This is a genomic window from Streptomyces sp. NPDC029836, from assembly GCF_055574495.1.
Genome location: NZ_JBVHZI010000005.1, coordinates 392049 through 448232, shown reverse-complemented (window position 1 = coordinate 448232; position 56184 = coordinate 392049). Strand labels below are relative to the sequence as shown.

The 56184-nt window shown below is 72.8% G+C and carries 50 protein-coding genes (2 of these 50 running past the window's edge); 22 read left to right on the top strand and 28 right to left on the bottom strand.

The features are described 5' to 3' along the window. Positions 1 to 319 carry the start of a glycosyltransferase family 39 protein gene (locus ACZ4XJ_RS18525; RefSeq protein WP_468496749.1) on the bottom strand. It extends 1016 nt beyond the left edge of the window, so the window shows 319 of its 1335 coding nt (coding positions 1–319); it begins with the start codon at positions 317 to 319; its stop codon lies off the left edge, out of view. Between the two features lie 180 nt (positions 320 to 499). On the opposite strand from ACZ4XJ_RS18525, the gene ACZ4XJ_RS18520 reads away from it, so the two are divergent. From ACZ4XJ_RS18520 to ACZ4XJ_RS18505, 4 genes are all read left to right on the top strand, one after another. Further along, complete coding sequence (locus tag ACZ4XJ_RS18520) at positions 500 to 1006, top strand: hypothetical protein (RefSeq protein WP_468496748.1); 507 nt, start codon at positions 500 to 502, stop codon at positions 1004 to 1006. A 217-nt stretch (positions 1007 to 1223) separates the two neighbouring features. Further along, entirely contained in the window at positions 1224 to 1964 is a 741-nt protein-coding gene (locus tag ACZ4XJ_RS18515) for a response regulator transcription factor (protein ID WP_362877003.1), read from the top strand. Further along, complete coding sequence (locus ACZ4XJ_RS18510; protein WP_362877004.1) at positions 1961 to 3094, top strand: HAMP domain-containing sensor histidine kinase; 1134 nt, start codon at positions 1961 to 1963, stop codon at positions 3092 to 3094. The genes ACZ4XJ_RS18515 and ACZ4XJ_RS18510 overlap by 4 nt, the downstream gene beginning before the upstream one ends. Before the next feature lie 258 nt (positions 3095 to 3352). After that, positions 3353 to 7240: a multifunctional oxoglutarate decarboxylase/oxoglutarate dehydrogenase thiamine pyrophosphate-binding subunit/dihydrolipoyllysine-residue succinyltransferase subunit gene (locus ACZ4XJ_RS18505; RefSeq protein ID WP_362877005.1), complete on the top strand. Its 3888-nt coding sequence runs from the start codon at positions 3353 to 3355 to the stop codon at positions 7238 to 7240. Between the two features lie 78 nt (positions 7241 to 7318). Here ACZ4XJ_RS18505 and fxsT read toward each other — a convergent pair whose 3' ends face one another. From fxsT to ACZ4XJ_RS18470, 7 genes are all read right to left on the bottom strand, one after another. After that, on the bottom strand, positions 7319 to 10321 hold the full coding sequence (fxsT, locus tag ACZ4XJ_RS18500; protein ID WP_362880655.1) for an FxSxx-COOH system tetratricopeptide repeat protein: 3003 nt from the start codon (positions 10319 to 10321) through the stop codon (positions 7319 to 7321). A 183-nt stretch (positions 10322 to 10504) separates the two neighbouring features. Then, positions 10505 to 12013, bottom strand: a complete 1509-nt coding sequence (locus tag ACZ4XJ_RS18495) for an HEXXH motif domain-containing protein (RefSeq protein ID WP_468496747.1) — start codon at positions 12011 to 12013, stop codon at positions 10505 to 10507. Further along, the gene (locus ACZ4XJ_RS18490) at positions 12010 to 13275 is read right to left on the bottom strand and encodes an FxsB family cyclophane-forming radical SAM/SPASM peptide maturase (protein ID WP_362880657.1); all 1266 of its coding nucleotides are present in this window, start codon (positions 13273 to 13275) and stop codon (positions 12010 to 12012) included. The genes ACZ4XJ_RS18495 and ACZ4XJ_RS18490 overlap by 4 nt, the downstream gene beginning before the upstream one ends. Positions 13276 to 13373: 98 nt before the next feature. Further along, positions 13374 to 13643 (bottom strand): FxSxx-COOH cyclophane-containing RiPP peptide, encoded by a 270-nt coding sequence (gene fxsA / locus ACZ4XJ_RS18485; RefSeq protein ID WP_362880658.1) that lies wholly within the window; start codon positions 13641 to 13643, stop codon positions 13374 to 13376. Further along, positions 13640 to 18100 (bottom strand): SAV_2336 N-terminal domain-related protein, encoded by a 4461-nt coding sequence (locus ACZ4XJ_RS18480; RefSeq protein WP_468496746.1) that lies wholly within the window; start codon positions 18098 to 18100, stop codon positions 13640 to 13642. Before ACZ4XJ_RS18480 ends, fxsA begins: the two co-directional genes overlap by 4 nt. A gap of 6 nt (positions 18101 to 18106) precedes the next feature. Next, positions 18107 to 19231, bottom strand: coding sequence for an AAA family ATPase (locus ACZ4XJ_RS18475; RefSeq protein WP_468496745.1), 1125 nt, complete (start codon positions 19229 to 19231; stop codon positions 18107 to 18109). A 139-nt stretch (positions 19232 to 19370) separates the two neighbouring features. Beyond that, entirely contained in the window at positions 19371 to 21488 is a 2118-nt protein-coding gene (locus ACZ4XJ_RS18470; protein ID WP_468496744.1) for a VMAP-C domain-containing protein, read from the bottom strand. A 137-nt stretch (positions 21489 to 21625) separates the two neighbouring features. Between ACZ4XJ_RS18470 and ACZ4XJ_RS18465 the strand changes: the two genes are divergently transcribed. Continuing rightward, a complete protein-coding gene (locus ACZ4XJ_RS18465; protein WP_468496743.1) occupies positions 21626 to 21811 on the top strand; it encodes a DUF6104 family protein in 186 nt (61 codons plus the stop codon). A 188-nt stretch (positions 21812 to 21999) separates the two neighbouring features. Here ACZ4XJ_RS18465 and sodN read toward each other — a convergent pair whose 3' ends face one another. Continuing rightward, positions 22000 to 22395, bottom strand: a complete 396-nt coding sequence (gene sodN / locus ACZ4XJ_RS18460; RefSeq protein WP_030709803.1) for a superoxide dismutase, Ni — start codon at positions 22393 to 22395, stop codon at positions 22000 to 22002. Between the two features lie 173 nt (positions 22396 to 22568). On the opposite strand from sodN, the gene sodX reads away from it, so the two are divergent. Continuing rightward, complete coding sequence (gene sodX, locus ACZ4XJ_RS18455; RefSeq protein ID WP_468496742.1) at positions 22569 to 22988, top strand: nickel-type superoxide dismutase maturation protease; 420 nt, start codon at positions 22569 to 22571, stop codon at positions 22986 to 22988. Here the strand turns inward: sodX and ACZ4XJ_RS18450 are convergent. From ACZ4XJ_RS18450 to ACZ4XJ_RS18435, 4 genes are all read right to left on the bottom strand, one after another. Beyond that, entirely contained in the window at positions 22892 to 23521 is a 630-nt protein-coding gene (locus ACZ4XJ_RS18450) for a CGNR zinc finger domain-containing protein (protein WP_362880663.1), read from the bottom strand. The genes sodX and ACZ4XJ_RS18450 overlap by 97 nt on opposite strands. 414 nt (positions 23522 to 23935) lie before the next feature. Then, positions 23936 to 24688, bottom strand: coding sequence for an amino acid ABC transporter ATP-binding protein (locus tag ACZ4XJ_RS18445; protein ID WP_362880734.1), 753 nt, complete (start codon positions 24686 to 24688; stop codon positions 23936 to 23938). 11 nt (positions 24689 to 24699) lie between these two features. Then, positions 24700 to 25650 carry an amino acid ABC transporter permease gene (locus ACZ4XJ_RS18440; protein ID WP_388889162.1) on the bottom strand — a complete coding sequence of 317 codons (951 nt, stop codon included), beginning with the start codon at positions 25648 to 25650 and terminating at the stop codon, positions 24700 to 24702. Between the two features lie 35 nt (positions 25651 to 25685). Continuing rightward, positions 25686 to 26636 carry an ABC transporter substrate-binding protein gene (locus ACZ4XJ_RS18435; protein ID WP_356875721.1) on the bottom strand — a complete coding sequence of 317 codons (951 nt, stop codon included), beginning with the start codon at positions 26634 to 26636 and terminating at the stop codon, positions 25686 to 25688. 524 nt (positions 26637 to 27160) lie between these two features. On the opposite strand from ACZ4XJ_RS18435, the gene ACZ4XJ_RS18430 reads away from it, so the two are divergent. The 4 genes from ACZ4XJ_RS18430 to ACZ4XJ_RS18415 all read left to right on the top strand — a co-directional run bounded on the left by ACZ4XJ_RS18430 (position 27161) and on the right by ACZ4XJ_RS18415 (position 30369). After that, positions 27161 to 28363, top strand: a complete 1203-nt coding sequence (locus tag ACZ4XJ_RS18430; protein ID WP_362880664.1) for an NAD(P)-dependent malic enzyme — start codon at positions 27161 to 27163, stop codon at positions 28361 to 28363. 183 nt (positions 28364 to 28546) lie between these two features. After that, positions 28547 to 29509 carry a zinc-binding dehydrogenase gene (locus tag ACZ4XJ_RS18425; RefSeq protein WP_362880665.1) on the top strand — a complete coding sequence of 321 codons (963 nt, stop codon included), beginning with the start codon at positions 28547 to 28549 and terminating at the stop codon, positions 29507 to 29509. Between the two features lie 87 nt (positions 29510 to 29596). After that, positions 29597 to 29806 carry a helix-turn-helix domain-containing protein gene (locus ACZ4XJ_RS18420; RefSeq protein WP_243336126.1) on the top strand — a complete coding sequence of 70 codons (210 nt, stop codon included), beginning with the start codon at positions 29597 to 29599 and terminating at the stop codon, positions 29804 to 29806. Further along, positions 29806 to 30369 carry a Clp protease N-terminal domain-containing protein gene (locus ACZ4XJ_RS18415; RefSeq protein WP_362880666.1) on the top strand — a complete coding sequence of 188 codons (564 nt, stop codon included), beginning with the start codon at positions 29806 to 29808 and terminating at the stop codon, positions 30367 to 30369. The genes ACZ4XJ_RS18420 and ACZ4XJ_RS18415 overlap by 1 nt, the downstream gene beginning before the upstream one ends. Before the next feature lie 24 nt (positions 30370 to 30393). Here ACZ4XJ_RS18415 and ACZ4XJ_RS18410 read toward each other — a convergent pair whose 3' ends face one another. The 3 genes from ACZ4XJ_RS18410 to ACZ4XJ_RS18400 all read right to left on the bottom strand — a co-directional run bounded on the left by ACZ4XJ_RS18410 (position 30394) and on the right by ACZ4XJ_RS18400 (position 33335). Further along, the gene (locus tag ACZ4XJ_RS18410) at positions 30394 to 31323 is read right to left on the bottom strand and encodes a PadR family transcriptional regulator (RefSeq protein ID WP_468496741.1); all 930 of its coding nucleotides are present in this window, start codon (positions 31321 to 31323) and stop codon (positions 30394 to 30396) included. A 1-nt stretch (position 31324) separates the two neighbouring features. Next, on the bottom strand, positions 31325 to 32242 hold the full coding sequence (locus ACZ4XJ_RS18405; RefSeq protein ID WP_468496740.1) for a DUF4097 family beta strand repeat-containing protein: 918 nt from the start codon (positions 32240 to 32242) through the stop codon (positions 31325 to 31327). A gap of 160 nt (positions 32243 to 32402) precedes the next feature. Further along, positions 32403 to 33335: a LysR family transcriptional regulator gene (locus ACZ4XJ_RS18400; protein ID WP_362880671.1), complete on the bottom strand. Its 933-nt coding sequence runs from the start codon at positions 33333 to 33335 to the stop codon at positions 32403 to 32405. Positions 33336 to 33542: 207 nt separating this feature from the next. Here ACZ4XJ_RS18400 and snpA point away from each other — a divergent pair, with 207 nt between their 5' ends. Next, a complete protein-coding gene (snpA, locus tag ACZ4XJ_RS18395; RefSeq protein ID WP_362880673.1) occupies positions 33543 to 34199 on the top strand; it encodes a snapalysin in 657 nt (218 codons plus the stop codon). 210 nt (positions 34200 to 34409) lie between these two features. Here snpA and ACZ4XJ_RS18390 read toward each other — a convergent pair whose 3' ends face one another. From ACZ4XJ_RS18390 to ACZ4XJ_RS18375, 4 genes are all read right to left on the bottom strand, one after another. Beyond that, on the bottom strand, positions 34410 to 34994 hold the full coding sequence (locus ACZ4XJ_RS18390) for a dihydrofolate reductase family protein (protein WP_468496739.1): 585 nt from the start codon (positions 34992 to 34994) through the stop codon (positions 34410 to 34412). Positions 34995 to 35106: 112 nt separating this feature from the next. After that, positions 35107 to 35700: a GNAT family N-acetyltransferase gene (locus tag ACZ4XJ_RS18385; RefSeq protein WP_468496738.1), complete on the bottom strand. Its 594-nt coding sequence runs from the start codon at positions 35698 to 35700 to the stop codon at positions 35107 to 35109. Between the two features lie 327 nt (positions 35701 to 36027). After that, positions 36028 to 37074: a family 2 encapsulin nanocompartment cargo protein polyprenyl transferase gene (locus ACZ4XJ_RS18380; protein WP_468496737.1), complete on the bottom strand. Its 1047-nt coding sequence runs from the start codon at positions 37072 to 37074 to the stop codon at positions 36028 to 36030. Continuing rightward, the gene (locus ACZ4XJ_RS18375; RefSeq protein WP_362880680.1) at positions 37074 to 38480 is read right to left on the bottom strand and encodes a family 2B encapsulin nanocompartment shell protein; all 1407 of its coding nucleotides are present in this window, start codon (positions 38478 to 38480) and stop codon (positions 37074 to 37076) included. Before ACZ4XJ_RS18375 ends, ACZ4XJ_RS18380 begins: the two co-directional genes overlap by 1 nt. A gap of 243 nt (positions 38481 to 38723) precedes the next feature. On the opposite strand from ACZ4XJ_RS18375, the gene ACZ4XJ_RS18370 reads away from it, so the two are divergent. The 4 genes from ACZ4XJ_RS18370 to ACZ4XJ_RS18355 all read left to right on the top strand — a co-directional run bounded on the left by ACZ4XJ_RS18370 (position 38724) and on the right by ACZ4XJ_RS18355 (position 42219). After that, complete coding sequence (locus ACZ4XJ_RS18370) at positions 38724 to 39206, top strand: RrF2 family transcriptional regulator (RefSeq protein ID WP_362880682.1); 483 nt, start codon at positions 38724 to 38726, stop codon at positions 39204 to 39206. A 167-nt stretch (positions 39207 to 39373) separates the two neighbouring features. Continuing rightward, on the top strand, positions 39374 to 40570 hold the full coding sequence (locus ACZ4XJ_RS18365) for a globin domain-containing protein (RefSeq protein ID WP_468496736.1): 1197 nt from the start codon (positions 39374 to 39376) through the stop codon (positions 40568 to 40570). 125 nt (positions 40571 to 40695) lie between these two features. Further along, positions 40696 to 41286 carry an N-acetylmuramoyl-L-alanine amidase gene (locus ACZ4XJ_RS18360; protein WP_468496735.1) on the top strand — a complete coding sequence of 197 codons (591 nt, stop codon included), beginning with the start codon at positions 40696 to 40698 and terminating at the stop codon, positions 41284 to 41286. Positions 41287 to 41325: 39 nt separating this feature from the next. Then, positions 41326 to 42219, top strand: coding sequence for a 1-aminocyclopropane-1-carboxylate deaminase/D-cysteine desulfhydrase (locus ACZ4XJ_RS18355; RefSeq protein ID WP_468496734.1), 894 nt, complete (start codon positions 41326 to 41328; stop codon positions 42217 to 42219). Between the two features lie 85 nt (positions 42220 to 42304). Here the strand turns inward: ACZ4XJ_RS18355 and ACZ4XJ_RS18350 are convergent, their stop codons facing one another. Beyond that, a complete protein-coding gene (locus tag ACZ4XJ_RS18350) occupies positions 42305 to 43888 on the bottom strand; it encodes a Na+/H+ antiporter (RefSeq protein WP_362880689.1) in 1584 nt (527 codons plus the stop codon). Positions 43889 to 43943: 55 nt separating this feature from the next. On the opposite strand from ACZ4XJ_RS18350, the gene ACZ4XJ_RS18345 reads away from it, so the two are divergent. From ACZ4XJ_RS18345 to ACZ4XJ_RS18335, 3 genes are all read left to right on the top strand, one after another. After that, a complete protein-coding gene (locus tag ACZ4XJ_RS18345) occupies positions 43944 to 44204 on the top strand; it encodes a UBP-type zinc finger domain-containing protein (RefSeq protein ID WP_362880690.1) in 261 nt (86 codons plus the stop codon). A gap of 215 nt (positions 44205 to 44419) precedes the next feature. Next, complete coding sequence (locus ACZ4XJ_RS18340) at positions 44420 to 44833, top strand: ATP-binding protein (protein ID WP_281208104.1); 414 nt, start codon at positions 44420 to 44422, stop codon at positions 44831 to 44833. Positions 44834 to 44844: 11 nt separating this feature from the next. Then, positions 44845 to 45834, top strand: a complete 990-nt coding sequence (locus ACZ4XJ_RS18335; protein WP_362880738.1) for an RNA polymerase sigma factor SigF — start codon at positions 44845 to 44847, stop codon at positions 45832 to 45834. 23 nt (positions 45835 to 45857) lie between these two features. Here the strand turns inward: ACZ4XJ_RS18335 and ACZ4XJ_RS18330 are convergent, their stop codons facing one another. After that, a complete protein-coding gene (locus ACZ4XJ_RS18330) occupies positions 45858 to 46319 on the bottom strand; it encodes a hypothetical protein (protein WP_362880692.1) in 462 nt (153 codons plus the stop codon). Positions 46320 to 46403: 84 nt separating this feature from the next. Between ACZ4XJ_RS18330 and ACZ4XJ_RS18325 the strand changes: the two genes are divergently transcribed. Beyond that, positions 46404 to 47369 (top strand): diacylglycerol/lipid kinase family protein, encoded by a 966-nt coding sequence (locus tag ACZ4XJ_RS18325; protein ID WP_362880693.1) that lies wholly within the window; start codon positions 46404 to 46406, stop codon positions 47367 to 47369. Between the two features lie 319 nt (positions 47370 to 47688). After that, on the top strand, positions 47689 to 47946 hold the full coding sequence (locus tag ACZ4XJ_RS18320) for a WhiB family transcriptional regulator (RefSeq protein ID WP_004937597.1): 258 nt from the start codon (positions 47689 to 47691) through the stop codon (positions 47944 to 47946). A gap of 193 nt (positions 47947 to 48139) precedes the next feature. On the opposite strand, the gene ACZ4XJ_RS18315 is transcribed toward ACZ4XJ_RS18320, so the two are convergent. Further along, positions 48140 to 49609, bottom strand: a complete 1470-nt coding sequence (locus ACZ4XJ_RS18315; RefSeq protein WP_362880740.1) for a sensor histidine kinase — start codon at positions 49607 to 49609, stop codon at positions 48140 to 48142. Between the two features lie 421 nt (positions 49610 to 50030). Continuing rightward, on the bottom strand, positions 50031 to 50624 hold the full coding sequence (locus ACZ4XJ_RS18310) for a TetR/AcrR family transcriptional regulator (protein WP_362880695.1): 594 nt from the start codon (positions 50622 to 50624) through the stop codon (positions 50031 to 50033). An 85-nt stretch (positions 50625 to 50709) separates the two neighbouring features. Between ACZ4XJ_RS18310 and ACZ4XJ_RS18305 the strand changes: the two genes are divergently transcribed. Together ACZ4XJ_RS18305 and nagB are read left to right on the top strand one after the other, a co-directional pair. Then, entirely contained in the window at positions 50710 to 51471 is a 762-nt protein-coding gene (locus ACZ4XJ_RS18305) for an SDR family NAD(P)-dependent oxidoreductase (RefSeq protein WP_468496733.1), read from the top strand. 184 nt (positions 51472 to 51655) lie between these two features. Further along, positions 51656 to 52441, top strand: coding sequence for a glucosamine-6-phosphate deaminase (gene nagB / locus ACZ4XJ_RS18300; protein ID WP_362880698.1), 786 nt, complete (start codon positions 51656 to 51658; stop codon positions 52439 to 52441). Positions 52442 to 52553: 112 nt separating this feature from the next. On the opposite strand, the gene ACZ4XJ_RS18295 is transcribed toward nagB, so the two are convergent. The 4 genes from ACZ4XJ_RS18295 to ACZ4XJ_RS18280 all read right to left on the bottom strand — a co-directional run. Beyond that, positions 52554 to 54035 (bottom strand): glycoside hydrolase family 3 protein, encoded by a 1482-nt coding sequence (locus ACZ4XJ_RS18295; protein WP_468496732.1) that lies wholly within the window; start codon positions 54033 to 54035, stop codon positions 52554 to 52556. A gap of 8 nt (positions 54036 to 54043) precedes the next feature. Next, a complete protein-coding gene (locus ACZ4XJ_RS18290) occupies positions 54044 to 54880 on the bottom strand; it encodes a carbohydrate ABC transporter permease (RefSeq protein ID WP_362880742.1) in 837 nt (278 codons plus the stop codon). A gap of 68 nt (positions 54881 to 54948) precedes the next feature. Continuing rightward, entirely contained in the window at positions 54949 to 55968 is a 1020-nt protein-coding gene (locus ACZ4XJ_RS18285) for a carbohydrate ABC transporter permease (RefSeq protein WP_362880702.1), read from the bottom strand. Positions 55969 to 56151: 183 nt separating this feature from the next. After that, a protein-coding gene (locus tag ACZ4XJ_RS18280) for an extracellular solute-binding protein (RefSeq protein ID WP_362880703.1) crosses the window boundary here: on the bottom strand, positions 56152 to 56184 show its 3' end. The gene runs 1257 nt beyond the window's last position; the window shows 33 of its 1290 coding nt (coding positions 1258–1290); the start codon falls outside the window, past its right edge — the gene reads right to left on this strand; it ends in the stop codon at positions 56152 to 56154.

Sequence of the window (56184 nt, the reverse complement as noted above, 5' to 3'; positions counted from 1 at the left end):
TTCCGGCCCACAGCGCGGCCCGCTCGCCCGCCGCCCGGTGAGCGACCGCGGCCACTCCGGCGGCGGCGAGGGCCGTGCCGGCGACCGAGGGCAGCCGCAGCGCCCACGGGCCGCCGTCCCCGAGGGCGAACACCCCGTGCATCAGCAGGTAGTACAGGCCGTGGACGGCGTCGACCTGCCCGAGGAGTTCCCACAGGCCGGTCAGGGGCCGGTGGGCCACCTGCCAGGTGACGGATTCGTCGCGCCACATGCTGCCGCCGCCGGGGCCGCGCCGCAGTCCCCACAGGCCGAGGAGCAGGGCCACGGTCGCGGGGACCACGCGCCAGGGGGCGATGCGGCGGATGACGGCCTCCGGATGCTTTCGGACGGGGCGGTGGGCACTCCATACTCGGGGTCGGGGCCGAGACCCGCGGAGGTGGGTGTGCGAGCGTTCCGAAGGACGAGGCCACCGGCACGACCGGCGCGCACCGCGTCGCCGTCGCCGGCGCCGCTGGTGCGGGTGCGGGTGCTGGTGCTGGTGCTGGGAGCAGCGGCCCTCGCCGGCTGTGCCTCGGGCGCGGACCCGGATCCGGGCGCCGTCCCCGACCCGAAGCCCGCCGCGAGCGCCCCGGCCGCCCCCACCGCCGGCCGGGCACCTTCCCCGAGCAGCGTCCCGCCCCCCGCCACCGCGACCCTGCTGCGGGTCTCCCGTACCGGCGGCTACGCCGGCCGGACCCACACGCTGGTCGTCGAGGGCGACGGCTCCTGGGCCCGCCAGGACGGGCAGGGCCGCCCCGAGGGAGCCGGGAAGCTGGCGCCGGCCGCGCTGGAGGCGTTGCGCGGCGCGCTCCGGGAGGCCGATCTGCCGCGGCTGCCCCGGGTCGCGACGGCCGACCGGCCCGTCTACGACGGCTTCGTGTACGCCTTCGTCCACGGTGGCACGGAGGTCAGCTCCGACCAGTCCTCGCTGACCCCGGGCCTGACGACGGTCCTGGACCGACTGCCGCCCTTCGAGCCGTCACCCTGACGCACGGCCCCGCCCGGTGAGAGGTACGTCACCGGCGGCCGGCCGCCGGGCGGGACCCCCGGGGCCCGGGAAGGGCCGCGCGCACGGCCCCCGCCTCCCCCGCGACGGGCCGCGGCGGTGGTCGCGTCCCGGTGCTCCCTGTCCGAACCGTGCATAGCCGCAGGCCGGTGGCTCCTCTACGCTGCACCCCATCACGCGGGATCTTCAGGGGCGGGACATGGAACAGACACACACCACCCACACGGGCGCCGCGGCCACCCCGGGCGCCCAACGGCGCGTGCTCGTGGTCGAGGACGACCGCACCATCGCCGACGCCATCTCGGCCCGGCTGCGCGCCGAGGGCTTCCAGGTGCAGACGGCGTACGACGGTCCGGCGGCGGTCGCCGCGGCCGAGAGCTGGCTGCCCGAGCTGCTGGTCCTGGACGTCATGCTGCCCGGCTTCGACGGGCTGGAGGTGTGCCGCCGGGTCCAGGCGCAGCGGCCGGTTCCGGTGCTGATGCTGACCGCCCGGGACGACGAGACCGACATGTTGGTGGGCCTCGGGGTCGGGGCCGACGACTACATGACGAAGCCGTTCTCCATGCGGGAGCTGGCGGCGCGGGTCCACGTACTGCTGCGGCGGGTGGAGCGGGCCACGCTGGCCGCGCACGCCCCGCGCGGGGCGACCCTGCGCCTGGGCGACCTGGAGATCGACCACGCGCAGCGCCGGGTCCGGGTGCAGGCGGAGGACGTGCACCTGACGCCGACGGAGTTCGACCTGCTGGTGTGCCTGGCGGGGACCCCGCGGGCGGTGCTGTCCCGGGAGCAGTTGCTGGCCGAGGTGTGGGACTGGGCCGACGCGTCCGGGACCCGTACGGTCGACAGTCACATCAAGGCGCTGCGCCGCAAGATCGGGGCGGAGCGGATCCGTACGGTCCACGGCGTCGGGTACGCCCTGGAGACCCCGGCCCAGGCATGAGCGGCGGCACCTCGCAGCGTCGGCCGGGCGGCCGCCGGCCCGGTACGCGGGCTCCGGCCGGGCGGTCGGCGGGCGGGCTGCGGCCGTACTCGCCGTTCTCCATCAAGACGAAGCTGGGCACGCTCGTCGTGGTCTCGGTGTTCATCACGACGGGGCTGCTGCTGGTGGCGCTGCGCACCGACACCGAGCTGCGGTTCATCACGGTGTTCTCGGTGATCGCCTCGATGCTGATCACGCAGTTCGTGGCGCACGGCCTGACGGCGCCGCTGGACGACATGACGCGGGTGGCGCGGGCGATCTCCCAGGGGGACTACACGCGCCGGGTGCGCGGGGCGGGCCGCCGGGACGAGCTGGGCGACCTGGCCACCACGATCAACCTGATGGCCGACGACCTGGAGGCGGTGGACCGGCACCGCAAGGAGCTGGTCGCGAACGTCTCGCACGAGCTGCGGACGCCCATCGCGGCGCTGCGGGCGGTGCTGGAGAACGTGGTGGACGGGGTTTCGGCCGCCGATCCGGAGACCATGCGGACGATGCTGAAGCAGACGGAGCGCCTGGGCCGGTTGGTGGAGACGCTGCTGGACCTGTCCCGGGTCGACAACGGGGTGGTGCCGTTGCGGGCGCGCCGTTTCGAGGTGTGGCCGTACCTGTCGGGGGTGTTGAAGGAGTCGGGGTTGGCGGCCGCCGGGCGGCCGGGGCTGACGACCGGGTCGGGCGGGCACACCCGTAATGACGTGCACCTGCACCTGGACGTGTTCCCGCCGGTGCTGACGGCGTACGCGGACGCGGAGCGGCTGCACCAGGTGGTGGCGAACCTGATCGACAACGCGGTCAAGCACAGTCCGCCGCACGGCCGGGTCACGGTGCGGGCGCGGGCCGGGGAGGAGCCGGGGAGCCTGGAGCTGGAGGTCGTGGACGAGGGTCCGGGCATACCGGAGGCCGAGCGGCACCGGGTCTTCGAGCGCTTCAACCGGGGGGCCGCCCGGAGCGGCGACGGCGGCACCGGGTTGGGGCTGGCGATCGCCCAGTGGGCCGTGGGCCTGCACGGCGGCGCGATCGGCGTGGCCGAATCGTCACGAGGTTGCCGAATCCTTGTCACTCTTCCGGGCAGCTCACCGGCGGCGTCTTGACGTAGGGTTCGAGTGGGAAGGACATGATCTCGGCCACATGTGCCCGGGGTCGTCAGGGGTGCGAAGCCACGGAGGCCGCAACCTGGTTGTCGGCTACCCGAACCGCGCTTGTTTCCCGCCATTCCAAGCGGCGAAACCCGCCGTTCGATGTGACCTGCACGACGGAAGTCCCGCCCGGCCTGCATTGGGTGGCCGGGGAGGCGTAGCCTTTATCACCGCTGTCCATACCTTGTGAAGCGGAAGAGGGCGGTTGCCGCCGTGTCGCCACAGTCCCCCAGTAACCCGAGCACCACGACCGAAACAGCAGAGCGTGGGAAGACCCCTGCCTCAGGCTTCGGTGCGAATGAGTGGCTCGTCGACGAGATCTATCAGCAGTACCTCCAGGACCCGAACTCTGTCGACCGGGCCTGGTGGGACTTCTTCGCCGACTACAAGCCCGGGGGCGCAGTCGCTCCGGTGAAGTCGGACAGTCCCGAGAAGCCCACGACGACGGACGGCGCCTCCGCACAGGCCGCCGCTCCCGCCGCCCGGGGCCCGCAGGCCGCCGACGCCGCCACGGGGGCGGCGGGCGCCGCCGCCCCGGTCTCCGCCGCGCCCACGCCCGCGTCAGCTCCTGCCCCTGCTCCTGCCACCCCCTCTGGTGCCCCTGCTGTGACTGTCACCTCCCAGGCCCCGGCCGCCGCACCGGCCGCGCCCTCCCCTCAGGCCCCGGCAGCTCCGGCTGCCGCTCCCGCCGCCCAGAAGGCCGCGCCCTCCGCCGAGGCCCCCACGGGCCCCGAGCTGGTGACGCTCCGCGGCCCGGCCGCGGCCGTCGCCAAGAACATGAACGCCTCCCTCGACGTGCCGACGGCCACTTCCGTCCGCGCCGTCCCGGTGAAGCTGCTGTTCGACAACCGCATCGTCATCAACAACCACCTCAAGCGCGCCCGGGGCGGGAAGATCTCCTTCACGCACCTCATCGGCTACGCGATGGTGCAGGCGATCAAGGCCATGCCGGTCATGAACCACTCCTTCGCGGAGAAGGACGGCAAGCCGACCCTGGTCAAGCCGGAGCACATCAACTTCGGTCTCGCGATCGACCTGGTGAAGCCCAACGGCGACCGCCAGCTCGTCGTCGCCGGCATCAAGAAGGCCGAAACCCTCAACTTCTTCGAGTTCTGGATGGCCTACGAGGACATCGTCCGTCGGGCCCGCATCGGCAAGCTGACGATGGACGACTTCACGGGCGTCACCGTCTCGCTGACCAACCCCGGCGGCCTGGGCACCGTCCACTCCGTGCCCCGCCTGATGCCCGGACAGTCGGTCATCATGGGCGTCGGCTCCATGGACTACCCCGCCGAGTTCCAGGGCACCTCGCAGGACACCCTGAACAAGCTGGGCATCTCCAAGGTCATGACCCTGACCTCGACCTACGACCACCGGGTCATCCAGGGCGCGGCCTCCGGCGAGTTCCTGCGCATCGTCGCGAACCTGCTGCTGGGCGAGAGCGGCTTCTACGACGACGTCTTCGAGGCGCTGCGGATCCCGTACGAGCCGGTCCGCTGGAACCGGGACATCGACGCCTCGCACGACGACGACGTCACGAAGGCCGCCCGCGTCTTCGAGCTGATCCACTCCTACCGGGTCCGCGGCCACGTCATGGCCGACACCGACCCGCTGGAGTACAAGCAGCGCAAGCACCCCGACCTCGACATCACCGAGCACGGCCTCACCCTGTGGGACCTGGAGCGCGAGTTCGCGGTCGGCGGCTTCTCCGGCAAGTCGATGATGAAGCTCCGCGACATCCTCGGTGTGCTGCGCGACTCGTACTGCCGCACCACCGGCGTCGAGTTCATGCACATCCAGGACCCGAAGCAGCGTCGCTGGATCCAGGACCGCATCGAGCGTCCGCACTCCAAGCCGGAGCGCGAGGAGCAGCTGCGGATCCTGCGCCGGCTGAACGCGGCGGAGGCCTTCGAGACCTTCCTGCAGACGAAGTACGTCGGCCAGAAGCGGTTCTCGCTGGAGGGCGGCGAGTCCGTCATCCCGCTGCTCGACGCCGTCATCGACTCGGCCGCCGAGGCCCGCCTCGAAGAGGTCGTCATCGGCATGGCCCACCGCGGCCGGCTGAACGTGCTCGCGAACATCGTCGGCAAGTCGTACGCGCAGATCTTCCGCGAGTTCGAGGGCAACCTCGACCCGAAGTCGATGCACGGCTCCGGCGACGTCAAGTACCACCTGGGCGCCGAGGGCACCTTCACGGGCCTGGACGGGGAGCAGATCAAGGTCTCGCTCGTCGCGAACCCCTCGCACCTGGAGGCGGTGGACCCGGTCCTGGAGGGTGTCGCCCGCGCCAAGCAGGACGTCATCAACAAGGGCGGTACGGACTTCACCGTCCTGCCGCTGGCGCTGCACGGCGACGCGGCCTTCGCGGGCCAGGGCGTGGTCGCCGAGACGCTGAACATGTCACAGCTGCGCGGCTACCGCACCGGCGGCACCGTCCACGTCGTGATCAACAACCAGGTCGGTTTCACCGCCGCCCCGGAGTCCTCGCGTTCGTCGATGTACGCGACCGACGTGGCCCGCATGATCGAGGCGCCGATCTTCCACGTGAACGGTGACGACCCGGAGGCCGTGGTCCGCATCGCGCGGCTCGCCTTCGAGTTCCGTCAGGCGTTCAACAAGGACGTCGTCATCGACCTCATCTGCTACCGCCGTCGCGGTCACAACGAGTCGGACAACCCGGCGTTCACGCAGCCGCTGATGTACGACCTGATCGACAAGAAGCGCTCGGTGCGCAAGCTGTACACCGAGTCCCTCATCGGTCGCGGCGACATCACGCTGGAAGAGGCGGAGCAGGCGCTCCAGGACTTCCAGGGCCAGCTGGAGAAGGTCTTCGCGGAGGTCCGCGAGGCCGCCACGGCTCCGGCCGTCGGCGCCCCGGTGACGCCGGCGCAGACCGCGCAGGAGTTCCCGGTCGAGGTGAACACCGCGATCTCGCAGGACGTGGTGAAGCGGATCGCCGAGTCCCAGGTCAACATCCCGGACAACGTCACCGTCCACCCGCGTCTGCTGCCGCAGCTGCAGCGCCGCGCGTCGATGATCGACGAGGGCACCATCGACTGGGGCATGGGCGAGACCCTCGCCTTCGGTTCGCTGCTGATGGAGGGCACCCCGGTCCGCCTGTCGGGCCAGGACTCCCGCCGCGGCACGTTCGGCCAGCGCCACGCGGTCCTCATCGACCGGGAGACCGGCGAGGACTACACCCCGCTGCTCTACCTGTCGGACGACCAGGCCCGCTACAACGTCTACGACTCGCTGCTCTCCGAGTACGCGGCGATGGGCTTCGAGTACGGCTACTCGCTGGCCCGTCCGGACGCGCTGGTCCTCTGGGAGGCCCAGTTCGGTGACTTCGTCAACGGCGCGCAGACCGTCGTCGACGAGTTCATCTCCTCGGCCGAGCAGAAGTGGGGCCAGACCTCCGGCGTCACGCTGCTGCTGCCGCACGGCTACGAGGGCCAGGGCCCGGACCACTCGTCCGCGCGTCCCGAGCGCTTCCTCCAGATGTGCGCGCAGGACAACATGACGGTCGCGATGCCGACCCTGCCGTCGAACTACTTCCACCTGCTGCGCTGGCAGGTCCACAACCCGCACCACAAGCCGCTCATCATCTTCACGCCGAAGTCGATGCTGCGTCTGAAGGCGGCGGCGTCGAAGGCGGAGGAGTTCACGACCGGTTCGTTCCGTCCGGTCATCGGTGACGCCACCGTGGACCCGAACGCGGTCCGCAAGGTCGTCTTCTGCGCGGGCAAGGTCTACTACGACCTGGAGGCCGAGCGGGAGAAGCGCGGCATCACCGACACGGCGATCATCCGCATCGAGCGGCTGTACCCGCTGGCGGGCGCGGAGCTCCAGGCGGAGATCGCCAAGTTCCCGAACGCGGCGAAGTACATCTGGGCGCAGGAGGAGCCGGCGAACCAGGGTGCGTGGCCGTTCATCGCGCTGAACCTGATCGACCACCTCGACCTGGCGGTCGGCGCGGAGGTCCCGGCGGGCGAGCGGCTGCGGCGGATCTCCCGTCCGCACGGTTCGTCCCCGGCGGTCGGTTCCGCGAAGCGTCACCAGGCGGAGCAGCAGCTCCTGCTGAACGAGGTCTTCGAGGCGTAGTCGGCCCGGAGCGTCGAAGCGCGGAAGGCCCGGCCCCCTCGGGGGCCGGGCCTTCCGGCGTTCCCGGCCGTGGGCCGGTTACGGCTGGGGTTCGAAGTCCCAGTAGGGGCGGCTCTGTTGGCGGGCGGACACGGTGTGGACGTGCTGCGGGCCGAGGGTGCGGGTGAGGGCCTTGATGCCGGCGTCCTCGTGCTTGGACGCCTCGGTGTCCTCCCGTACGGCGCGCAGGTCGGCGGCGAGCGCGATCTGGGCGCTGAGCGTCATCGGGTGGTCGGGGCCGAGGACGTGTTCGGCGCCGCGCAGGGTTTCGCGGCTGAGGTCGAGGGCGTCGTCGAGCCGGCCGGTGATGTTGCGGTGCCCGGTGGCGTTGAGGGCGCAGCCCAGGGTCCAGGGGTGCCGGTCGCCGAGGGCGCCGCGCATGCCGACGAGGGCCTGTTCGGCGAGGCTGAGGGCTTCGGCGCGTTCGCCCTGGGCTCGCAGGACCAGCCCGAGGTTGCCGACGGTGCCGATGCTGTACGGGTGGGCGAGGCCGAGTTGTGACTGGTAGCCGCGTACGACGTCCTCGGAGATCCGCCGGGCCTCCTCGATGTCCCCGTACTCGCGCAGGTAGGTCGCGTAGTCGGAGGCGACCATCAGGGTCCAGGGGAACTCGGCGCCGAAGACGCGGGTGGAGCGTTCCAGTACGCTGCGCAGGCGGGTTCCGGCGCCGGGGATGTCGCCGGAGCGGCGCAGGCACTGGCCGAGGTTGTGTTCGGCGCGCAGGGTCTGCGGGTGGTTGGCGCCGAGGACCTGGATGTGGAGTTTGAGGCCCTGTTCCTGGCGGGCCAGGGCTTCGCGGTAGCGGCCCATCAGGCGCAGGCCCATGGCGCAGCCGACGCCGGAGGAGAGGGTGGCGATGTGCCGTACGCGCAGGACGCGTTCGCGGCGGCGCAGGGTGTCCAGGTCGATGTCGTAGGCCTCCTGGTAGCGGCCGAGGAGGCGCAGGGCGACGGCGACGTTGTTCTGGGCGTTGAGGGTGGTGGAGTCGTCCTCGCCGAGGAGTTCGCGGTAGGTCGCGAAGGCGTGCTCCAGCAGGTGGCGGGCCTCGTCGAACTTGGCGGTGCCGAGGAGGACCCCGGCGTAGGTGCTGGTGGCGCGGAGGGTTTCGAGGTCGCGGTCGCCGCGTTCGGCGACGAGCCGGTCGGCGACGGTGCGGGCGAGGGTTTCGGCGCGGCGGAAGTGGCCGAGCATGCGCAGGGCGCCGCCGTAGTGGTAGCTGAGTTCGCGGACCTGGTCGTGGTCGTCGCCGAGCGTCGACCGCCAGATGCGGTCGGTGGTTTCGGCCAGGCGCAGGCAGGTGCGGTACTCCCCCGCGAGGGTCAGGTAGCGCAGGCAGTGCAGCAGGAAGTTCTGGATGCGCGGGTTGGAGCTGGTCAGGACGCCGGCGGGTTCGAGGTGCGGGATGAGTTCGGCGTAGCGGGGCCAGAGCCGCGAGTCGGTGGGCCGGCCGGGGTCGGCGGCGGCGAGGACCTGGCGGACGGAGCGGGACAGCTGCTCGGCCTCGTCCTCGGCGAGGTTCTCGCGGACGATGTTGTGGACCATGCGGTGGAGTTGGACGGTCTCCAGGCCGCCGCCCTCCTCCACGGAGAGGTCGGAGTACTCCAGGCGGACGACGGAGAACTGGACGAGCTTGTTGAGGGCCGCGTTCCAGCGGATCCGGTCGTTGACGATGCCGGCGAGGTGCTCGGGGACGTCGTCGGCGGGGAACTCGCGCAGCAGCCGCAGCGGGACCCGGCCGGGTGCGAAGAACACGAACAGCCGGAGCAGGGCGAGGGCGTCGGGGAAGTTCTCCCGCACGTTGTTGAGGAGTATGGCCAGCGCGGTCGGGAAGGGCAGCGGGTAGTCGTCGGAGAGGGTGACGGCCTCGTGCGAGTCCAGCCGGTGCTGGAGCAGGGTGAGGTACTCGCCGACGCCGATGGGCGAGTCGGCGAGCCAGCCCGCGGTCTGGTCGAGGGCGAGGGGGTAGTCCTCCAGCGCGTCGGCGAGCTGGTCGGCCTCGTCGCCGGTGAGGCGGGCGGCCCGACGGCGGATGAAGGTGAGGGACTCGGGCCGGGCGTAGAGGGGGACCTCGACGAGGCTGGTGTGGCGGGCCGCCCACTCGCGGTTCCGGGAGGTGATGATCACGTCGCCGGCGCCGGAGGGCAGCAGGTCGGTGAGGTCGTCGGGGTGGTCGCAGCCGTCGAAGACCATCAGCCAGCGGTGGTACGGGGTGCCGCGCCGCAGCGCCTCCAGTACGGCCCGGATCTGCTCGCCGTAGCTGCCCGCGCCGCGCGGCAGGTCCAGGGCGGGCGCCAGGTCGGCCAGGCGTTCGCGCAGGGTGGGCCGGTCCTCGGCGGGCACCCACCAGACGACGTCGTACTCGGAGGCGAAGCGGTAGGCGTACTCGGTGGCGACCTGCGTCTTGCCGACGCCGGACAGGCCCAGCAGCGTCACGGTGGACGCGCCGGGCGGGGCTTCGGTGAGGGCGGCCCGGAGCCGGCCGATGACGTCGTTGCGGCCGGTGAAGCGCGGGTTGCGGCGCGGTACCCGGCCCCAGACCTCGGGCGGGTCGTTGGGGAAGCGGGGGCCGCGGCGGCCGCTCTCGGTGCCGATCCGGTCGGTGGGGAGGTCCAGCCGGCGCAGCACGCGGTACTCGGCCTCGTAGGAGTCCAGGCCCCACAGGTCGGTCTTCTCCAGCGCGGCGACGGCGCTGGGCAGCGGGGAGTCGGTGAGGCTGACGGCGGCGAACCTGTCGGGGTGGGCGGCGGTGACGGTGCGCAGGGCGGCGTTCCACTCCTCGTCGGTGTGGGCGCCGGCGGAGAAGTAGCGCTCGCTGAGGACGACGACGACCTTGCCGCCGGCCCGGGCGAGGTCGTCGAGGGCTTCGGTGAGGCCGGGGCTGCTCTGCGGGTCCCAGCGCTGGAGGGCGACGCGGTGGCCGTGCTCCTCCAGGCGGTGGGCGATCCACACGGCCCAGGGCCGGTTGAAGCCCGCGAAGCTGATGACGAAGCGCTGGGGTGGGGTGGCTCCGTCGCGGTCGTGACGCGTACCGGTACCGGTCATGCGGCCGTCTCCCTGGGATCCGGGCGGTGGACGGGGTGGGGCGGGTACGGGGTGGGGCGAAGGCGGGGCGGGGTGGGGCGAAGGCGGTACGGGATGGTGCGGGGCGGTGCGGGGCGGTGCGGGACTGAAAAGGTACCGCAGCGGACGGGGCGTCAGGCCGCTGCGACGCCTCTCGTCCTCCCGTCATCCTCCCGCGAACGCGGCGAGTTCGGGATGGGCCTCGCACCAGCTGCCGCGTTCGCGTTCCAGGGCCCGTCGGGCGGTGGCGTGCTGGTCCCCGGGGGGCGGGAGTTCGTCCATGGCCCGCTCGGCAATGGTCATCCCCTCAACGAACTCGCTTCCGGTGAGGGTCAGTTGGGGATGCGCCCGGAGAGCCGGCAGGACGGCGGCCACCTGGGCGCGGACCCGGGCGTGCTGGGCCCAGGCGCCGCGCGCCCCGTACAGGGCGGCGCGCTGCCAGTACCCGGCCAGGGCCAGGTGGGCGTACGCGCCGTGCAACAACCCCTCCAGCGGCCGGGGGTCGCTGCGCCAGGGCGCCCAGTGGCGGGGCGTGCGGTCGGCGGTGTGCAGGGTCAGGACGTCGGCCAGGGCGGCCAGCTTCCCGTGCTGGACCTCGTGGACCAGGGTCGCGGCGAGGGCGGGCGGGGCCTGCGCGCGGGCCAGGATCGAGCCGGCGGCGGCGGGGAGCGTGGCGCCGCTGGAGCGGGATCCGCCGGCCAGCGGGACGACGGAGCGCAGCAGCAGGGCGGTCTCCTCGGCGCGGGTGGAGTCGTAGCGCTCCAGCAGCGTGAGGGCGCCGGACCACTGGGTGTCCCAGCGCTTGTGCCCCTTGGGGGTGAGCCGGCGGGCCGGACGCACCCCGCCGGGGCGGCCGTCGGCGGGGGCCGGGGCCCGGTACGGGTCGAGGTCGTCGAGGGCGGTGCCGCCGCCGGGGAGGGCGTGCAGGGGGAGGGTGTCGGCGCCGTCCCAGGAGCGTTCGGTCAGCGCGAGGGGGCCGGGGCGGTCGGGCCGCAGCAGTCCGAGGGTCGGCAGGACGAGACGGCCGTGGGCCGGTCGGAGGGTGACCTTGAAGCTGATCCCGGCGCGCAGGGCGGCGGCGACGGCGAGGGCGCCGAGGTGGCCGAGGTCGGGGGCCGGACCTTGCGGCGCGTGCAGCCGGCGCAGGGTCTCCTCCGCCCAGACCCCGGTGGCGGGGTAGTGCAGGACGTCGCGGACGGCGTCCGGGTCCTGCCGTTCGGCCTCCTCCAGCAGCGCCCAGCGCTCGGCGGCCTCCGCGTCGGGGGCGGCGTCGAGGACGGCGCGCAGCAGGACCAGCCGCTTGGAGCGGCGTACGTCGCGCACCAGGCGGGTCCCCTCGGCGGAGGGTTCGGTGGAGGCGAGGGCGCGCAGGGTGTGGGAGCTGACGGCAAAGCGGGCCAGGTCGGTCGGGGCGGGGGGCCGCGCGGGGGCGGGGTCGGCAGGGTCGGTACGGCTCGCGCGGCGGGCGGGGTCGGTGGGACCCGTGCGGCGGTCGGGGGCGGTGCGGTCGGAGTACTGGGCCGGTACGGCCGCCGCGCGGGGCGTCCGCGCGGGCCGGCCGGCCGGGGCGGGATCGGCGGGGTGACCGGCTTCGGCCGGGTGGTCGGCTGCGGCGGGGTGGCCCTCGGCGCGCGGGCCCTCGGCGCGCGGGTCGGCTTCGGTGCGGTGGTTCATGAGGCGGCCCGTCCGGTGGTGGCGGCCGTGTGCAGGGCGCGGGCGACGTGGCGGATGACGGTCTGGAGGTCGGCGCAGTACACGGACGGCTGGCGGAAGCCCTCCCGCTCGCGGTAGCGGTGCGGGTAGTGCCCGCCCCCGCACACCTCGACGAGTTCGCAGGCCCGGCAACCCGGAGCGAGGGCTTCCCGGCCGAGCTGGCGTGCGGCGAACCCGGGGTGGTCGAGCAGTTCGTCGAAGCTGTGGCTGTCGAGGGTCATCCCGGTCGCGGCGGCCCCTTCGTAGGCGGACTTGAGGGAATCGGCCTGCTCGATGCTGCCGTCGGTCTCGACGACGGCGGTCGTCACCGGGGCCAGGCCCAGCGTCTCGGTCGCGGCGGGCAGGCCCAGCAGCAGGGCGATGACCTCCTCGAAGATCCTGATCCGGGTGCGCCGCACGCCGTCGTGCCACCAGCGTTCGAAGACGGCCACCAGCCAGTCCCCGTACGGGCCGGCGTGCCGCGTCCAACCGGGCGGCGGATTGCTCCAGTTGGCCAGGGGGAGCAGCAGTCCGATGACGGGCGGCTGGAAGGCCAGCAGGGACTCGTACGTCTCCACCGGGTCCTGGGTCACGTCCACCACGCACAGCACGCCTGCGTAGCTCTCGGGGTGCCGGGCGAGGAGGCGCAGGCCGCGGGCGGCCGCCCCGAAGCCGGGCCGCCCGGCGTGGTCGACGCGGCGGGCGTTGTGCGCGGGCAGTCCGCCGTCGAGGCTGACGCCGACCCGGATCCCGGCGGCGGACAGCGCGGCGAGCCGGCCGCGGGTGAGCAGGGTGCCGTTGGTCTGGACGGCCGCGGTGACCCGGGTGCGGGGCGAGCGGCGGGCCAGCGCCGCCCGGACCGCTTCGACGGGGCCGGCGAGGGCGGCGGGCGGGCCGAGGAGGGGTTCGCCGCCGTGCAGGACGAGGTCGACGCGGGGCAGGTCGTGGGCGGCGGCGTGCTCGGCGATCCGTTCGGCGGCGCGCAGCGCGGTGGCGGGGGTCATGACGGCGGGGCGGGTGCGCCAGCCCTGATCGGCCATCTCGTAGACGTAGCAGTAGGTGCAGGCCAGGTTGCACCGGCCCTGCGTCTTGAGGACGAACTGCCTGATCGGCTGCGGGCGGTGGCCGGCGGCGCGCAGGGCGGGCACGTCGAGGCGGGTGTGGGGCCAGGGGGCGTGGCGCGCGTGGCGGGACGCGGTGCGCGGGGCGGGCAGCACGAGATCGCTCGTGATCGCATGGCTCATCGCCTGATACCTCCCGCTGCGGACGGTGCATCCCTGCCCTACGGACCGGCCCGGCTAACGGCGGAAAGTGGTCAACTCCCCCTGGGACCGAAGGTACTTCAGGCTACGCCGGAGTCGAAGGCGTTCAGGATCTCGGCCGGGTGCGTGACCCGTTCGACCATGCCCTCGATCACCTCGGCGAGCACCGGATGGTCGATCCCGCGCAGGGCGGCCAGATCGAGTCCCGAGAGGTCCGGCAGCAGCTGGCCGGGGCACGGCCTGGGCACTGCCGGCACGTTCTGACGTCCGGTCACCATGGGTTGCTGGTCCCCCTGTTGTCGGTCGGTCCACTGCCTCTTCCCGTCGCCCTGCGGGCGGAAACGGCTCACAGTCCCTCCTCCAGGCGCCGTATCCGCGCCCGCAGGGTCCGCCGCCGATCACCGGGCCGGTCCGCTTCCCGCCCACCTCCGGAACCGTCTCCGGACCCCTCGCCCGACCCCTCGTGCGGGTGGGCGTGCGGGCCGTCGCGCCCGGGGTCATGCCGGGTCGTGAGCCCATCGCTGCGGGGGCCGTCCCGGCCGTCCCGGCCGCGGGCGCCCGCTCCGGCCCCCGGCACCGCGTCGGGCACGGCCCCGTGTCCGGAGTCCGGTGCGACGCCGGGCCCGGAGTCGTGGGCGGGCCCGCCCGTACGGGCGGAGCCGGGCAGCCCGCCGTGGCCGCCGCCCGAGCCGGAGTCGTACGCGGTGTCCCGACGCCGCCCCGGGCCGGCGTCCGGCGTCGGGTTGCGGACCCGACCCGGCCCGGAGTCGTGGGCGGGATCGTCCGCGCCGCCCCGGTCGGGAGCGGGTACGAGGCCCTGCCCGGAGTTCCGCCCGCCGCCCGGTCCGACGGTGGCGCCCGGAACGCCGTCCCCGGGACCCGGCGCGGCGCCGTGCCGGGCGTCCTGATCCGCGGCCGGCCCCGTGCCCGGTCCCGTACCCGGGCCGAAGTCGGGTACGGCGCCGTGCCCGGCGTCCCGACCCGCACCCCGCGCGCTCTCCCGCCCGAAGCCGGCCCCCCGCCCGCTGTCGGGTACGGTGCCGTGCCCGGCGTCCTGACCGGGAGCCGGCGCGTCGCCGTGATCGGTGGCGTCCGACCCGGGTGCGGGCGGGGTGTCGGAGGGCGCGGCGCCGGGGTGTCGGGCGTCGACGCGTTGCCAGAGTTCCAGCGCCGCGCGGTAGGCGTCGAGGGCGGCTCGGGGGCGGGCCAGCCGTTCCAGTACCTCGCCCCGGAGCTCCTGGGCCCGGGCGGCGAGTCGTAGCGCCGTCCCCGTACGGTCCTCCCGGTCGGCCTCCAGCGCGGCACGCCAGGCCCTGCGGTAGGAGTCGGCGGCCCGGTCGAGCCGGTCGACGGTACGGGTGTGGGCGTGGATCTCCTGCTGGACGTCCCCGTGTGCGCGCCAGGCGCGGGCCCGCTCCAGCGGCCCGTGACCCTGCCGGGCGGCGAGTTCCAGGAGGTGTTCCGCCTCCCGGAGGTCGACGAGGTCCCCCTCGTGGGCGTGCCGCAGGCGCAGCCCGGCGGCCAGCCGCAGCAGCCGGTACGCGGCTCCCGGGTCGGACTGCGGCACCGCGGCGCGGCTCTCGCGGAGCACCCGTACGGCGGCGGAGACGAACCGCCGCCCGTCCGCCGCCCGCGCCCGTTCCAGGAGTACGTCGCCCCATTCGGGCAGCAGCTCCGCGAAGGCCTCGCCGTCCCGGGGGCTCAGCCGCCGGGCCCGTCCGTACGCGTCGGCCGCCTCCTCCAGCGCCGCCGGATCCGCGTCCCGCGCGTACCGGGCCCGGTGCACCCGGGCGAGGCACAGCAGGCCGGCCAGGCGCAGTTCGGTGTCCCCGACGGCCTCGTCCAGGGCCCGCACCAGGTGACGGGCGGCCTCCTCCAGCCGTCCGGGCAGGTACCGCAATGCGGTGGCCAGTTCCACCCGCACCCCGGCCGGCGGGGCGACAGCGTCGGGGACCCCCGTACCGGCCGGGTCGGCGGGGTCCGGCTCGGCGGCCCCGGGGAGCGCCGCCAGGACGGCGGTCAGGACCTCCGTCGCCTCCTCGGCGAGCGCGCTACGGGCGGCGGGTTCCGGGGTGCGCGGCAACAGCGCCAACAACACCCGCCCCAACGCCAGCCGCAACCCGGGATCCGGGTCCCCGACCCCGCCGTCGCCTACCCCGCCGTCCCCGACCCCGCCGTCGCCGGAACCGGCGGGCCCGCCCGACGCGCCGTCAGCACCGTACCCCCCGCCCTCTCCGGCCTCCGCAGCGACGGCGCCGTCGCCCCCGGTCGGGCCGGCCTCTTCGGCCTCACCCGCCCCGCGGCCCTCCGCCGGTCCCTCCCGCCCGTCGGTCCTGTCGCCCCGCGCATCGGTGCCGGTGCCGGTGCCGGCCCCGGCCGGATCGTCGGATTCGCTGCCCCGGGGAGCGGTTGCGCCTTCGCCGGGACCGCTGATCGCCCCGCCCTCGGCCGAGCCGCCCGCGCGGGCGGCCCCGCCCGGGCCGCGGCCGTTGCCCGTTCCGCTCCGCTCCCCCACCGGGCCACCGCCGGCCCCGCCCGCCCCGCCCGCCCGGTCGTCCCGACCGGCACCGCGGTCGACGCCGGCCCCGCCGGCCCCGCCCCCGGGCGACGTCAGCGCCTCCAGTACCGCGCGCGCCTCCCGCAGGGGGGCCGGGTCGTCGCTGAGGCCGGCCAGGTGGATCAGGGTGCGGGAGCGGCGGATCGCGCAGTCCCGGCGCAGCACGGGATCCGTCGTGCCGGCGCCCGCCGCCGCGAACTCCCGGTCGGCGGCGGCCAGCGTCTCCGCGTCCCCGCCGCCCGCCAGCGCCCGCTCGTACAGCACCCGGCCCAGCAGGGACCGTGCGGTCGGGGTGTGCAGCCCGGTCACCGCGCGCTGCGCCTCGTCCAGCAGCTCGGGGTCCCGTTGCGCCGCCCACAGCACGAGCAGCGCCGCCGTCAGCGCGGTCTCCGCCTCCTCCGGCGGGTCCTGCGGCCCCGGGGGCAGCGCGACGGCCCGCCGGAGCAGGGCGACGGCCTCGTAGGGGGCGCGGGCGTCGGCGTCCGCGAGCCGGAAGCGGGCGGCCCGTACCGACCGGGCCCGGCCGCCCGGTGCGGGCGCGACGGGCGCGCGCCCGCCCGCCGGGGGTTCGTCCTCGGGCGGCTCGGGCGGGCCCGGCAGGTAGCGGCGTACGACCTTCGCGGAGACGTGCGCGAAGGCCTGCGGGAGCGGCCCGCCGGCCGCCCGCGCCGGGCCGGGGTCGGCGGGCGCCGACGCCACCCCGGTCAGCTGCGAGACGGCGAGCGCGGGGAAGTTGCGCACGTCCCGCCCGAAGTGCGCGAGCACGTACTCGGAGCAGTGCTTGAGCACCAGCGCGGCCTCGTCCCGACCGAGCGGGCCCAGCAGCACGTCCTGTACGCCGGGGACGAACTCGTACCACTGGCCCGGTACGTCCCCGGTGCGCCGCAGCAGCCCGCTCAGCAGCACCTCGGCCAGGTCCGAGGGTTCGGAGTCGGGCAGCATCGTGCGCTGCACCAGCCGCATCACGGGCAGGGTCAGGGGCGCCGCCGACAGGTACACCGCGAGCCGTACGGCGCCGGGCGCGGCCGACGCCCGGAAGCGGGCCACCAGTTCGCGCGGCGGCCGGGCAGCCCGGGGCAGCGGGACGGGCGCGGCCGGATGCCGGGCCAGGACCCGCCCCACCTCGGCCGGTACGGGCCCGGTCCCGAGGCCGGCGACGAGCCGGGCCCAGGCGCCGAGGGCGGTCGCGTTCGGCGGGAGCACGGGTACGGTCAGCCCGCCGGAGGGCCGGCCCGGACGCGGGGCCCGGTCCCGGCGGAACCGCAGCCGGCCGCCGCCCGGGCCGCCCGTCCCGTCCTCGGTCCGCTCCAGCACCCCTCGCTCGGTCGGTAGCCAGCTGCGGCTCCACAGGCGTTGCGGCAGCGGCTGGACGACCACGCAGGGGGTGCACTGGGCCCACCGGTACAGCAGTCGCTGCGCCTCGCCCTCGCGCCACAGCGGCCCGGCGCAGTCGGACACCACCATCGTCAGGGCCCGTCCGGTGGGGTCGCGCAGTTGCTCGCCCGAGCGCAGTCCGACGCCGGGCGCGGGGCCCCGGCCGACGGCGGGGGTGCCGTCCGCGAGGCGGTGGAGCCGGTGCACCTGAACGTCCCGGAAGGCGCCCAGTCGCTCGCACACCGCCCGGAGTTCCTCGAACATCTCCTGCCACACCGCCATGGACGGGGAGGCGTCCATGACCAGGCGCACGGTCGCCTCGCGCCGGCTCTCCGGCCGGAAGACGGGGATGACCAGGCCGAGGGCGCGGGCGCCGGCCTCCGCGGTGGCGCCCTCGTCGAGGACGGTACGGGTGGGCGGGCCGGGCGGTCGGTGGCGTTGCAGGGCGCGCAGGGCCCGCTGGATGTCGAGTATCCGGGGCAGCGCGGCCGCCCCGGGCACCCGTACGGGCACGGCGTCGCCGACCGGGACCTCGGCGTCCGGGGCGTCGTCGGAGGGCGCGCCCGGTCCGTCGGCGTACAGCCTGACCGGTTCCTCGACCGCGGGTTCCGGCGGGACCGGCTCCGGGGTCTCCGGCGGCCCGTCCCCGGCCCCGTCCGGCGCTCCCGGCTCCGGCGCTGCTCCGGGGTGCTCGCCGGGCGCCGGGGCGTCGGGGTCGGGGTCGGCGCCGGCGCGTGCGGGGCGGCGGGTCCGCGCGGCCAGCCACAGGGCGTCGGCCAGCTCCTCGGCGGACGGGTCGAGCCCGGCGGCCCGCAGCAGCCCGGCGAGGTCGCGGACCTCGGGGTCGAAGGGGGGTGGCGGCACGGCTGCGGACACGGGCCCTCACCTCGGGCGATCGAGGCGCTGGATGAGCAGGTCGGCGAGGTCCTCCCGGGTGGGCGGGGCCGCGTAGTGGGTGAGGTAGATGGCGTTGAGCAGTTGGTCGGCGGCGACGAGTTCGGTCCGGGAGCGGCTGAGGAACTCGCGGATCAGTTCGGCGCCCAACTGCGCGGCCTCCTCCCCGAGGTGCGCCCTGACCATGGTGGCGAGGCGTTTCTCGCCGGGCTGGCCGAGCTTGAGCTGGATGCAGCGGCGCAGCAGCGCGGCGGGGAAGTCCCGTTCCCCGTTGCTGGTGAGGATGATGAACGGGAAGGCCCGGCAGCGCACGCGGCCGTTCGTCACGGTCACCCGGGCCCCGTCGTCGGTGAGCACCCGCACCTCGGGTTCGGTGTCGGCGACGCGTTCCAGTTCGGGGAGGGTGAACTCGCCTTCCTCCAGGACGTTCAGCAGGTCGTTCGGCAGGTCGATGTCGCTCTTGTCGAGCTCGTCGATGAGCAGCACGCGGGGTTTCTCGGTGGGCAGCAGGGCCGTTCCCAGCGGGCCGAGCCGGATGTACTTGCCGATCCCGTCGACCGAACCGGCCCCGACGACCGAAGCGCTTCCGTCGACCGAACCGCTCCCGGCGACCGAACCGGCCCCGCCGGCCCCTGCCCCCGCGTCGCCCCGGTCGCCCGGGCCGCCGCCGACGCCCGCGGCCCGCCCGGCGCCCGCGGCGAGTTGGACGTCCTGGAGCCGGGCGAGGGCGTCGTAGCGGTAGAGGCCCTCCTGGAGCACGGTCCGCGACACCACCGGCCAGCGCAGCACCCGGCCCAGTTTCAGCTCGTGCGCGACGGCGTGCGCCAGGGTGGACTTCCCGGTTCCGGGATAGCCGGTGACCAGCAGCGGACGGCGCAGGTAGAGGGCCGCGTTGACGGCTTCCAGTTCCTCCGGTTCGGGCCGGTGCAGTTCGGCGGACTGCCGGTGGGCGCCGAGCCGGCGGGCCACGTTGCCGTCCGGGGCGGCCGCCGCTCCGCAGGGCTCCACGACGGGGCCGCCGTCGAAGTCCCGCCAGGGCGGCGGGTCGGGCAACGCGTCGATCCCGTCGTGGGGTTCACCCACGCCCCGGTAGATGAGCCATTCGTCGTTCACGGCCGTCCCCTCCCTCGAAGCCCCACCGACACCGCACCAGGTGCGCGCCCCGTCCCCCGGGGCCCCGCGCACGCCGCGCCACGGGCGCGGCCCTTCCCCCGGTTCCTCCCGCGTCGCGCTCCGTCTCGTCGCGGCCGGCTCACAGGTCGCCCTGCAGGGGCTCGTCCGCGGGCAGCGCCCGGGCCGGGTCCTCCCAGACGAGCGCCGCGCCGGCCGCCCAGTACGCGTCCGGGTCGGCCCCGTGGGCCCGGGCCCGCAGGGTCTGGAGCCGTAGCGGGAGCACCGCGCCCCGGCCCGCGTCGACCAGTTCCTCGCGCAGCCCCCGGTGGAACGGCGCGCAGGAGGCCCCGGGGTCGCCGGGGGGCCGACGGCACACCGCCAGCCCGTAGCCCGCGTCCCGTACGAGGTGCAGCGCGCCCAGGGTCGGTTCGGTGCCGGGTGCCCGGCACAGCACCGGGACGGTGTTGTCCACCAGGGCGCGCAGCCACTCCGGGGACGGGCTGCGGGGGCGGCCCCGCGCGCAGTCGGCCCGCTGGTCCAGCACGGGGCCCGTCTGGACCCGCGCCCAGCGCCGCTCGGCGGCGTCGGCCCCGACGGCCCCGCCGCCGTCCGGGCCGTCGTCCGGTCCGGCCGGGTGGCGGAGCACGACCGGGCGTTGCACGCCGACGGGGACGCCGCCCGACAGCGTCCACTGGTCCACGGGCAGTCCGAACAGCTCGGGCTCCACCGCCACTTCCAGCAGGGCGGGGGCCTCGTGCGTGTCGCAGCGCCGGAACCCTTCGGCGAGCGGAGCCCGCAGCGCGTCGGGGAGTCCGGCGGGGGTGGTCCGTACGCCGGTGGCCACCGGGGTGACGCGGCCGGGTCGCGCCGGGCCGGCCAGCACCGAGACCCGCCAGTCGTAGACGTCCTCCCAGCCGTGGGCCCACACCTCCAGCAGCACCGAGGGTCCCGCGGGCAGGCCGCCGCGCCTCCGGGCGGGGCCGTGGACGGCTTGGCCGGCGCGGGCCCGGCGGCGGCGTTCGCGGGCGGCCAGGCCGTGCTCGTGGCGTTCCCCCAGCTCGCGGCGCAGCGGGCGCCAGAGCCGCTCGGCGGTGACCCGTACCCAGTCCCAGAGTTCCTCGTCGGCGCCCGGGGAGGGCGGCTCGCGGTGGTCGGCGACGCTCACGTCCGTCGCGTAGCGGAGCATCGCCGCGGCCTCGCCGCCGGGGCCGGGCGGGTCGTGCAGCAGGCCGAGTCCGTCGCGCCAGCTGAGCGGGGCCGGCAGTCCCGTGTCGGGTTCCTCGCCACGGGCCTGCTCGGCGAGTTCCCGGACGGCCTCCGAGGAGCCGGGCGGCGGGAGTTCGGCGAGGAGCCCGCACAGGGTGGTGCGTTCGCCCGGGGTCAGCCGGCCGCGGCCGCCGCGGCGGTCCGCCGCGGCGTCGGGGTCGGGGAGTTCGTCGTGGACGTCGGTCCAGGTGCGGCGGCTGTCGAGATCGCTGAGGTGGCGGTCGTAGTGGTACAGGTCGTGGGCCTGCATGATCCGGCGGTACAGGCCGGTCTGCCCGTTCGCCGGCATCGGCAGGGTGCGTAACTGGGAGACGGAGACGGCCAGTCCGCCCCCGCCGGCGGACCGCCGGGCCTTGACGACGCCGACGACCTCCCCGCGGGTGAGGTCGACGACGGGCCCGCCGGACATGCCGGCCTCGATCTCGTCGTCGTCGCCGAGGCGGATCGCGGCGCCGTTCCCGGCGGTGCCGCGCAGCCGGGTGGTGCGGCCGGTGATCTCGCGGATGCCGAGTTCCTCGGTGCAGCCGAAGTAGGCGGCCTCGTCGAGCCGGGGGCCGGCCCGGTCGGTCAGCCAGACGCAGGCGTGCGAGACGGGCGAGAGCACCCGGACCAGGGCCAGGTCGGGCAGGTCCCACAGGGCCCGCCGCCCGGGCCGGTGTTCCTCCAGCCGTTCCGGCAGGACGCGTTCCACCCGGCCGGTGACCGTGCCCGTGGTCCCGGCGGCTCCGGCGGACGCCCCGGAGAAGAAGGTGAGGCCGACCTCACGCCCGGCCAGACGCACCGCAGCACCCCCTTCGCCGACCACGTGCGCGCACGTCAGGACCCAGCCGGGGGCGATGAAGAACCCGCTGCCCCAGGTGGGTCCCGTCCCGTCGTTGCCGGGGTTGTCATACCCGCCCGGGGGCGCGTGAACGCGTACCGTGGCCGCCCGGACGAGGGGCTCCAGGAGCTCGAAGGCGCGCGCGGAGCCGGCCGTGCGCCCATCCGGCATCCGCAGACCCCCGCTCCCCGCTCACCCCACCGAGAACGTCCAGGCTAGCCCCGGGGCGCGGGACGGCGGGAGGTCTCGCCGTAAGGCGGATTATCCTGGCGGGAAACACCCCATCCCGACACGGCACGGAGCCCGACTTGTACTTCACCGATCGCGGCATCGAGGAGCTGGAGAAGCGGCGCGGCGCGGAGGAGGTCACCTTCGAGTGGCTCGCCGAGCAGCTGCGCACCTTCGTCGACCTCAACCCGGACTTCGAGGTCCCGGTGGAACGACTGGCCACGTGGCTGGCCCGGCTCGACGATGAGGACGAGGACGAGGAGTAACCACCCGCCGACCCGGCGGCCGCGGGGACGGGACCGCGCGCGCACCCCCGCGCACCTCGTACGCACTCCCCCGCGCACCTCCCGCGCGCCCCTTGCGGGGAACGCGCCGACGGCCCGACCGCGTGATGCGGTCGGGCCGTCGCCGTTCGCGCCGCCGGGGCGGCGCGGGGATGCGGGGGCGCCTTGGATCAGGCGGCCTTGGTCTCCCAGAAGATGCGGTCGATCTCGGCGATGAGCTCCAGCGCCTTGGCGCCGGTCGCCGGGTCGTTCGACGCCTTGGCGGCCGAGAGGGCCTTCAGGGTGTCGTTGACCAGGGTGTGGAGCTGGGGGTACTTCTCGAAGTGCGGGGGCTTGAAGTAGTCGCTCCACAGCACCGAGACGTGGTGCTTCGCGAGCTCGGCGCGCTGCTCCTTGATGGTGATGGCGCGCGCGCGGAAGTCGGCGTCGTCGTTGGCCTGGTACTTCTCCTGGACGGCCTTGACGGACTCGGCCTCGATACGGGCCTGGGCCGGGTCGTACACGCCGCAGGGCAGGTCACAGTGGGCGGAGACCTTCGCCTTGGGGGCGAAGAGGCGGGAAAGCATGGAGTTTGTCCTCCTCGTGATCGTCTTCTCAAGAGGGGAGGTTACTCGCTGACAAACCGGAATTCGCGGTCGGCCCCATGGGCTTAGGACAAAAGTCCAGGGTCGTACGAGGAGTGGTGAGCGAACGTACGGGGCCGTGCGGCACCATGCGGGCAGGGAAGAGGAGGGCTCGGATGGTGGAGAACAGGCGCTCGCGGGCGCGTTTCGAGGTGGTGGAGGTGACGGGCCCGTCGATGGTGCCGACCCTCGCGCACGGGGACCGGCTGGTGGTGCGGTACGGGGCGCAGGTCCGGCCGGGTGACGTGGTCGTGTTCCGGCATCCGCTGCAACAGGACCTGCTGGTGGTCAAGCGTGCGGCCGAGCGCCGCCCGGGCGGTTGGTGGATGCTCGGCGACAACCCGTTCAACGAGTCCGGGGACAGCACCGACTACGGGGCCGTCCCGGAGGAGCTGGTGCTGGCGACGGCCGTGCTGCGGCTGCGGCCCCGCGCGAGGGATCAGCGGTCGCTGAGGGCCCGGCTGTCCTGGGCGGCGTCGGCGCTGCGCGTGCTGCGGGCGGACTCCTCGGCCTCCAGTCGCTTGCGGGCGCGGTAGGCGGCGACGTTGGCGCGGGTGGCGCAGCGGTCGGAGCAGTAGCGCCGGGAGCGGTTGGTGGAGGTGTCGAGGTAGGCGTTGCGGCAGGGCGGGGCCTGACACAGGCCGAGGCGGTCGGGGCCGTGCTCGGTGAGGTGGAAGGCCAGGCCCATGGAGGCGATGGCGGCGTAGCCGGCGGAGGCGTTCGACGGGTGGTCGGCGAGGTGGATGTGCCAGTCGGGGCGTCCGTCGGGGCCGACGAGCTCGTGGCCGGAGACCTGCGGGCTGACGGGGAACTCCATCAGCAGCGAGTTGAGGAGGTCCACGGCGAGGACGTGGTCCCCGCCGTCGGCGGCCTCGAAGACGGACCGCAGCCGGCCGCGGACGTTGCGGAACCGGGTGACGTCGGTGTCGGTGACCCGGCGGGCCATCTGCACGCCGGTCCCGAAGAGGGCGCGGACGTCGTCCACCGAGAGGAGCGAGTCCTTGTTGCGGGCCGGCTCCTCGGTGTTGACCAGGCGCACGGCATAGTCCGAGTAATGGGCCAGTTCCACTTGTCGTCCTTATGGCTGCGGTGTCGGGTGATCGCGGGCTGCGGTAACGGCTGATATGTCTTCGAGGGTATTACGTGTGCGGGGTTTGCCAATGCCGCGCGCCGCGAACGGCTCGATCGGCACGGGGACCGGATCGCGCACGGTACGGGAAGTATCACGGCCCCGCCGCCCCACCGGTTCCCCCGGACCCCGAGCGGGGGCCGAATCCCGATCCCGCGCACGCCGACGTCCGCCCGGGCCCGGCGGCCCCGTCGGCATCACCGGCAGCCCCGGCAGCACCGGTCCTAGGTCCGCAGGAGGAACTTCGACCGGGGCGGCGCCCGCGCTGCCCCGCGCACGCCGCAGGGGCGGTACGGGAGATCCGTACCGCCCCTGTGACGTGGCGTGATGTGCGCGCGTGGCGCGCGGTACCGCTTACAGCACCTTGGACAGGAACGCCTTCGTCCGGTCGTGCTGCGGGTTGCCCAGGACGTCGCGCGGGTTGCCGGACTCGACGACCACACCGCCGTCCATGAAGACGAGGTTGTCGCCGACCTCGCGGGCGAAGCCCATCTCGTGGGTCACCACGATCATGGTCATGCCCGATTCGGCCAGGTCCCGCATGACGTCGAGGACGTCACCGACGAGCTCCGGGTCGAGCGCCGAGGTGGGCTCGTCGAAGAGCATCAGCTTCGGCTCCATGGCCAGCGCGCGGGCGATCGCCACGCGCTGCTGCTGGCCGCCGGAGAGCTGGGTGGGGTAGTTCCCGCCCTTGTCGCCGAGGCCGACGCGGTCCAGGAGCTTGACCGCGCGGGCGCGGGCCACCGCCTTGGACTCGCCCTTGACCATGACCGGGGCTTCCATGACGTTCTCGATGGCCGTCATGTGCGGGAAGAGGTTGAAGCGCTGGAAGACCATGCCGATGTCCCGGCGCTGGGCCGCGACCTCGCTGTCCTTCAGTTCGTAGAGCTTGTCGCCCTTCTGCCTGTACCCCACCAGCTGCCCGTCGACCGAGAGCCGGCCGGCGTTGACGCGCTCCAGGTGGTTGATGCACCGCAGGAACGTCGACTTGCCGGAGCCGGACGGACCGACCAGGCAGAAGACCTCCCGGGGCGCGACCTCCAGGTCGATGCCGCGGAGGATGTGGGCGGCGCCGTACGACTTGTGGACGCCTTCTGCCTTGACCATCGGCTGGGCGGTCACTTCGCCACCTCCGTACGGCGGAACATGTTCAGGTTGGCCTTCAGCCGCTCGAACGGCGTGGGCGGCAGGCTGCGCAGCGAACCGCGGGCGTAGCGCCGCTCCAGGTAGTACTGCCCCACGCTGAAGACGCTGGTCAGGGCGAGGTACCAGATGGAGGCGACGAAGTACATCTCGATGACCGCGCCGGCCGTGCTGCCGATGTTGGAGCTGGCCCGCAGGAGTTCGGTGTACTGCACCGCCGAGACCAGGGACGAGGTCTTCAGCATGTTGATGAACTCGTTGCCGGTCGGCGGGATGATCACGCGCATCGCCTGGGGCAGCACGACGCGGCGCATGGTCTGCGTCCGGGTCATGCCGAGGGCGTGCGAGGCCTCGCTCTGGCCCTCGTCGACGGACTGGATGCCCGCACGGACGATCTCCGCCATGTAGGCGCCCTCGTTCAGGCCGAGGCCCAGCAGGGCGACCATGAACGGCGTCATGACGTCGACGGTCTCGTTCTTGTAGATCGGACCGAGGTTGATGTACTGGAAGATCAGCGGGAGGCTGAACCACACGAGGAGCTGTACGTAGACCGGGGTGCCGCGGAAGAACCAGATGTAGAGCCAGGACACGAAGCTCGTGACCGGGTTGTTCGAGAGCCGCATCACCGCGAACAGGATGCCGAGCACGAGGCCCAGCGCCATGGCGGAGATGCTGATGATGATGGTGTTGCCGAGACCGGCCAGCACCGCCGGGTCGAACAGCTTGTCGCCGACCGTCGCCCAGATGATCTTGCCCTGGGAGAAGGCGTAGACGAGCCAGGCGAGCAGGACCGCCACGACCACGGCGCTGATCCAGCGGCCGTAGTGGCGGACGGGGATGGCCTTGATGGCCTCGTAGGTGGTGCCCGAGGCGCCGGGTCCGGCCGGCGGGGTCGCGGCCGGACCCTTGTCGATCTTGTCAGTCACAATGACTGCCCTTCAGTGGTGCGCTCGCTCGGGAGTCACTTGCCTGCGTTGATCGTGGCGGACGGCACGGCGCTGTCCTTCACGTTCCACTTCTCCAGGACCTTGGCGTAGGAGCCGTCCTTGATGATGGCGTCGAGCGCTTCCTTGATGGCGTCGCGGAGCTGGGTGTTCTCCTTGGAGACCGCGATGCCGAAGAGGCCGACGTCGGCCTGCTGGCCGGCGACCTCGAAGTCGTTGCCGCCGCCCGAGGTCTTCGCGGTGTACGCGGTGACCGGGAAGTCGTTCAGGTCGGCCACGGCGCCGCCGGCCTTGACGCGGGTCTGCGCCTCGGCGTCGGTGTCGAAGGCCTCGATGGTGAGCTTCTTGTCGCCGCACTTCTCGGCCTGCGCCTTGAAGGTGTCCTCGTACGTGGTGCCGCGCTGGACGGCGACCGTCTTGCCGCAGAGGTCGTCGAGCGACTTGATGTTGTCCGGGTTGCCCTTCTTGACCAGCAGCGAGACGCCGGAGGAGAAGTAGTCGACGAAGTCGACGCCCTTACCGATCTTGGCGCCCTTGTCATCCAGGCCCTCCTGACGCTTCTTGTTGTCGGTGATCGACGACATGGCGACGTCCTGACGGCCCGTCTCCAGCGAGGTGATCAGACCGTCGAAGGTGCCGGAGGTGAACTGGAACTTCACACCGAGCTGCTTGCCCAGCGCATCGGCGATGTCGGGGTCGACACCGACGATCTTGCCGCCGTCGACGAACTCCATCGGGGCGTAGGCGGTGTCGGAACCGACCTTGACGACACCGGCGTCCTGGATCTTCTTCGGCAGCTTCGAGAACAGCGGGGCGCTGTTGTCGGTCTTGGCCGAGGGGGTGGAGGAGCCAGAGTCGGTCTGGTCGCCACAGCCCGTGAGGATCAGGGCACCGGTGACCGCGATCGCGCCGACCGCGGCGATCCGGGACCGGGCGGCGGTCGTACGTCGGGTGGTGCTTGCGGTCATGAGCTGGTTCCTCCGGCAGGTGGAAAAGCATCCGAGAACGGTCGGGGCACGCACCATCGAGTGTCGCGACCTTGTGTGATTACGGCATCTTGCCATTCGGACTGACGCATTCAGGCTGCCCATAAGGTCAAAATCAGATAACGGGCGACCCCGACTCCCCAACAGGACTGCGGACAACGGCCGTCGCGACCGCACAAAAGCCTGTGACCTGCCAGTTTCACCTCAGTTTTTGCGGCGCGTCTCGGTTGCTGGACATCGAGGTTTGGACTTTTAGCCAAAACCGGGACAAGGGGCCTACGATCGTGCGGGAATCGACTCGTCCGGCCGAGCGTTCTTCGGGTAGAACAGATCCTTACACCCCTCATCCGGGGCTCAGGGCGCGCGTGCGGCGCGCCCGCGCGTACGAACCTCCCCTCCGCGGAGACGGTCAACCGTCGCCGCGGAGTACGGACGCGGTGCCCGCCCACCCCTTAACCAGGAGTGGCCACCCTCAACGATTCAAAGGACTTAAGGGGTCACACACAGTGGCAGCGGAGATCGTCAACCCTCGCAGTGACAGTGCGACGGACAACAACCCCGACGCGGTGTTCGCACTGCACCGGGGCGGCAAGATGGCCATTCAGGCCACCGTGCCCGTCCTCAACAAGGACGACCTGTCCCTCGCGTACACCCCCGGCGTGGCGAAGGTGTGCACCGCCATCGCCGAGCAGCCGGACCTCGTCAACGAGTACACCTGGAAGTCCAACGTGGTCGCCGTCGTCACCGACGGTACGGCCGTGCTCGGACTCGGTGACATCGGCCCGGAAGCCTCCCTCCCCGTGATGGAGGGCAAGGCCATCCTCTTCAAGCAGTTCGGTGGTGTGGACGCGGTTCCGATCGCGCTCGCCACCAAGGACACGGACGAGATCATCGAGACGGTCATCCGTCTCGCCCCGTCCTTCGGCGGGGTGAACCTGGAGGACATCTCCGCTCCCCGCTGCTTCGAGATCGAGCGGCGCCTCCAGGAGGCGCTGGACATCCCGATCTTCCACGACGACCAGCACGGCACGGCCATCGTGACGCTGGCCGCCCTGCGCAACGCCGCCAAGCTCACCGGCCGCACCCTCGGCGACCTGCGGGCCGTCATCTCGGGCGCGGGCGCGGCGGGCATCGCCATCGCCAAGATCCTGGTGGACGCGGGCATCGGCGACGTCTGCGTCACCGACCGCAAGGGCGTCGTCTCGGCGGACCGCTCGGACCTGACGGACGTCAAGGCCGAGATCGCGGGCCTGACGAACAGGACGGGTCGGACCGGCACGCTGGAGCAGGCCCTGGCCGGCGCGGACGTCTTCATCGGCGTCTCCGGCGGCACGGTGCCGGAGGAGGCTGTGGCCTCGATGGCGAAGGACGCGTTCGTCTTCGCCATGGCCAACCCGAACCCGGAGGTCCACCCGGACGTCGCGCACAAGTACGCGGCGGTCGTGGCGACGGGCCGTTCGGACTTCCCGAACCAGATCAACAACGTGCTGGCCTTCCCGGGCATCTTCGCGGGCGCCCTCAAGGTCCGCGCGACCCGGATCACCGAAGGCATGAAGATCGCCGCCGCCGACGCCATCGCCGGCGTCGTGGGTGACGAGCTCGCCGCCGACTACGTGATTCCCTCCCCGTTCGACGCGCGCGTCGCCGAGGCCGTCTCGGCCGCGGTCGCCGCCGCGGCGAAGGCCGACGGAGTGGCGCGCCTCGGCTGATCGGCGCGGTGCACAGCTGTACGGGTGGGGCCCGGCCGGAACGTTCCGGCCGGGCCCCACCCTTTTCGACCCCCCGGAGCGGGCGACTCCGTACGGCCCCGCCCCGGTCGGTGCGACGAAGGCCTCACGACCCGGCCGCGACAGCTCTGGAATCCCGACCCTACCGAGCGGTAGCGTCGCGGCATGTTCGCTGCCTACGCCGCCCGAATCGACCGTGACCAGCCGCTGAGCGGCCTCGTACTGGGCGAACGCCCGGCTCCCGAGGCCCGCCCGGGCTGGGTGACCGTCAACGTCCGCGCCGCCTCCCTCAACCACCACGACCTGTGGTCGCTGCGCGGGGTGGGGCTCTCCGGGGACAAGCTCCCGATGATCCTCGGCTGCGACGCGGCCGGGACCGACCAGGACGGCAACGAGGTCGTCCTGCACTCCGTGATCGGCCAGAGCGGCCACGGAGTGGGCCCGGACGAGCCGCGCACGATCCTGACCGAGCACTACCAGGGCACCTTCGCCGAGCAGGTGACCGTCCCCGCCTGGAACGTCCTGCGCAAGCCCGCCGAGCTGTCCTTCGCGGAGGCCGCCTGCCTGCCCACGGCCTGGCTGACGGCCTACCGGATGCTCTTCACCAACGCCGGGGTCCGCCCCGGCGACTCCGTACTCGTCCAGGGCGCGGGCGGCGGGGTCGCCACCGCCGCGATCGTGCTGGGCCGGGCGGCCGGCCTGCGGGTCTTCGCGACCAGCCGGGACGCCGCCAAGCGCCGGCGGGCCGTGGAGCTGGGCGCGGCGGAGGCTTTCGAGCCCGGCGCGCGGCTCCCGCAGCGGGTGGACGCGGTCATCGAGACCGTGGGCGCCGCCACCTGGTCGCACTCGATCAAGTGCCTGCGGCCGGGCGGAACCCTGGTCATCTCCGGCGCCACCAGCGGCGACCGGCCCGCGAACGCCGAGCTGACGCGCATCTTCTTCCTGGAGCTGAAGGTCGTCGGCTCGACCATGGGCACCAAGGACGAGTTGGAGGACCTGCTGTCCTTCTGCGCCGCCACCGGGGTGCGGCCCGTCATCGACGAGGTGCTGCCCCTGGACCGGGCGCGCGAGGGCTTCGAGAAGCTGGAGTCGGGCGACCTGTTCGGGAAGGTCGTGCTCACGGTCTGATTCCTCCCGGGCCGCCCCACCCCGCACCCACCCGCCGTCCGTCAATGTGGGTTGACAACCCTCCCTTGTCAACCTACATTGACAGGCATGACGGAAGCCACCGATCTCGCCGAACGAGCCGGAGACCGGGACCCCCGTGTGGGCCTGCGTGCCGTGGCCGCCCTGCGCCGCCTGCTGGAGCAGTTGGAGGCCGTACAGGTACGCGGTGCCCGCGCGCAGGGCTGGTCCTGGCAGGAGATCGCGGCCGAGCTGGGCGTCAGCCGGCAGGCCGTGCACAAGAAACACGGGAGGCTGTGATGTTCGAACGCTTCACCCGGGACGCCCGCGACGCGGTGTCCGGAGCGGTGACCGAGGCCCGGCACGCGGGCGCGTCCACCGTGGCCGAGGAGCACCTGTTGCTCTCGCTGCTGACCCTGGGCGCCCTGGATCCGCTGGGGGTGGACCGCGCGTCGGTGGCGGCGGCCCTGGCCGACGTCCGGCGGCGCGGGGGCATGTCCCGGGCCGACGAGGAGGCCCTGGCCGGGTTGGGCATCGACCTCGGGGAGATCGTCGCCCGGTTCGAGGAGACCCACGGCACGGGCGCCCTGTCCTCACCGGCCCCGCGCCGGCGGACCCTGGGGTCCTCGCTGCGCTCCGCGCTCGGGCGCCCCGACGACCCCGAGCGGCGCCACGTCCCCTTCACCGGGGGCGCCAAGAAGGCGCTGGAGCAGTCGCTGCGGATCGCCCTGGGCCGCAAGGACCGTCACATCGGCACCCTGCACCTGCTGTTGGCCCTGCTCTCACGACCCGGCACGGTCGCCGAGGTCCTCGCGGACCACGGCGTCACGTACGCGACGGCGGAGCGGGGCCTGGCCGCCTGACCGGCGCCCGCCCGCCGGCGGGGCCTACGCCCCCGGGCGCAGCCCCGCCGCGATGCGGCCGGCGGCCGCCGCGAGGTGGGCGCGGGCCTCGGCCAGCTGGGCCGGGGTCACGCCGTGATCCCGGGCCGCGTCGCGCACGTCGTCGCGGAAGCGGTCCAGCAGCCGGTCCAGGTCCCGCGCCGGGTCGGAGCCGGCCGTCAGGTCCTCGGCCCACCCGTGGTCGGGGGTCGTCGCCCCGGCGGCCCGGTCCGCGCCGGCGGCTCCCGTACCGCCGTCGGCGGCCCCGTGACCACCGTTGCCACCGCCGCCCAGCCAGGCTCCGGCCAGGTTGCCCAGGACCCCGCCCGGCTTCATGAACTGCTCCTGGAGCTGCGCCGCGATCCGCTGGACCTCCTCGCGGGCCCGCTCCTGCGCCTCCTTGGCCTGGCGGCGGGCCTGCTGGGCCTCTTCGCGGGCCCGGCGGCTCTCGTCCTTCGCCCGGCGGGCCTGCTCCTTCCACTCGGCCTTGGCCTTGCGGAGCTCCTCCTTGGCCGCCTTCCAGGACTCGTCCTCGACGTGGGTCGCCGTCGCGGAAGCCGCGGCCGCCGCCCGCATCTCGCGGCGCAGGTCACCGGCGGCCCCCCGGACGTCGTCGCGGATCTCGGCGGCGAGCTCGGACACGGAGTCGCGGATCTCCAGCTCCAGGTCGGCCAGTTCGCCGCCCCGGTCGGCGAGTTCGGCGCGGCCCGCCTCGGTGATCGAGTACACCTTGCGCCCGCCCTCGGTCGCGTGGGTGACGAGCCCCTCGGCCTCCAGCTTGGCCAGCCGCGGGTACACGGTGCCGGCGGACGGCGCGTACAGGCCCTGGAAGCGTTCCTCCAGCAGCCGGATCACCTCGTACCCGTGGCGCGGGGCCTCGTCGAGCAACTTGAGGAGGTAGAGGCGGAGGCGGCCGTGGGCGAAGACGGGCGGCATGTCAGAGCACCTTCTTGTCGAGCTGGAGGGGGGCGTCGGCCTCGGCCGGCGGGCGGCGCAGGAGCGCGATGGCACCGGAGACCGTGGTGGCCCGCAGGGTGCCCGCGCCCGTGCCCAGGGTGCCGGTGATGCGCTTGGCGCCGAGCTGACCGGAGACCCGGAGGTCCTCGAAGGCGTTGGAGACGCCGCCGGTGGCGGTGTTGGCCTCCACCTTGGCGTCGGCGGGGTGCGGGAGGCGGATGGCGACCTCGCCGGAGACCGAGTTCAGGAAGATCTCCACCGGCTTCGGCGCGGCCGTGTCCGGGGCCAGGTCGATGAGCATGTCCCCGCTGACCGAGTCGGCCCGTACGCTGCCGCCGCAGCCGTCGACCACCGTCAGCCCGCCGGAGACCGAGTGGAAGCCGAGGTCACCGGTGACGGACTGCGCCTCGACGCTGCCCGAGACCGTGTGCGCCTTGACCCGCCCGGAGAGCCCGACGAGCGTCGTGTCGCCCAAGACCCCGTTGACGTCGACCGGACCGGCGATGCCGGAGACGAAGGTCGCGGCGCTGACGGCGGCCACCTGGACGCGGGTGCCGGCGGGCACGGCGACGGTGACGGAGACGCTGCGCTCCCAGGCCTTGCGCCCGTCCTCGGAGGAACCGGACCAGGCCTTCCACGGCTTGCCCTCGAACCACTTCTTGAGGCCCTGCGAGCCGTTCCAGGGGAGGTCCTCGTAGGACAGGGTGAGCGTGCCGCCCTCCTGCACCACGTGCAGCGGCGGGCCCTCGACCTCGGCCACCTCCAGCCGGGCGGAACCCTCGTCCGCGGCGACCACGTTGACCGTGCCGCCGACGACGCGGACCCGCAGCTCCGTCACCGGCTGCTCGAAGGCCAGCTTCTGGGGCGCGGCGACGGACCACGTCATCTGCTCTGTCATGGTGCTGCTCCTCCTCGTGGACGGCACGCAACATATCGCGTCTCCTAGGACACGATATATCGCGGCTCGGGGAAGTCAAGCAGCATGTCGCGATACAACGGAACCGCCCCGGAGCCCGTGAGTCGGCCGGCAGGGCACGGGGCGCCGCGCGCGGGGCGGCTCAGGCCACCAGCAGCCGGTTCCCGTGGTGCCGCAGCCACGCCCGGTACGGCGGGGTGTCGAGCGCCACCTCCCGGTAGGCGGCGCGCAGGTCCTCGAAGACCTCCGCGTGCGCGCCCGGCCGCGTCGCGAGCAGCAGCCGCACCGCGAGGGGGTCCCCCGACAGCGGCCGGATGGCCATATCCTGCCGCGGCCCGGACGTGGGCTGGCAGGGCGCCACGGCCTCGCCGGAGATGATCAGCGAAGTCGCCGTGTGGTAGTCGGCGTGCAGGACGGGCGGGTCGAGGCCGGCCCCGGCGAACACCCGCCGCAGCCCGTCCCATTCACCGTCGACGGAGGGGTCGACCGTCCACCGGTCGCGCGCCAGGTCCGCCAGCTTCACGATGGGCGAGCTCGCCGCCGGATGGTCCCGGGACATGGAGACGAACTGCGGCTCGCGCTCCATCAGTACGTGCAGTTGGAGGCCCGCGGGCACCCGCAGCGGACTGCCCTCGACCTCGTGGACGAACGCCACGTCCAGCTGACCGGCGTCCACCATCCGCAGCAGCACGTTGGCCGAGACGTCGACGACCAGCGAGGTCTCGGCGTCGGGGTGTCTTCGGTGGAGCCTGCGCAACCATCCCGGCAGGGCCCGGCTCGCGGTCGAGCCGATCCGCAGCCGCGGTCCGTGCGCGGCGGCCCGCGCCTCGGCGACCAGCGCCGCCATCTCGGCCAATAACGGCCGCGCCCGTCCGAGTACCGTGCGCCCGAAGGGCGTTGGCCGGCATCCGGTCCGCTCGCGCAGGAACAGTTCGCCGTCCAGAGCCCGTTCGATGCGCCGCAGCTGGGTCGTCAGTGAGGGCTGGCTCACGCCGAGCTGCCGCGCGGCCTTGTGCAGACTGCCGGCGTCGGCGATGGCGCACAGCGCGCGCAGGTGCCTCACCTCAAGCTCCATGACCCGAGAGTAGGGCGGCGCCGGTGGACCGCACCAGCCACCGATAGCCCCCCGAATCCCGCCATTCTCACGCCAGTTGGCCTACTGAAAACTTCCCGATAGGCCCGCGTTATCGGGCGCTGACATCATCCGCCGGCCCCTGGTGCTCCCGCAGACTCCGGTACCGAACGACCACCCCCCACACCGGATGAGTAGGAGCTCCCCCACATGCGCCACTCCCGCAAGGCCACGCTGGCCGCCACCGTCGGTCTCGGCGTCGCCGCCGCGCTCGGCGGCATCGTCCCCACCGCCAGCGCCGCCGCCCCCGCCGGCAGCGCCTCCTCCTACGCGGCGTACGAGCGCTCGCAGGAGAACGAGAGCGCCAACCGCGCCTTCTTCGACGCCGTGCAGCGCTCGATCGCCGAGCAGCGCGCGGCGAACCCGGGCGCCCTCGCGGTCACCGTCACCTACAACACCCGCAGCGCGCCCAGCTTCCGCACCCAGATAGCCAACTCCACGCGGATCTGGAACAGCTCGGTGACCAACGTGAAGCTCCAGGAGGTGGCCTCCGGCGGGAACTTCTCGTACCGCGAGGGCAACGACTCCCGGGGCTCGTACGCCAGCACCGACGGGCACGGCCGGGGCTACATCTTCCTCGACTACCGGCAGAACCAGCAGTACAACTCCACCCGGGTGACCTCGCACGAGACCGGCCACGTGCTGGGGCTGCCGGACCACTACTCGGGTCCGTGCAGCGAGCTGATGTCGGGCGGCGGACCGGGGACCTCGTGCCAGAACGCCACCCCGAACAGCACCGAGCGGGCGCGCGTGAACCAGCTCTGGGCGAACGGCCTGGCCGCCTCGGGCCTCGGCTCGAAGGGCTGATCACCGGCGCGCAGGGCTGACCCCTCGCCTCGTGGGGCCGGCCGTCGGCCCCCAGGGCCGGTCGGCCTCCCCGCAGGACCTCCGGAGGCGCCCCAGGGGCCTCCGGGGGTGCCCGGCCGACCTGGCCGACCACCGTCTCGGCGGGCTCCCGCAGCCCGGGCACGTCTGCTGCTCGTGCCCGGCCTGCGGGGCGACCGCCGCCCAGGCGGGTCAGCGCTTGACGGTGTAGCTCGTCACCGTCTGGCCGCCGCCGAGGACCGTGCAGCCGGTCAACTCCAGCGGGCGCACGCCGAATCCGGCCCGGGACATCGGCATGCCGGTCCCCACGACGACCGGGTAGGTCTTCACCACGTACGCGTCGATCTCGTCGGCGAGCTGCCCCGCGAGGTCGGCGCCGCCGCACAACCAGATGCCGAGCCCGTCACGGGCCTTGAGCTCGCAGACCTTCGCGGCCACGTCGCCGGAGATCACCGTCACCTGCGGGTCGGGCGCCACGCCCAGGGAGCGCGAGACGACGTACTGCTCGCGCAGGTGGCCGTAGGGGCTGGTCATGCCCACCTTCAGGCCGGGCTCGTAGGTGCGGCGGCCCATCAGGACCGCGTCGAACCGCTTCGGGGCGGCGTCCTCGATGCCGAGCTGGGCTCGACCCCCCGCGGAGATCGTCTCCGGGTACTCGGCCGCCAGATGGCCGACGAACTCGGCGTCGAGGTGGTCGTGGAGGAAATCCGCATCGCCGTCCGGGGCCCCGATGAAGCCGTCGACCGTGGTGGCGATGAAGTACGTGAGCGTGCGCAAGCGATTCTCTTCCCTTGGACAGCGCCACCGCACCGGGGCGCGTCGAACAAAGTACTTCACCTGAAGTACTTTGCCCAGACCCTTTTCCCGGGAGCCCGCGCGCGCAGGTCCGTCAGCCCTGCGGCTTGCGCCACATCGGCCACATCGGCGGCCCCCCGGGCAGCCGCACCGTCCGACCCGTGAACTCCCAACCCAGCCGTTCGTACAGGCGCATGCTGCGCTCGCTGCTCGCCTCCAGGTAGGCGGGCACCCCGTCACGGTCGCAGCGCTCCAGCACCGGGCGGATCAGCTCGGTGCCCAGCCCCTCGCCCTGCCGGTCCGGCGCGACGGCGATCATCAGCAGGTACTCGTGCTCCTCGGCGGTCGGATGGACCTCCCCGGTGAGCCGGCCGACCAGCTCGCAGCGCTCGTTGTCCGGATCGGCCACCGCGCGCATCCGCGCCGGGACCTCGTCCTCGCCCTCCGGCTCGCCCGCCGGCACCCGCAGCCACAGCGCGGCCGCGGCGCCGTCGGCCGTACGGTCGATCCGACCCTCCTCCAAGGCGACGTCGACGAAGACGCCGAGGAACTTCCCGTGGACGGCGGCACGGTGTCGCGGATCGGGGAAGACCCAGCTGCTGACCGGGTCGTCCCGGAAGGCCTCGTCGAGCAGCCGCGCCACCGCGTCCCGCTCGGAATGATCCGCCTGACGTATCTGCAGCACCACAGGTCACACCCTTCACTCACGTGTCAACAACCGCGAATGATCCTAGAGTTGGCGCTCCGACGCGGAAAGGCCCGTTCCGGCACCGTGGTGGTGCCGGAACAGGCCTCGGACCCGTACGTGTTCATCGCGAGGGGCGCGTCACTGCGCGTCCGGCGCGCCACTCCGTCCGAAGGATCACCCCGTCCGGAGGGTCACCCCGTCCGGAGGGTCACCCCGTCCGGAGGGTCACCCCGTCCGGAGGGTCACTCCGTCCGACGCGTCGCTCCACCCGCTGCGTCGTTCCGTCCGCCGCGTCACCTCGCCCGCCGCGTCACCTCGCCCGCCGCGTCACTTCGTCCGGCGCGTGACGAACTCCGCCAGCGCCAGCAGGCCGCCCGCCGCCGCGAGGTCCGGGACGGCCCGGGACAGCTCCTGCACCGCCCGACCCATCCGGTCGGCCGCGTGGGCCTGCGCCCAGTCGCGGCCGCCCGCCCGGTCCACGGCCCGGGCCGCCCGCCGCACGTCGTCCTCGGTCATCGGCCCCGCGTACAGCGCCGCCAGCTCCAGGCCCGCCTCGGTGCCCGAGGTGAGGGCGGCCACGACCGGGAGGGACTTCTTGCGCGCGACCAGGTCGGCCCCCGCAGGTTTGCCGGTGTGCCCGGGGTCGCCCCAGATGCCGATCAGGTCGTCGATCAGCTGGAAGGCCAGCCCGGCCTCCCGGCCGAAGGCGTCCATCGCGTCGACCTCCTCCGGCCCTGCGCCCGCGTACAGCGCGCCGAGCGCGCACGCGCAGCCGAGCAGGGCGCCGGTCTTGGCCGTCGCCATCGTCAGGCACTCGTCCAGGGAGACGTCCGGCCGGCGCTCGAAGGCGCAGTCCGCCTGCTGTCCCGCGCAGAGCTCGATGACGCAGGCCGCGAGCCGGGCCGAGGCCGCCGCCGAGGCCGGGTGGGGGTCCTCGGCGAGCTGCCCCAGCGCGAGCGCCATCATCGCGTCGCCCGTGATGACCGCGTCCGGGATGCCGAACACGGTCCACGCCGTGGCCCGGCCGCGCCGTTGGACGTCCTTGTCGATGACGTCGTCGTGCAGCAGCGTGAAGTTGTGCGCCAACTCCACGGCGACCGCCGCCCGTACGGCGTCCTCGGCGACTCCGGGCGGCCCGCCCACGGCCTGCGCCGAGGCCAGTACGAGCGCCGGCCGGATGGCCTTGCCCGCGTTGCCCGCGGCCGGGCTGCCGTCCGCCTCCTGCCAGCCGAAGTGATACATGGCCACGTCCCGCATGGAGCCCGGCAGGCTCTCGACCGTCCGGCGCAGCCGCGGGTTGACCGTTTCCCTCGTGCGCTCCAGCAGGACCGCCGCTTCCTGCCCCTCGCCCGTGGCGACGGCGTTGGGGGTCATCAGCGCCAGCGGCCGATCTCGACGTTCTCCAGGACACCGAGCGCGTCCGGCACCAGTACCGCGGCGGAGAAGTAGGCGGTGACCAGGTAGGAGATGATCGCCTGCTCGCTGATGCCCATGAAGCGCACCGACAGGCTCGGCTCGATCTCGTCGGGGATCCCGGGCTGGTGCAGGCCGATCACGCCCTGCTCCTCCTCGCCGGTGCGCATGCACAGGATGGAGGTCGTACGGGCGTCACTGATCGGGATCTTGTTGGACGGGAAGATCGGCACTCCGCGCCAGGACGGCACCCGGTTCCCGCCGATGTCGATGGTCTCGGGGTACAGGCCGCGCTTGTTGCACTCGCGGCCGAAGGCGGCGATCGCCTTGGGGTGCGCGAGGAACATCTTGGAGCCGCGTCGCATGCTCAGCAGCTGGTCCATGTCGTCGGGCGTGGGCGCGCCGTCGTGGGGCTGGATGCGCTGGTCGTACTCGGCGTTGTGCAGCAGACCGAACTCGCGGTTGTTGAGCATCTCGTGCTCCTGGCGCTCGCGCAGCGCCTCGACCGTGAGCCGCAACTGCTGCTCGGTCTGGTTCATCGGCTGGTTGTACAGGTCGGCCACGCGGGTGTGCACGCGCAGGACCGTCTGCGCGATGGAGAGCTCGTACTCGCGCGGCGAGCCCTCGTAGTCGACGAAGGTGCCGGGCAGTACGGCCTCGCCCTGGTGGCCGGCGGAGAGGTCGATCGCGGCCTCGCCGTACTTGTTGGTGCGCCGGGCGGGCGCGGTCCGCACGTCCTCGACGTGCTCGCGCAGGGAGTCGACCCGGTCGGCGAGGAGCTGGAAGTCCTGGCGGGAGAGGACGAGGGCGGTACCGGGGGTGGCGGCGCGGGCCGTGTACTCCCAGATGGCCTCGTCGTCGGTGAGGGCGTCCTCGCCGAAGTAGGCGCCGTCGGCGACGGTCCGCAGGACGGCGTCCTCGCCGTAGGGGCCCGGGCCGACGTGGTCGACGCGGCCGTGGGCGAGGAGGAAGACCTTGTCGGAGGCGTTGCCGAAGGAGGTGAGTTCCTGACCGGTCTCGAAGTCGACCTGCTGGCAGCGGGCGGCGAGTTCGGTGAGGACGGCCTCGTCTTCGTAGTCGCGCAGCAAGGGCAGTTCGCCCAGCTCGGCGGGGATGACCTGGACCTGGGTCCCGGTCTTGATGAACTCCACGCGTCCGTCGCCGACCGAGTAGCTCAGCCTGCGGTTGACGCGGTACGTACCGCCCTGCACGGGGACCCACGGGAGCATCTTCAGCAGCCACCGCGAGGTGATCTCCTGCATCTGCGGCGCGGACTTGGTCGTGGTTGCCAAGTTCCGTGCGGCCGAGGTGCCGAGACTGCGCTGCGGTGTCTGGGCTTCGGTTTCGGAACCTGCCTGGACCGACATGTCTATCCCTTTCGATCACTCCATGGGTATGCGGTACGAAAGCCTTCCAGTACGCAACGCAGCCGGACCATTACACAAAAGGGTGGGACTACTCCGTGTGGGTGTGGGCATCCTCAGCGGTCACACCGGTCCGCCCCGCCGGCGGCGAACCGCTCTTTTCGGCCATTCAGCGCTCGCCACCCGGGCCCGACGGTCGCGGCCCCCGCTTTAACTTGCATCGGAGCTGCAATTTAAGCTGCGGCCATGCGGCTGACCCGATTCACCGACCTGGCACTGCGCGTGCTCATGCGCCTGGCCGTCCAGGAGGCGGACCTCCCCACGACCCGGGAAGTGGCCGCCGGCATGCAGGTTCCGTACACCCACACCGCCAAGGTGGTCGCCCGACTCCAGCACCTGGGGCTGATCGAGGCGCGCCGGGGCCGGGGCGGCGGGCTCGCGCTCGCCGCCTCCGGACGGGCCGCCTCGATCGGCGGCGTGGTGCGCGAACTGGAGGGCGCCGGCGATGTCGTGGACTGCGACGGCGCCACCCCCTGCCCGCTGCGCGGCGCCTGCGTCCTGCGCGGCGCGCTGCGCCGGGCCCAGGAGGCGTTCTTCGCCGCACTGGACCCGCTCACGGTGAACGACCTGGTGGCGAGCCCGACGGGCCCGCTGCTGCTGAGCCTCTCGGGCGGATCCGGCGCGGGGACCAGCGGCCCGACCGGGGGGCCGACCCGAGGCCCGACCTGAGGCGGCCGCAAGGCCCGCCGACTCGGGCCGGTTGGCTGATTCGGCCCTCCGTTCAGCCCGTCCGGGGTGCGGGCGTAGAGCTGTCCGAACAAATGTCCGTACCGTCACGGGCCTTTTTTTCCGTCCTTGAATACGCATCACACATACCAATTAAGCGAGGAGCCCCCATGCTGTCCGAGAAGTCGACCGCGACCGTACGTGCCACCCTGCCCGCCGTCGGGGCGGCGATCGGCGACATCACGGACCTCTTCTACCGCGAGCTGTTCGCGGCTCACCCGGAGCTGCTGCGCGACCTGTTCAACCGCGGCAACCAGAACGCCGGGCTCCAGAAGCAGGCCCTCGCCGGCTCCATCGCCGCCTTCGCGACCCACCTGGTCGAGAACCCCGGCACCCGTCCCGACGTGATGCTCGGCCGCATCGCCCACAAGCACGCCTCGCTCGGCGTCACCCGCGAGCAGTACGCGGTCGTCCACACGCACCTGTTCGCCGCGATCGTCGAGATCCTCGGTGAGGCCGTCACCCCCGAGGTCGCCGGGGCCTGGGACGAGGTCTACTGGCTGATGGCCAACGCCCTCGCCGCCATCGAGGAGCGCCTGTACGCCGAGCAGCGGGTCCTCGCCGGGGACGTGTGGCGGGAGTGGACGGTGGCCGCGCGGGTCGAGGAGACGACGGACTGCACCACGTTCCACCTGGCCCCGGCCGACGGCGCCCCCGCCCCCGACTTCCGGCCGGGCCAGTACGTCTCCGTCCAGGTCGAACTCGCCGACGGGGCCCGCCAGAGCCGCCAGTACAGCCTCTCCCGGGCCCCCGGCTCCCCGATCCGCGCGATCACCGTCAAGCGCGTCCACGGCCCGACCGCCGGCGGTCCCGACGGCGAGGTCTCGAACCACCTGCACGCCCGGGTCCGCACCGGGGACCGGCTGCGCGTCTCCGCCCCGTACGGGGACCTGGTCCTGCGCGGCGGCTCCGCGCCGGTGCTGCTCGCGTCGGCCGGCATCGGCTGCACCCCGATCCTGTCGATGTTGGAACACCTGGCCGAGACCGGGCACGCGGCCCCCGTCACCGTCCTGCACGCCGACCGCTCCCCCGCCGACCACGCCCTGCGCGCCGACCACCGCGCCCTCACCCACAAGCTCGCCGACGCCTCGGCCCGCTTCTGGTACGAGGAGTCGGCGGAGCCCGGCGACGCCACCGGCCTGGTCGACCTGACGGACGTCCCGGTCGCCCCCGGCACCACCGCCTACCTGTGCGGACCGCTGCCGTTCATGCGGGCGGTGCGCGCGCAGCTGATCGCCAAGGGGGTGCCGGCGTCGGACATCCACTACGAGGTGTTCGGCCCGGACCTGTGGCTGGCATCGGCCTGACGGCCGGCCGGATCCGCTCGCTCGCCGTACGAACGCCCTAGCCCCGGAAGGGTCGCCTCCGCTACACCGGAACGTGACGAGACGCACACGGAGTGTGTCTCCCACGCACCGCAAAGGAGGCGGCCATGGCCGCACCCATGTCCGCGGACCGTTTCATCACAGCACTCCGGAACGAGGGCCTGACCGTGGTCGAGGTCGGGGCCTGGCGCACCCACAACCGCAACCACAAGGGCCCCTGGGGCCCCGTCCACGGCGTGATGATCCACCACACCGTCACGCGCGGCACCCCCTACACCATCGCCCTCTGCCGCGACGGACACGCGGACCTGCCCGGCCCGCTCTGCCACGGCGTCATCGCCAAGGACGGCCGGGTCCACCTGGTCGGCCACGGCCGGACCAACCACGCCGGCTCCGGCGACTCCGACGTCCTGGCCGCCGTCATCGCCGAGAAGCGCCTGCCCGCCGACCACGAGGCGAACACCGACGGCAACCGCCACTTCTACGGCTTCGAGTGCGAGAACCTCGGCGATGGCAAGGACCCCTGGCCCGCCGTCCAACTCGACGCCATCGCCCGCGCGGCGGCCGCCGTCTGCCGCTTCCACGGCTGGAGCGCCCCGTCGGTCATCGGCCACCTCGAATGGCAACCCGGCAAGGTCGACCCCAGGGGCTTCACGATGGCCTCGATGCGGGCCCGCGTGGCGGAACGCCTCAAGTGACGGGCCGCCCCACCCGCCACCGGGGCCGACAATGAAGCGGTGAGCCACCCCGAACTGCGTCCCCGTCCGCCCTCCCCGTTGGTCGAGGTGGTCGACGAGCGGTTCGCCGCGCGCGGGGTCCGGCTGTTGCTCAAGCGGGACGACCTCGTGCATCCGGAGCTGCCCGGCAACAAGTGGCGCAAGCTCGCGCCCAATCTCCGGGCCGCTCTGGAGGCGGGTCACGGGGAGGTCGTCACCTTCGGCGGGGCCTACTCCAACCACCTGCGGGCCACCGCGGCCGCCGGTCGGCTGCTCGGGCTGCGCACCACCGGCATCGTGCGCGGGGACGAACTCGCCGACCGCCCCCTCAACGACTCCCTCGCCCGGTGCGCGGCGGACGGCATGCGGCTGCGCTTCGTGACCCGCTCCGACTACCGCCGCAAGGCGGAGCCCCGTACGCGCGACCGGCTGCTGGCCGAGGCGGGCGCCGCCGGCGCGTACGTCGTCCCCGAGGGCGGCAGCAACGCCCTCGCCCTGCGGGGCTGCGCCGGGCTCGGCCACGAACTGCGCGGCGCGGCCGACGTGGTCGCGGTGGCCTGCGGCACCGGCGGCACCCTCGCCGGCTTGGCGGCCGGCCTCGACCCCGGCCAGCGGGCGCTCGGCGTCCCGGTCCTCGCGGGCGGCTTCCTGAGGGCGGAGATACGTTCCCTCCAGGAGGCCGCCTTCGGCGGGCCGGCCGGTGACTGGAGCCTGGCCGAGGGCTTCGACCACGGCGGCTACGCCCGCGTCCCGGACGCCCTGGAGGTCTTCGCCTCGGACTTCGGGGCCCGCCACGGCTTCCCCGTCGAGCGGATCTACGTCGCGAAGCTGCTGTGGGCCCTGGTCGCCCTCACCGCGTCGGGGACCTTCCCCGACGGCACCACCCTGGCCGCCGTCGTCACGGGCCGACCGTGATCCGCCGGTGGGCCCGCGCCCCCCACCGACCCGACCGACACCACCGACAGCGCCGACAGCGCCGGACCGCACCCGCCGGAGGCGGTCAGGCGGACTCCTCCCGGTAGGCCGCCGCCTCCTCCAGGTCCAGCCGGCGCAGCAGCGCGCGCAACATCTCGTCGTCGATGCGGCGGGCGTCGCGCAGGGCGACGAACACCTCCCGCTCGGCGGCGATCATCTCCCGCGCCAGCCTGCGGTAGACGTCGTCGGCCGACTCCCCCGTCTGCGCGTTGACCTCTCCCAACCGCTCCCACACCGCGTTGCGGCGGCGTTCCAGCACCGTGCGCAGCCGTTCCACCAACGGCGGCGGCAGCGCGTTGTGCTCCGCGTCCTCCAGCAGTTCCGCCAGCCGGTCCTCGGCCGCCCGCGAGGCCTCGCTCTGCGCCTGCGCCTCGGCGAGCGTCTCGGCCCGCACGTCGCGGGCCGGCAGCTTCAGCAGCTTGATCAGCGGCGGCAGCGTCAGGCCCTGGACGACCAGGGTCCCGATGACGGTCGTGAAGGTGAGGAACAGGATCAGGTTCCGGTGCGGGACCTCCAGCGGTACGGAGAAGGCGATCGCCAGCGATACGACGCCCCGCATGCCGGCCCAGCCGACGATCACCGGCGCCTTCCAGTTGGTCTCCGGTTCCCGGCGCCGAATCCGTTCGGAGAGCCAACGCGGCAGGAACGTCGCGGGGAACACCCACAGGAACCGCGCGGCGACCACCGCGAGGAAGACCAGGACCGCGTACCGGGCCACGGACGAGGGCTCGTACTCCTCCAGGCCCTTGAGGACCACCGGCAGCTGGAGTCCGATCAGCGCGAAGACCACCGACTCCAGGACGAACGCGACCACCTTCCACACCGCCTCCTCCTGGAGGCGGGTGGCGAAGTCGACCTGCCAGTTCCGGTGCCCGAGGTAGAGGGCGACGACGACGACGGCCAGCACGCCCGAGGCGTGCACCCGTTCGGCCGCCGCGTACGCCACGAACGGGATCAGCAGCGACAGGGTGTTCTGCAGCAGGGGTTCCTTCAGCCGCTTGCGCAGCTGGTGGATCGGCACCATCAGCAGCAGCCCCACGCCGACCCCGCCGACCGAGGCCAGCAGGAACTCCGCGATCCCGCCGGCCCAGCCCGCGCTCACCCCGACGGCCGCGGCGAGCGCCACCTTGTACGCGGTGATGGCCGTGGCGTCGTTGACCAGGGACTCGCCCTGCAGGATGGTCGTGATCCGGTTCGGCAGCCCCAACTTGCGGGCGATCGCGGTCGCCGCGACCGCGTCCGGCGGGGCGATCACCGCGCCGAGCACCAGCGCCACGGGCAGCGACAGACCCGGCACGAGCAGGTACGTCGCGTATCCGACGGCCAGCGTCGCGAAGAGCACGTACCCCACCGACAGCAGCGCGACCGGGCGGATGTTGGCGCGCAGGTCGAGGTACGAACTGTCCACCGCGGCCGTGTGCAGCAACGGCGGCAGCAGCAACGGCAGCACGATGTGCGGGTCCAGGACGTACGACGGCACGCCCGGGACGTACGCCGCGATCAGTCCGACCGCGACGAGCAGCAGTGGCGCGGGCACCGGTGTGCGGCGGGCCGCGCCCGCCACCGCGGCACTCCCCGCCACCAGCGCCACCAGCGGCAATACCTCCATGACGATCCATCCTCATCGCGTCGTGCACCCGCACCCTGGTCGTACGCTGGCCATCATGAGCGAGTGCACCCACGTTGCAGAACTGCCGCGCCCCGAGCCCGTCCCTCATGGGATGACCTGCCCCGAATGTCTGGTGCTCGGGAGCCATCCGGTGCAGTTGCGGATGTGCCTCGGGTGCGGATACGTCGCGTGCTGCGACTCCTCCCCCCACCGGCACGCCACCGCGCACCACCAGGAGACCGGCCATCCGATGATGCGGAGCTTCGAGCCGGGTGAGACCTGGCGATGGTGCTTTGTCGACGGTTCGATCGTCTGAACCGGGGTAGGTCAACCCTCCGCCGGTTCCCCCGAATTGGGCCCGCAGACCTCTAGCCACTGTGCGTACCCATGGGCTTACCATCAGTCACTGGACGCACGGCCGGTCGGCCCGGGCGCCCCCGAAAGGGGCGCTGTGAGGGGTGCCGCGACACGATCACCCGGATCGCGATAGCGTCACCGGCGAACAGAGCTCGTACCACCTTGGAGGTGAGGGTGTCCCAGATCGCAGGCGAGCCCGGGACCCAGGACTTCGTGGAAGTCCGGCTGCCCGCTGCGGGTGCCTACCTGTCCGTGTTGCGAACGGCCACGGCCGGCCTCGCAGCCCGTTTGGACTTCACTCTCGACGAGATCGAGGACCTCCGCATCGCGGTGGACGAGGCCTGCGCGATCCTGCTCCAGCAGGCCGTGCCCGGTTCCGTCCTCAGCTGCGTCTTCCGCTTGGTGGACGATTCGCTGGAGGTGACCGTCTCGGCGCCGACCACCGACGGCCGCGCGCCCGAACGCGACACCTTCGCGTGGACGGTCCTGTCGGCGCTGGCCGGCAAGGTCGAGGCGACGGTCGAGGAGAACCGGACGGTGAGCATCAGTCTCTACAAACAGCGCGGCGCGGGGCCAGGCCCGGTGTGAGCGGCGGGGAGATCCCGGTGCGGGGCGGGGATCGGCCCCGGGTACGGCACGAGGTCGACGGCGGCATTCCGGAACAGCAGCACGCCCGGCCGCACCCGGCTGACGCGGATGCGGAAGACGGCTTTTTGGACTCGGCGGAGCGACGGGCGGGCCCTGTGAGCGAGAACCAGCACGACCAACCACAACCACCGGAGGCCGCTGCCACGGCCCCGGCGGTGCCGGCCGCGCCCGTGGCGCTGCCGGATCCGCGGGACCGCAGCGGTGCGCGGGCCCTGTTCTTCGAGCTGCGCGAGCTGCCCGAGGGCTCACCCGAGCGCGCGGAACTGCGCAACCGGCTGGTCCGGATGCACCTGCCGCTGGTCGAGCACCTGGCACGGCGGTTCCGCAACCGCGGGGAGCCGCTGGACGACCTGACGCAGGTCGCGACGATCGGCCTGATCAAGTCGGTGGACCGGTTCGACCCGGACCGCGGCGTCGAGTTCTCGACGTACGCCACCCCGACCGTGGTCGGCGAGATCAAGCGGCACTTCCGCGACAAGGGCTGGGCGGTACGGGTTCCCCGCCGCCTCCAGGAGCTGCGGCTGTCGCTGACCACGGCCACGGCCGAGCTCTCGCAGCAGCACGGTCGCTCGCCGACGGTGCACGAGCTGGCGGAACGCCTCGGGATCTCCGAGGAGGAGGTGCTGGAGGGGCTGGAGTCGGCCAACGCCTACAGCACCCTGTCCCTGGACGTGCCGGACACGGACGACGAATCCCCGGCCGTCGCGGACACCCTGGGCTCGGAGGACGAGGCACTGGAGGGCGTCGAGTACCGCGAGTCCCTCAAACCGCTGCTGGAGGGACTGCCGCCGCGGGAGAAGCGGATCCTGTTGCTGCGGTTCTTCGGCAACATGACCCAGTCGCAGATCGCGCAGGAGGTCGGCATCTCCCAGATGCACGTGTCCCGGTTGCTGGCCCGCACCCTGGCCCAGCTCCGGGAGAAGCTCCTCGTCGAGGAGTAGCCCGCGGTACGGGAGGAGCGGGGTTATCGGGCCTGTTCGCCGGGCCCGATCCCGAGCGCCTCGGTGGCCGTCGGGTTCACCAGCAGGGCGGCCACGGCGACGGCGGCCAGGGCCAGTGCCACGGCGGCGGCCGTCATCGCGCCGCCGGTGGTCCACAGGGTCCACGCCACCGGCATCGCCATGAGCTGCGTGATCAGTGCCGGGCCGCGGCTCCAGCGGCGACCCAGCCGCAGCCCCCGCGCGGCGACGAGCGGCAGCGCGGCGAGCGCGAGCAGCGTCACCCCGCCGGTCTCCGCCTGCTGCGGGGAGTCGGGGTCGCCCGCGATGCCGACGAACAGCATGTAGACGCCCAGCCCGGCCAGGGCCAGGCCCTCCAGCGCCGTGAGCACGGCTGCCGCCGTGAGCCGTCGGGGCGGCGCCGCGGGAGCGGTGACCGCGGCGGCGGGGACGTTCGGGGTCTGCTGACGGCTCTGCTTCTTGCTCACCCCAGCAGGGTAGCCGCGCGCCGGCGGCGCGGTACGGGACGGTCGGTAGGCAATGCCCGAGGCGGGGTGGGTACTCTGGCCGTCATGCGTGCACTCCTCGTGGCCAACCCAGCAGCGACGACGACCAGTGCGCGCACGCGCGACGTCCTGACCCACGCGCTGGCCAGCGAGATGAAGCTGGAGGCGGTCACGACGGAGTACCGGGGACACGCCCGTGACCTGGGCCGCAGGGCCGCGCACGAGGGTTTCGACCTGGTGGTGGCCCTCGGCGGCGACGGCACGGTCAACGAGGTGGTCAACGGTCTCCTGCACGACGGGCCCGACCCGGACCGACTGCCGAGGCTGGCGGTGGTCCCCGGCGGATCGACGAACGTCTTCGCCCGGGCGCTCGGCCTGCCGAACGACGCGGTCGAGGCGACCGGGGCCCTCCTGGACGCCCTGCGCGAGGAGCGCGAGCGGACGGTGGGCCTGGGCCTGGCCGCCGGCTCACCCGGCACCGAGGATGAATCGGTCCCGGCGCGCTGGTTCACGTTCTGCGCGGGCTTCGGCTTCGACGCGGGTGTCGTGGGCCGGGTGGAGCAGCAGCGCGAACGCGGCAAGCGTTCGACGCACGCCCTGTACGTGCGGCAGCTCATGCGTCAGTTCTGGGAGGAGCCGAACCGTAGGAACGGCACGGTGACGCTGGAGCGCCCCGGCCATGATCCGGTGACGGACCTGGTGCTCTCGATAGTCTGCAACACGTCCCCCTGGACGTACCTGGGGAACCGGCCCCTCTATGCCTCTCCGGAGGCCTCGTTCGATACCGCGCTTGACGTATTGGCGCTCAATCGTTTGTCAACTCCGGCGGTCGCCCGGTACGCCACGCAGCTCCTGACCTCGACTCCTGAACGCGGTCCGCACGGCAAGCACGCGGTGTCTCTGCACGATCTGACCGACTTCACCTTGCATTCGAAGGTTCCGCTCCCCTTCCAGATGGACGGCGATCACCTCGGACTGCGCACCAGCGTTCGGTTCACAGGCGTACGCCGGGCACTGCGTGTGATTGTGTGAGTGGAAGGGCCAAAAGTCCTTTCACTCGAACGTTTACACGCTGGTCCACCCCTAGGAACTAGGGCTGTGACCTAGTAGACACCGACGAATCCAAAAAAACTTTCCGGAAGGGGTTGTATCCCCGTCCGAGGTTTGCGAATCTCTACATGGCGATCGGGACAGCCCGCAGCACCCGGCACCCACACAGAGCGCCAGAACCCCTCCACGTATCTCGGACCGCACCAGGCAACTGGGCGTCGGCCCTTCCCTCACGGGGGGATTCGTGAAAGCGTTCACATTCACAAGCAACCTGCCCGCAATACAAGGAGATGGAGCAGCCATGGACTGGCGTCACAACGCCGTTTGTCGTGAGGAAGACCCGGAACTCTTCTTCCCCATCGGCAACACCGGTCCTGCGCTGCTGCAGATCGAGGAAGCCAAGGCCGTCTGCCGCCGCTGCCCCGTCATGGAGCAGTGCCTGCAGTGGGCGCTCGAGTCCGGTCAGGACTCCGGCGTCTGGGGCGGTCTCAGCGAGGACGAGCGCCGCGCGATGAAGCGCCGCGCCGCTCGCAATCGGGCGCGCAACGCCACCGCCTGACATCGACTTTCGAGCCTCGAGCCGCAGCGCGTAGTACCCATAGCAGCGCTCAGCAACGTGCTCTTGAGCCCCGTACCGGGACTCCCCCAGCTACCGCTGGTGGGGCCCCGGTACGGGGCTCAGTGCTTTGTCCGAACCCCGCCCGAAGCCGGTACGGCTTCCGGTCCGTCACGGTGAGTGACGGACCGGGGGGCTACTTCTGGGAGCTGGCCGGCACGTCGAGGACCACCTTGGTGCCGCGCGGTTGGGCCCGCAGCATGTCGAAGGTGCCGCCGAGCTCCCCCTCCACGAGGGTCCGGACGATCTGCAGCCCGAGGTTGCCGGCGCGCTGGGGGTCGAAGCCCTCGGGCAGGCCGCAGCCGTCGTCGAGCACGGTAATCAGGAGCCGGCCGTCGGCCCGGCCGCTGCCCGAGCGGATCGCGGCCACCTCGACCGTGCCGCCCTCCCCCTGGGTGAAGGCGTGTTCCAGCGCGTTCTGGAGCACCTCCGTCAGCACCATCGACAGCGGAGTGGCGACCTCCGCGTCCAGGATCCCGAAGCGGCCGGTGCGCCGGCAGGCCACCTTGCCCGGGGAGATCTCGGCGACCATCGCGATGACGCGGTCGGCGATCTCGTCGAACTCCACCCGCTCATCCAGGTTCTGAGACAGCGTCTCGTGCACGATCGCGATCGAACCGACGCGGCGCACGGCCTCGTTCAGCGCCTCGCGGGCGTTCTCCGAATCCATCCGCCGGGCTTGGAGCCGCAGGAGGGCGGCCACCGTCTGGAGGTTGTTCTTCACCCGGTGGTGGATCTCCCGGATGGTCGCGTCCTTGGTGATCAGTTCGCGTTCGCGACGGCGCAGTTCGGTGACGTCGCGGCACAGCACGAGGGAACCGATGCGGGTCCCCTTGGGCTTGAGGGGGATCGCCCGCAACTGGATGACCCCGCTGGTGCCCTCGACCTCGGTCTCCCGGGGGGCCCAGCCGCTGGCCAGCTTCACCAGCGCCTCGTCCACCGGGCCGCGGGACGGGGCCAGTTCGGCGGTGGTGGTCCCCAGGTGCTGGCCCACCAGGTCGGCGGCGAGGCCGAGCCGGTGGTAGGCGGAGAGGGCGTTCGGGGACGCGTACGTCACCACGCCCTCGGCGTCGAGTCGGATGAGTCCGTCCCCGACGCGCGGGGAGGCGTCCATGTCGACCTGCTGGCCCGGGTACGGGAAGGAGCCCGCCGCGATCATCTGGGCCAGGTCGGAGGCGGACTGGAGGTAGGTCAGCTCCAGCCGGCTCGGTGTACGCACAGTGAGCAGGTTGGTGTTGCGGGCGATGACGCCCAGCACCCGGCCCTCGCGGCGCACGGGGATCGACTCGACCCGGACGGGCACCTCCTCGCGCCACTCCGGGTCCCCCTCGCGCACGATCCGGCCCTCGTCGAGGGCGGCGTCCAGGAGCGGGCGGCGACCGCGCGGCACCAGGTGGCCGACCATGTCGTCCTGGTAGGAGGTGGGGCCGGTGTTCGGGCGCATCTGCGCGACCGATACGTACCGGGTGCCGTCGAGGGTGGGCACCCACAGCACGAGGTCGGCGAAGGACAGGTCGGAGAGCAGCTGCCACTCCGAGACCAGCAGATGGAGCCACTCCAGTTCGGCTTCACTGAGAGCGGTGTGCTGGCGTACGAGGTCGTTCATGGAGGGCACCTGGCGAGCGTACCCCGGGTACGGCCATGACTTTCCCCACGCGAATACGCAGGAGTACCCACGAGGGGCCGGGTCCGCGTACTGTTGGAGGAAGTGACGGGATGAAGACGCCCGCCATTGGATGGACAGAGCAGAATGGTCTAGTCCACAATTGAGGCAAGCTTCCGCCCTCCCCGCACAGGAGGACGGATAGAGGTAACCGCGCGCTCTGCCCTGACCGCGCAGGCACCTCCCAACCGGCCGCCGGGAACCGCACACCCGACGGCCGTAAGTACTCCGGGCTACGGTGCCGGGCGGGTCGAGGGTCCCTCCCCGCACCGTGGCCCAGAGGAACTTCCGGGCCGAATTCCGGGCCCCCTTCAGGAATTCCCGCAGTGGATCCTTCCCGGTGGATCTTTCCCGGCGGATCAGGTCACGCCGGCCAGGCCAGCATCGCCCGCGCCGCGACCGCTTCCAGTTCTTCCCTGCTCGCCCCGTCGCGCGACTGCACGGACATTCCCTGGATCACGGCTCCGGCGTAGCGGGCCAGCGCCCCGGCGTCGGTGTCGACGGGGAGCACCCCGGCGGCGACGTCCGCGCGGATCCGGCTCTCGAACATCAGCAGGTTGGCGTTGCGCCGCTGACGCAGGGCCTCCGCCACCTCTTCGCTGGTGGTGTTCACAGCCGCGCTGATCACCATGCAGCCCGGCGGGTGGGCCGGGTCCGTGTAGACCTCGGCGGCCTCGAACAGGATGCGCCGTACGGCGTCCCGGGCGGTGGGCTCCTCGGCCATGGCCACGCTCGCGAAGTCGCCGTAGCGGCCCCCGTACACCACGACGACCTCGTCGAAGAGCTTGCGCTTGTCACCGAAGGCCGCATAGAGGCTGGGCGCGCTGATGCCCAGGGAGGCGGTCAGGTCGGAGATGGACGTCGCCTCGTACCCGCGCTCCCAGAAGGCGAGCATCGCCTTGTCCAGGGCGGCGTCGCGGTCGAAGGAGCGGGGCCTGCCGCGCTGTCCGGTCACCATGCGCGCATTCTATAGCGGTCGCTAGCGAATCTGGTACGGTCCTTTTCTGTAGCGACCACTAGCGAATGCTGAAGGGGGGCGCGTCATGGGCGTGCTCAAGGGGAAGACGGCACTGGTCACGGGCGGCAGCAGGGGGATCGGACGGGCGGTCGCGCAGCGGCTGGCCCGCGACGGAGCCCTGGTCGCGGTGCACTACGGACACGACGAGGCGGCGGCGGCGGAGACCGTCGCCGCGATCGGGGCCGCGGGGGGAACGGCCTTCCCGGTCCGCGCGGAGCTCGGGGTGCCGGGCGACGCGCAGGCGCTCTGGGCGGCGTACGAGGCCCATCCACTGGCCACGGAGCACGTGGACGTACTGGTGAACAACGCCGGCACGGCGACCTTCGCCGGCATCGCGGACACGGACGAGGAGACCTTCCGGCAGGTCCAGGCCCTCAACGCCCAGGCGCCGTTCTTCGTGATCAAGCACGGGCTGGCGCGACTGCGGGACGGGGGCCGGATCGTGAACGTCACCGGCACCCCCCACCTCGCGCTGCCCGCGATCCTCGCCACCGTCATGGCCAAGGGCGCGGTGAACGCCCTGACCGTGTCCCTGGCCGCCGAACTCGCCCCGCGCGGGATCACCGTGAACTCGGTCGGCCCCGGCATCACCGAGACCGACCTGAACGCCGCGCTGCTCTCCGATCCCGGGACCCGGGAACACCTGGCCGCCCGGTCCGTCTTCCGCCGGGTGGGCACCGCCGACGAGGTGGCGGACGTGGTCGCGTTCCTCGCCTCGCCGGACTCCCGCTGGGTCACCGGCCAGCACCTGGACGCCACGGGCGGGCTCCAGCTCTCGCTGCTCTGAGGACGGCCGGGCCGGCGGTCCCCGTCGGCCCGGCCGGGGCGCGGGGGCAGCCGTCCGGGAGGCCCGTGCGGGCGGACGGGATCACCATGGATGGGGGGCGAAGGCCCGCCACGGAGGGTCCTGCTCTGCTAGATTGGTCTATACCACAATCCGACCGCACCCCTCTCAGATCGGCAGGCCCCGCGTGGAAGTTGTCATCGTCCCGGACGCCAAGGCAGGCGGCGAACTCATCGCGGAGGCCATGGCCGCCCTGGTCCGCCGCAAGCCCGACGCCCTGCTCGGCGTGGCGACCGGCTCTACCCCGCTGCCCATCTACGAAGCCCTCGCGGCCAAGGTCAAGGCCGGTCAGGTCGACGCCTCCAAGGCCCGCGTCTGCCAGCTCGACGAGTACGTCGGCCTGCCGGCCGGGCACCCGGAGTCCTACCGCGCCGTCGTGCTGCGCGAGGTCGTGGAGCCCCTCGGCCTGTCCGAGGCCTCCTTCATGGGCCCCGACGGCTCCGCCGAGGACATCGTCGGCGCCTGCGACGCCTACGACCTCGCGCTCGCCGAGGCCGGCGGCGTGGACCTCCAGCTGCTGGGCATCGGGACCGACGGCCACATCGGCTTCAACGAGCCGTGCTCCTCGCTGGCCTCCCGGACCCGGATCAAGACGCTGACGCAGCAGACCCGCGTGGACAACGCGCGCTTCTTCGACAACGACATCGACCAGGTGCCGCACCACGTCATCACGCAGGGCATCGGCACCATCCTCGACGCCCGTCACCTGGTCCTGCTGGCCACCGGCGAGGGCAAGGCCGAGGCGGTCGCGCAGACCGTGGAGGGCCCGCTCTCCGCCCTCGTGCCGGCCTCCGCGCTCCAGCTGCACCGGCACGCCACGGTCGTCGTGGACGAGGCCGCGGCCTCGAAGCTGAAGCTGGCCGACTACTTCCGCCAGACCTGGGCCGACAAGCCCGCCTGGCAGGGTCTGTAGCCCCGACGGAGCCCGGACCGGCCACCGTGCACGGCGAAAGGGCCGGGCCCCCCTCCTCGGGGGCCCGGCCCTTTCGCACGTCCGGCTCCGGCCCGCGCGGGGCCGGCGGTTCCTACGCGCCCGCGATGATCTCGGCGGCCGCCCGGCCGCAGACGCGGGAGGCGCCGTGCGTGGCGAGGTACAGGGCCCCGCGCGGCGCGGCGAGCGGTACGCCCATCTCGACGACCACGGTGTCCGGGCGGGCCGCCACCAGCGCGTCCAGGACCTCGCTCATCCACGGGTGCCGGTGCGCGTCGCGGACCACGGCGACGACGGTACGGCCGCCCGCTGCCGCCAGCACGTCCCCGGCGGTGGAGCCCTTCGGGTAGACGCCCGCCTCGGTGTCCGGGACCAGCGCGGCCAGCTCGGCGGCCACCCCCCACGGGGTCTCGTCGCCCACGGCGATGTTCGGGACGGGGCTGAGCGTGGCCACGTACGGGGCGGCGACCGGGGTCGGGGCGCCCGTGACGACCACGGCCCGGCGGGCCGCCGTCAGGCCGATGCCGGACGCGCCGCTCCCCTCCGTCGCCGCGTCCGGCAGGGCCCGACGGGACCATCGCGCGAGGGCGCGCACCCGGGTGGCGGCGTCGGCGAGCCGCTCCTCCGGCAGCGCGCCCTCGCGGACGGCGGCCACGAGCGCGTCGCGCAGGCGCAGCACGGTGGCCTCGTCGGCGAGCCCGCCGCCGACGCAGATGGCATCGGCGCCGGCCGCGATGGCCAGCACCGAGCCGCGTTCGATGCCGTACGTTCCGGCGATGGCGTTCATCTCCATGCCGTCGGTGACGATGAGGCCCTCGTAGCCGAGTTCCTTGCGCAGCAGGCCGGTCAGGATCTGCGGGCTGAGGGTGGCCGGGCGGGTCGGGTCGAGGGCGGGCACGAGGATGTGCGCGCTCATGATCGCCTTGGTGCCGGCCGCGACGGCCGCCTTGAAGGGGACCAGCTCGCGGGCCTGGAGGGTGTCCAGGCCGACGTCGATGCGGGGCAGCGCGTGGTGCGAGTCGACGCTGGTGTCACCGTGGCCCGGGAAGTGCTTGGTGCAGGCGGCCACGCCGGCGGCCTGGAGGCCCTCGACGTACGCGGCGGTGTGCCGGGCGACGAGGGCGGTGTCCGCGCCGAAGGAACGGACCCCGATGACCGGGTTGTTCGGGTCGGAGTTGACGTCGGCGGACGGCGCCCAGTTGAGGTTGACCCCGCACTCGGCGAGCCGGCGGCCCAGCTCGCGGGCCACGTCACGGGTCAGGTCGGTGTCGTCGACGGCGCCCAGCGCGAGGTTGCCGGGAAAGGACGAGCCGTCGCGCACTTCCAGGCGGGTGACGTCGCCGCCCTCCTCGTCGATCGCGACGAGTACGTCGTCGCGCTCGGCGCGCAGCTGCGCGGTGAGGGCGCGGAGCTGCGCGGCGGAGGTGATGTTGCGGCCGAAGAGGCCCACGGCGGTGAGGCCTTCGGCGACCTGGCGCAGCAGCCAGGCGGGGGCGGTGGTGCCCTCGAAGCCGGGCTGGAGGACCGCGAGGGCGTCGCGGGTCACCGTATCCGTGCGGTGCGCAAGGACAGTCATCTCGGCCGTTATCCCTTCACGGCGCCGGCGGTCATGCCGCCGACGGCCTTGCGCTGGAGGAAGATGAAGATCAGCAGGACCGGGACCGCGAACAGCGAGGAAGCGGCCATGGTGGCGCCCCAGTCACTGCCGAAGGCGGTCTGGAACTCGGTCAGCCACAGCGGGAGGGTCTGCGAGGTCTTGTCCTTGTTCAGGATCAGGACCATCGCGAACTCGTTCCAGGCGGTGATGAAGCCGAAGAGCGAGGTGGACATCAGACCGGGGGCCAGCAGCGGGAAGATCACCTTGCGGAAGGCCTGGCCGCGGGTGCAGCCGTCGATCTGGGCCGCCTCCTCCAGGGTCACCGGGACGGCGGCGATGAAGCCGCGCAGGGTCCAGATGGTGAAGGGGAGGACCATCACGAAGTAGATGGCGGTCAGCACGCCGATGCTGTTCAGCATCTCGGCGTCGCGGACGATCATGTACATCGCGATGACCATGACCTCCCAGGGGGCCATCTGGGCCATCATCACGGCGAGCACGAGGCCCTTGCGGCCCTTGAACTTCATGCGGGCGATGGCGAAGCTCGCGGCGAGGGCGACGAGCAGGGCCAGCACCACCGCGCAGATGGTGACGATGAGGCTGTTGGTGACGTACGACCAGAAGTTGTCGACGCCGGTGGCCTTGTCGAAGTTCTTCAGCGTCGGCGTGAAGACGAAGACGGGGTCCTTGCTGAGCATCTCGCTCTGCGGCTTGAGCGCCGAGGAGAACATCCAGTAGACGGGGAAGACGAAGACGAGGGCCAGCAGGAGGGCGCCGACGTTCTTGGCGACGGTGCCGGGGCGCAGCGGCCGGCGGGTGCGCAGCCGCTGGGCGGACTTCGTCGCCGGGGCGGACGGTGCGGCCGGCGCGGGCTTCGGGGCGGTGGTCGTGCTCACTGCTCCTCCTCCTGCTTCAGGATCAGGCGGAAGTAGAAGGACATGACGATGATGAGGATCAGGATCGTCAGGACGGAGATCGCGGCGGCCAGGCCGTAGTGGAACTGGCTCTGGCCCTCGACGTAGGCGAAGACCGGGAGGATCTCGGAGGCGCGGTCGGGGCCGCCCTTGTTCATCGCGTAGACCTGGGTGAAGGCCTTGAAGACCCAGATCACCTCAAGGAAGGTGGTGATCAGGAAGAAGGGCTTCAGCTGGGGGAAGACGACCTTCCAGAAGGTCTGCCAGCCGTTGGCGCCGTCCATCCGCGCGGCCTCGTACAGTTCGGCCCCGACCGTGGTCAGGCCGGCGTACATGTTGAGGGCGACGAAGGGGACCGATCCCCAGACCACCAGGATCGTGATGATCACCAGGGTGGAGAAGCCGGTCTCGAACCAGTTGTGCTGGTCGTACCCGGCGAAGCCGGCGGAGCGCATGACCCAGTTCATGACGCCGAACTGCTCGTCGAAGAGCCACTTGAAGACCTGGACCGAGGCGACGATCGGCATGGCCCAGGCCATCACCAGCGCCATCGACAGGACCAGGCGCATCCACGTGCCGAGGCGGTTCAGCAGGATGCCGATGAGGCAGCCGACGCCCATGATGAGCGCGACGTTGGCGAGGGTGAAGCCGAAGCTGCGCAGGACGACGGTCCAGAAGTCGGAGTCGCCGAGCAGCTGCGTGTAGTTGGCCAGTCCCGCGAACGGGTACTTCCGCTGGATGAACTCGATCTTGTTGATGTCCTGGAAGGACAGGATCACGTTCTTGATCAGCGGATAGAGCAGCAGTGTCGCGAGGCTGAGCACCGCGGGCAGGACGAGCAGATACGGCGCCCACCCCGAGGGGAGCGACCTTCTCCCCCCGCGAGGCGACGGATGGCTGGGGCCGGTACCGGTGCCGGGCACCTTCGGCCGTCCGGCGGACTTCTGTGGTGCGTCCTGTGGAGCGCTGGTGGTCGCTCCCTGGGAGTGCACGGTCATGTCTGGGCTTCCTCGCGGTTGACTGTGGAGTCAAATGCGCGACCGGGGGTGCGGCAGGCGCTGCGGGGCGCCTGCCGCACCCCCCGGTGCGTTCACACTGCTGGCGGCTGCGGGTGTTGCGGTGTGTCAGGTGGTGCAGGCGGTACGGGTGCTGCGGTGCTGCGGTGCTGCGGGGGGGGGGGACTACCGGTTGATGCGGCTCGCGATTTCCTTGTC

Bases quoted from the DNA above. Each gene is read 5' to 3' on its own strand.
- ACZ4XJ_RS18425 (WP_362880665.1), top strand. From the start codon at position 28,547: ATGTTCGCTGCCTACGCCGCCCGAATCGACCGTGACCAGCCGCTGAGC.
- ACZ4XJ_RS18470 (WP_468496744.1), bottom strand. From the start codon at position 21,488: ATGCCGGATGGGCGCACGGCCGGCTCCGCGCGCGCCTTCGAGCTCCTG.
- ACZ4XJ_RS18310 (WP_362880695.1), bottom strand. From the start codon at position 50,624: ATGGTGACCGGACAGCGCGGCAGGCCCCGCTCCTTCGACCGCGACGCC.
- ACZ4XJ_RS18375 (WP_362880680.1), bottom strand. From the start codon at position 38,480: ATGTCGGTCCAGGCAGGTTCCGAAACCGAAGCCCAGACACCGCAGCGC.
- ACZ4XJ_RS18490 (WP_362880657.1), bottom strand. From the start codon at position 13,275: ATGAGCCATGCGATCACGAGCGATCTCGTGCTGCCCGCCCCGCGCACC.
- ACZ4XJ_RS18370 (WP_362880682.1), top strand. From the start codon at position 38,724: ATGCGGCTGACCCGATTCACCGACCTGGCACTGCGCGTGCTCATGCGC.
- ACZ4XJ_RS18305 (WP_468496733.1), top strand. From the start codon at position 50,710: ATGGGCGTGCTCAAGGGGAAGACGGCACTGGTCACGGGCGGCAGCAGG.
- ACZ4XJ_RS18445 (WP_362880734.1), bottom strand. From the start codon at position 24,688: ATGGTCAAGGCAGAAGGCGTCCACAAGTCGTACGGCGCCGCCCACATC.
- ACZ4XJ_RS18285 (WP_362880702.1), bottom strand. From the start codon at position 55,968: ATGACCGTGCACTCCCAGGGAGCGACCACCAGCGCTCCACAGGACGCA.
- ACZ4XJ_RS18415 (WP_362880666.1), top strand. From the start codon at position 29,806: ATGTTCGAACGCTTCACCCGGGACGCCCGCGACGCGGTGTCCGGAGCG.
- ACZ4XJ_RS18295 (WP_468496732.1), bottom strand. From the start codon at position 54,035: ATGACTGTCCTTGCGCACCGCACGGATACGGTGACCCGCGACGCCCTC.
- ACZ4XJ_RS18325 (WP_362880693.1), top strand. From the start codon at position 46,404: ATGCGTGCACTCCTCGTGGCCAACCCAGCAGCGACGACGACCAGTGCG.
- ACZ4XJ_RS18350 (WP_362880689.1), bottom strand. From the start codon at position 43,888: ATGGAGGTATTGCCGCTGGTGGCGCTGGTGGCGGGGAGTGCCGCGGTG.
- ACZ4XJ_RS18345 (WP_362880690.1), top strand. From the start codon at position 43,944: ATGAGCGAGTGCACCCACGTTGCAGAACTGCCGCGCCCCGAGCCCGTC.
- ACZ4XJ_RS18315 (WP_362880740.1), bottom strand. From the start codon at position 49,609: ATGAACGACCTCGTACGCCAGCACACCGCTCTCAGTGAAGCCGAACTG.
- ACZ4XJ_RS18515 (WP_362877003.1), top strand. From the start codon at position 1,224: ATGGAACAGACACACACCACCCACACGGGCGCCGCGGCCACCCCGGGC.
- ACZ4XJ_RS18495 (WP_468496747.1), bottom strand. From the start codon at position 12,013: ATGAACCACCGCACCGAAGCCGACCCGCGCGCCGAGGGCCCGCGCGCC.
- ACZ4XJ_RS18320 (WP_004937597.1), top strand. From the start codon at position 47,689: ATGGACTGGCGTCACAACGCCGTTTGTCGTGAGGAAGACCCGGAACTC.
- ACZ4XJ_RS18510 (WP_362877004.1), top strand. From the start codon at position 1,961: ATGAGCGGCGGCACCTCGCAGCGTCGGCCGGGCGGCCGCCGGCCCGGT.
- ACZ4XJ_RS18380 (WP_468496737.1), bottom strand. From the start codon at position 37,074: ATGACCCCCAACGCCGTCGCCACGGGCGAGGGGCAGGAAGCGGCGGTC.
- snpA (WP_362880673.1), top strand. From the start codon at position 33,543: ATGCGCCACTCCCGCAAGGCCACGCTGGCCGCCACCGTCGGTCTCGGC.
- fxsT (WP_362880655.1), bottom strand. From the start codon at position 10,321: ATGACCGGTACCGGTACGCGTCACGACCGCGACGGAGCCACCCCACCC.
- ACZ4XJ_RS18400 (WP_362880671.1), bottom strand. From the start codon at position 33,335: ATGGAGCTTGAGGTGAGGCACCTGCGCGCGCTGTGCGCCATCGCCGAC.
- ACZ4XJ_RS18410 (WP_468496741.1), bottom strand. From the start codon at position 31,323: ATGCCGCCCGTCTTCGCCCACGGCCGCCTCCGCCTCTACCTCCTCAAG.
- sodX (WP_468496742.1), top strand. From the start codon at position 22,569: ATGGTGGAGAACAGGCGCTCGCGGGCGCGTTTCGAGGTGGTGGAGGTG.
- ACZ4XJ_RS18405 (WP_468496740.1), bottom strand. From the start codon at position 32,242: ATGACAGAGCAGATGACGTGGTCCGTCGCCGCGCCCCAGAAGCTGGCC.
- sodN (WP_030709803.1), bottom strand. From the start codon at position 22,395: ATGCTTTCCCGCCTCTTCGCCCCCAAGGCGAAGGTCTCCGCCCACTGT.
- ACZ4XJ_RS18420 (WP_243336126.1), top strand. From the start codon at position 29,597: ATGACGGAAGCCACCGATCTCGCCGAACGAGCCGGAGACCGGGACCCC.
- ACZ4XJ_RS18360 (WP_468496735.1), top strand. From the start codon at position 40,696: ATGGCCGCACCCATGTCCGCGGACCGTTTCATCACAGCACTCCGGAAC.
- ACZ4XJ_RS18365 (WP_468496736.1), top strand. From the start codon at position 39,374: ATGCTGTCCGAGAAGTCGACCGCGACCGTACGTGCCACCCTGCCCGCC.
- ACZ4XJ_RS18435 (WP_356875721.1), bottom strand. From the start codon at position 26,636: ATGACCGCAAGCACCACCCGACGTACGACCGCCGCCCGGTCCCGGATC.